This is a genomic window from Burkholderia sp. WTPI3, from assembly GCF_021483755.1.
GTDB lineage: Bacteria > Pseudomonadota > Gammaproteobacteria > Burkholderiales > Burkholderiaceae > Burkholderia.
The window spans coordinates 1-55,224 of the sequence record NZ_JAGIXF010000050.1; the positions used below are offsets into that span (position 1 = coordinate 1).

A 55,224-nucleotide genomic window follows, 5' to 3' on the forward strand; every position below is an offset into this window, starting at 1 on the left:
GGCGCGACGGAAATGCAGGCGGGCGGTGGCAGATTGCTTTGGCTGATCGATCGCATGCCGGTGCGAGCCAGCCGCGACACCGACTCACCTCCGAACCCGATCCTGCACTGCGGCTCACCCGATCTGCGATGCAGGTCCGGTAGCGACACGCCACATGTTTCCTGGCGGGTAACGGCCAGGCGGTCCCCCGCTGTATATCGATCTCCTGCATCACGACCGCGCGGGGCCCCCCGATTCCACCGGAACTGAGCCACTGCACGGCCATGACGATGCGCTTCTCACTGCTCGAAGCGAGAAACTAAAACCGACTGTTCTTCGGTTATCTTTTGCCATTCTTGCCCACATTGGCGCGATCTCCAGTTAAATGGCAAGCTTGAGGGCTGATGCCGATTGCATTTCTCTTCCCCCGTCTCTCTTCGCCGTGGGCGAATTCCTTCAGGCAATGCCAATGAAAAAGCTCATACCGCTTCTGCTCAGTTTCTCTCTGCTTGGATGCGCCGCACAGCATGAAGCTGCCTGCGTCCGTGCGCCGTTTCATGCGAAATTCCAGGATGCAGATGGCGATGTCGGCCCGTTCGCCAATATGAAGTTTTCGCTGATCCGAGTGTCCGACGGTGTCGTGGTTTATCACGGAACAACTGACGAGCAGGGCCGTGCAGAGTGGAGCAATGCATGCCGCGGCGAGCAATACACGCTTCGTCAGGACGGCCTGATTGACGAGTAATTTCGTCGATTGTCCGTGATGTTGGTGACAAAAGCCCCCATCTTCATCCGGGTCGTGCGCATGGCTTCTACTCGAACGGGATAAAATCTATGCGCATAAAGTCGTTCCAGGATTATGTGCCTGCAAAGCGGAGTTCGGGCGCTTCAGGGTAATATCGCCACTCGTCCCGGCCGCCACCTGTGCGGTGGCCGGTGTGTCCCGCCTTCCGTAACTGCATCGTTCATGACTTCCAGTTCTACCCAGAGTGGTCGGACGACCGACTTCTTGCCGTATCTCGTCGCCGCGACCTTCTTCATGGAGTACCTCGACACGACCGTGATCGCGACCGCTCTACCGCAAATGGCGCGCTCTTTCGGCGTCGGGCCGAATGCGCTGAGCCTCGGGATGACGGCCTACATGCTGGCGCTCGCGGTGTTCATTCCGATCAGTGGCTGGATCGCGGACCGATACGGGTCGCGCACCGTATTCGGCAGTGCGATCGTCGTGTTTACCGGCGCATCGATACTGTGCGGGCTGTCCAACGGCGTCGGGACGTTTACTGCCGCCCGGTTGTTGCAGGGTGTCGGCGGGGCGATGATGGTGCCGGTCGGACGGATGATCGTCGTGCGCAGCACCGAGAAGGCGCGGTTGATGCGCGCGATCGCGACGATCACGTGGCCGGGCATCGTTGCGCCGGTCGTCGGGCCGCCGATCGGCGGCTTCATCACGACGTATGCATCGTGGCGCTGGATCTTCCTGCTGAACGTGCCGCTCGGTTTCGCCGCGCTCGTCTGTACCTGGCTGATCGTCCGGAATACGCGCGCCGAGGAACAGCGTCCGCTCGACTGGATCGGCTTCGTGCTGGCGGGCGGGGCGCTGACATGTCTGCTGCTCGGTACCGAAATGGCGGGCCAGCAGGACGCGCAGTTCGCGCGCGCAGCGATGCTCATCGGCGCCAGCGTGCTGTTTGGTATCGCCGCGTGGTTGCATGCGCAGCGTTGTGCGCATCCGCTGCTCGATTTCACGACGCTGAAGGTGCCGACATTCTCGGTGACGGTGCTCACCGGCTCGATCACGCGAGTCGCGGTCAATGCGGTGCCGTACCTGCTGCCGCTGTTGTTCCAGATCGGTTTCGGGCTGTCGCCGTTCCAGTCCGGTCTGCTGCTGCTAGCGAGTGCGCTCGGCAATCTGGGCATGAAGGCGGGCACGTCGTGGATACTCGATCGTTTCGGTTTCCGGCGTGTTGCGCTCATCGACGTGACGATCGTCGGTTTTTGCACGATCGCATGCGGTTGGCTGACCGCGTCGACGCCGCTGGCAATCACGTTGCTGGTCGTATTCGTCTACGGGCTCACGCGTTCGATGCAGTTCACGACGCTTGCGACGCTCGCCTATGCCGACATTCCATCTCACCAGACCAGTGCTGCGAGCACGCTGTGGAGTGCAGCTCAGCAGATGACGATCGGGATGGGGATTGCGTTCGGCGCGCTGGCGCTGCGGCTCGCGGCACTGGTGCGTGGCGATGCGGCCGGCATTCACTATGTGCTCGACGACTTCCGTTGGGCGTTCGTCGCTGCAGGCGTACTCGCGTTGCTGACGTTGCCGGGCTATGCGCGGCTTGCGGCCGATGCGGGTGACAGGCTGCGGGCGAGTGCGGCACGAGGGTAGCTCGAGCAGTCGATCGCGTGCGCAGGGCGACAGGGTGCGTACTGTCGCCCTCCGTCACTCACCCACGCTTCGATTCGTCGCCAGTGCGATTGGCCGGTGCACATCAACTTCCTCGCACGTATTCCTCGCCTGAAGCGTAATCGTGGCACCCGCGATATCCGGCCGCTGTGACGCGTGTGCTGTATCGCCGGGCCCGATGCACCGCGCGATAAAGCAGCATTCGCACTGGATGATGCGAGGCACGTCATGGACCGCGATGCCGACTATATGGCCGGGCTGCCGCGATGTGCCCGTCCCACCAGCGAGAGCATGACGTCACGCGAGACGAGGCAATATCGCATTCGATGCCGCGGGAGCGTCAGGGACAGTAATGCGGATTGCATGACGGCGCTCGAGCGCAGCGGCCTGCGCGCCGTACGAGTATCGACACGATGGGGTGCGCGACAGCATGGTTCTCATGTCGGTATCGTTACTGCGCGTCATGAAAGATGATGCCGACCGTATGGCGGTGCCCGGTCCGGATGCGGCTCACGCCGTGACGCAGATTGACGCGATAGACGCCGCGCGTCCCTTGCACCGGCCTGCCATGCACCGCGAAGATCACCGCGTCGCCCTGCATCAGCGGCACTACTTCCGCACGCGACTGCATGCGGGGCCGCTGTTCCGTCAGTACGAACTCCCCACCAGTGAAATCCCGGCCCGGCGCCGACAGCAGGATCGCGACCTGCAGCGGAAAGACATGCTCGCCATACAGGTCCTGATGGAGGCAGTTGTAGTCGTCCGGGCCGTATTGCAGGATCAGTGGCGTCGGCCGCGTCTGGCCAGCCGCATGGCAGCGCGCGAGAAATGCCGCGTGCTCGGCCGGATAGCGGACGTCGATTCCGAGCGCCCGGTTCCACCGATTCGCGATCGGGGCGAGATGCGGATAGAGCGTTGTCCGCAGCGCATCGACGATCGTGGGCAGCGGATAGGCGAAATATCGGTACTCGCCGCGGCCGAAACCGTGCCGCGCCATGACGACGCGTGAACGGTACAGCGCATCGCGCGGGTAGAGTGCCGCCAGCGCCGCGCATTCCTCCAGCGAGAGCAGACCCGGTACGCGCGCGCATCCGTAGCGATCGAGTTCGGTATCGACGGTGGTCCAGTCGAGGGCGCTCACGTGCTGCGCCATGTCGACGGATTCGACGGCGGGTTGCAGATCGGCAATGTTCACGGGCGTACCTTGTTCGTCAGCGATGTGGTGTCGTGCAGGCATGCCATCGGCATCGAAGTACCCGGTATCGAGTGTGCTGCGATGCACAGCCGGTCGTTGTGGAACGGGCGGCGACGCGATGCCGGCAAGCGCGGCGCATGCCTGCGTCCACGGTGAAAGTCGATGAACCCAGTCTAATGTCGTCTGTGCGATGACGCGCTCCAGATCTTGCGCTTCAATCCGGAAAGAAGGGAGGGGTGCGGCGCGAGCAGCCGGTATGGCGGCTCGGAGTCTAGGCGAGGTTGACGCGGCGATGAGCCGGATGGACTTCGCTCCGTGTGAGCGAAACGAAAAGGCTACGACGCGAAGCACCGAAGCACCGAAGAACCGACTTCGAATCTTCCTCGGCGAGCGACCGGTCCCCCGGCCGCTCGCCGCTTCTCCGCTCAGGCGACCGAGCGGAACAACCAGTAAAGACCGGCCGCCAGCACAATCGATGCCGGCAACGTCAGTACCCATGCGAGCACGAGGCTGCGCACCGTGCTCCACTGCAGCCCGGAGCCGTTCGCCGCCATCGTGCCCGCGACACCCGATGACAGCACGTGCGTCGTCGAGACGGGCAACCCGTACGCGTCGGCCGCGCCGATCGTCAGCATTGCGACGAGCTCGGCCGATGCGCCCTGTCCGTACGTCAGATGCTGCTTGCCGATTTTTTCGCCGACGGTCACGACGATCCGCTTCCACCCGACCATCGTGCCGAGACCCAGTGCGATCGCGACCGCAACCTTCACCCAGGTCGGAATGAACTTGGTCGCGTGGTCGAGCTGCTTGCGGTAGTTGTCGATCGCGAGCTTGTCGTCGGCGGAAAATGCCGGTTGCCCCGACTTCTCGATCAGACGAATCGCTTCGGACACCAGATACATCGTGTTGCGCACGTTGTCGACGTCGCCCTGCGGCACGGCCGCCATCGAGCCCGACGAACCGACCGCGGTCGCCAGCGACGTGGACAGTTGCTGCACGCCCGGCAGCACGGCCGGCGTCATCTCGCGGCGCTGCACGAAGTGTTCGACGTCGGCGCGAGGATTCGCGGACGGTGCGACGCCGTTCGAGTATTTCGCGAACGTCGCGGCGGCCTGGTTCGCGACGGCGACGAACGTCTGCGATTCGGCCGGCGTGACGGCCTTGTTCAGTGCGTACGCGGTCGGCACCGTGCCGATCAGGATCAGCATGATGAGGCCCATGCCTTTCTGCCCGTCGTTCGACCCGTGCGCGAACGACACGCCGGTGCAGGTGAGGATCAGCAGGCAGCGAATCCAGAACGGCGGCGGCTGGTCCTTCGGCGGCTCCTTGTACAGATCCGGAACCCGAATGACGGCCTTCAGCACGAGCAACAGCAGCGACGCGCACAGGAAGCCGACGATCGGCGAGAACAGCAACGACTTGCCGACGCCGAGCGCCTGACCCCAGTCGACACCGCTCGTGCCGGACGGACCGTGCATCAGCTGGTTCATCAGCCCGACGCCGATGATCGAGCCGATCAGCGTATGCGAGCTCGACGACGGCAACCCGAAGTACCAGGTCGCGAGGTTCCACACGATTGCGGCGATCAGCAGTGCAAACACCATCGCGAAGCCCGAGCCGCTGCCGACCTGCAGGATCAGCTCGACCGGCAGCAACTGCAGGATGCCGAACGCGACGGCGCCGCTCGAAACCATCACGCCGAGGAAGTTCCACAGGCCGGACCAGATCACCGCGACGTTCGGCGTCAGCGAGTGGGTGTAGATCACGGTCGCGACGGCATTCGCCGTGTCGTGGAAGCCGTTGACGAACTCGAAGCCGAGCGCGATCAGCAGCGCGGCGCCGAGCATCAGATACGGGAACAACGATCCTTCGCGGACGGGCGACAGATCGGCAATCAGGTGGGTGGCGATATAGACGGCACCGATCGCGAGCACCAGCAGGAAGACGGCATAGCCGACCTGCCGGGTGCGTTCGGTGGAGCCGGGAGTATTGGCGGCGGACGAAGCAGGTTGATTCATGACGGCATCTCGTAAGGGAACCGCGTCCGATCCTAGCTTCGGCCACTCGTCAGTTTGATGACAGTCGGGAGGACGAATCGTTGTCTTACAGGTATGTAAGAAATGCGCGCATCGCCATTCATCACGTTGCCGCGTCGCGCCGGCCCGCATCGTCATCGGTATGGTCGGCAACGAACTTGCGTGTCGGTATCGCGCCCGTCGTCGTCGGTGGTCAACGTCCAACCGTCCGGCGACCTGACGAATACCGTGCACGATAGCGGTGCGACGTCGATGCGCATCGCGGCCTGCGGTTCCATCCGCAACGCACACGCGATGGCTGTACGAACGATCGCCGCATGCGTGATCGCAACGACGTCGAGATCGCGCGGCAGACCGTCGAGCCAGGCGCGGACGCGCCATGCGACGTCTTCGAACGACTCACCGCCGTGCGGCGACGCAAGCGGCTCGCCGAGCCATGTGCCGAGTTCGTCCGGCAGGTCGCGCGCGAGATCGTGCAGTCGCTTGCCGCGCCAGCGGCCGTAGTCGACATCGCGAAGCGCATCGTCGAGTCGCGCGCGTAGCCCGAGCGCATCGGCGGTCTGTCGCGCGCAAAGCGCGGGACTGCTCAGCGCGACCGCGCGAGGGACGCCGGCGAACCGCTCGCGTACCGCGGCGGCGTCGGCCAGCCCGCGCGCGTCGAGCGGATCGTCGTCGGGAAACGTGCCGGTGCGCATCGCACGGGTCGATGCATGCGCGATCAGGCGCAGCAAGACAGGCTGGATCATGTCGGTAGTCGATTGTTCGAGGCGGCAGTGCGCGGCAGTGCCGATCATGCACCGGCCTTCAATACGCGAACGTTCGCGCGTACAATTCGCCCGATACGAAACGTGGAAGCCGGTGCAATTCCGGTGCGGTCGCGCCACTGTAACCGGGGATATTCGATCCCGGAAGCCAGACCTGCGTTCGTATTCCATCCAACATTTGCCGGGGCGCGATTCCCCTGAGGTGCATCCATGAGCGAAGCAATGCTGAAGCCGGCTGTCGTGCCGGCGCCCATCCCCGTCCGCGAACTGTTGCCGTGGGCCATCTTCGTCGGTCTGATCCTGCTGCTCGCGCTGTATTTCGTCGGCGCGGAACAGGGCGCGACGTCGATCGTGCCGGGCATGTACGTGCACGAGTTCGTGCACGACGGTCGCCACCTGCTTGGCTTTCCCTGCCACTGACGCGGAGTAGAAGATGGTCGGAAAGCTGCTCATGCGCGGGATGCTCGCAGGCATCGCCGCGGGTCTCCTCACGTTCGGTTTCGCGAAAATCGTCGGCGAACCGCAAGTCGATCAGGCAATCTCCTTCGAGGAAAAGTCCGATGCCGCCAAGGGCGAAGCGCCGGAGCCTGAACTGGTCAGCCGTCACACGCAGGCAGGCCTCGGCCTGCTGACGGGCGTCGTGACCTACGGCGCGGCGTTCGGCGGGCTGTTCTCGCTGGTCTTCGCGTTCGCATACGGACGAGGCAACCGCCTCCCGGCACGTCCGCTCGCCGCGTGGCTCGCGCTCGCGGCATTCGTCGCGCTCGTGATCGTGCCCAACATCAAGTACCCGGCCAATCCGCCATCGGTCGGCGACCCCGACACGATCGGCTATCGCACGGGCCTGTTCTTCCTGATGATCGCGATCTCGATCGCGACGATGGTGTTCTCGGTCAGCGTGCGTCGTCATCTGCTGGCGAAGCTCGGCCAGTGGAACGCGTCGATCGTGGCGGGCCTCGTGTTCATCGCGATCATCGCGGCCGTGCAGAACGGGCTGCCGTCGGTCAGCGAGTTACCGGCCGATTTTCCGGCAGCCGTGCTTTGGAAGTTCCGCGTGGCGGCGATCGGCATGCAGGTGATCATGTGGACGACGATCGGCCTGCTGTTCGGTGCGTGGGTCGAACGTGGCGAACGCATCGGCATGCGCGCCGCCTGACGCGCATTGCAACAGGGCGCGCCTAGCGCAGCATGCGCGGCGCGCTCCACGTCGATTCGCGCGCGAGCGCGACGAACGCGGCCAGATAGTCGATCGACGCGTCCGCTTCGCGGATGCCGAGGAAGATCTGCTTCGCGATTCCCTTCTTGCCCAGCTTGACCGGCACGACCGGCATCCGGTCCGCATATTCGTCGGCAAGCCATCTCGGCAGCGCGGCCACACCGCGCCCGCTCGCTATCATCTGCAGCATGATGTCGGTCGTCTCGATCGACTTGTGGCGCCGCGGCACGATGCCGGCCGGTGTCAGGAACTGGTTGTAGATGTCGAGCCGGTCCGTTTCGACCGGGTACGTGATCAGGATTTCGTCGCCGAGCTGCTCGGGCGTCACGTAGTCGGCATTGGCGAACCGGTGTGCGTCGGCGACCACCAGCACCTGCTCGTAATCGAACACGGGATCGAAGCGCAGCCCCGGCTTGTTCAACGGATCGGGCGTCACCAGCACGTCGATGTCATAGCCGAACAGCGCGCCGATGCCGCCGAACTGGAAGCGTTGCTTCACGTCGACGTCGACGTCCGGCCAGCGCGTCAGGTACGGCGACACGACCTTCAGCAGCCACTGATAGCACGGGTGGCATTCCATCCCGATGCGCAGCGTGCCGCGCTCGCCCTTCGCGTATTGCTTCATCCGCTCCTCGGCGAGCTCGAACTGCGGCAGCAGCCGGTTCGCCAGCTTCAGCAGATATTGCCCGCCCTGCGTGAGCCGCAGCCCGCGTCCTTCCCGATCCCAGATCGGCGTGCCGAGCTGCTGCTCGACCTTCCTGACGGTATGGCTGAGTGCCGATTGCGTGAGATGCAGCGCATTGGCCGCGGCCGTCAGCGAGCCCTGGCGCTCGACCTCACGGATCACGACGAGATGGAATCGTTCCAGCATGGATATCGCTCACTCAACTGATACATGAATGGATTTAATGGATGAATGAAATAATGCCATTTTATTTCATGGTTTGAAATCCCTATCATGGCTGCCGGATCCTCAATTTTTCTCTGTACGGCAACGTCATGGTTACGACACACAACCTCGGTTTTCCGCGCATCGGCGCAAAGCGCGAACTCAAGTTCGGTCTCGAACGCTACTGGAAGGGCGAATCGTCGCGCGACGAGCTGAAGTCGCTCGGTGCCGAGCTGCGCCACCGTCACTGGAACGACCAGCGCGATCTGGATCTGGCTCCGATCGGCGACTTCGCGTTCTACGACCAGGTGCTCGACATGAGCTTCACGCTCGGCAACCTGCCCAAACGCGTGCAGGGCTTCCAGGGCGACGCGCTCGACAACTATTTCCGCGTGGCGCGCGGCCGCTCGGCGCAATCGGCGGAAGAACATGCGGCGTGCTGCGGCGGCGTTTCGGCCGGCGAAATGACGAAGTGGTTCGACACGAACTATCACTACATCGTCCCGGAATTCCACGCGGACACGAATTTCTCGCTCGATCCGTCGCGCTTGCTCCAGCAACTGGCCGAAGCGCAGGCGCTGGGCGTCGCCGCGAAGCCGGTGATCCTTGGGCCCGTCACGTACCTGTGGCTCGGCAAGTCGAAGGACGATTCGGATCGTCTTGCACTGCTGCCGAAGCTGCTGCCGGTGTACGGCGCGCTGCTCGACACGCTGACCGCGCAGGGCGTCGAATGGGTGCAGATCGACGAACCGATCCTCGTCACCGAACTCGACGCCGAATGGCGCCAGGCATTCCGCACTGCTTACGCGGCGCTGGAAACGCGTCGCATCAAGCTGTTGCTCGCGACGTACTTCGGCCAGCTGCAGGACAACCTGACGCTCGCGGCGTCGTTGCCGGTCGACGGTTTGCACATCGACGCGATCAATGCCCGCGACGAAATCGACGCGCTGGTGCGTGAACTGCCGGCCGAGCGCGTGCTGTCGGTGGGCGCGATCAACGGCCGCAACATCTGGAAGACGGACCTGGGCGTAGCGCTCGACTGGCTCGAGCCGCTCGCCAAGCAACTGGGCGAGCGCCTGTGGCTCGCGCCGTCGTGCTCGCTGCTGCACGTGCCGGTCGATCTCGCGAGCGAAGAAAAGCTCGACGCGGAAATCCGCTCGTGGCTCGCGTTCGCGCTGCAGAAGCTCGACGAACTGAAGGTGCTTGCGACCGCGCTGAACGAAGGCCGCGACAAGGTGGCCGACACGCTTGCCGCGAATGCCGCCGCGATCGACTCGCGCCGCCGCTCGCCGCGCGTGAACAACCCGACGGTGAAGGCCGCGATCGCACGCATCGACGCGCAGCTCGGCAACCGCGTGAGCCCGTACACGGAGCGTGCGGCGAAGCAGTCGGCACGACTGAACCTGCCGGCTTTCCCGACGACGACGATCGGTTCGTTCCCGCAGACCGGCGAAATCCGCCAGGCGCGCAGCCAGTTCAAGGCGGGCGCGCTGGATGAAGCCGGCTATCGCAAGGCGATGCAGGCCGAGATCGTGCGCAGCGTCCGCGAACAGGAATCGCTCGAACTCGATGTGCTCGTGCATGGCGAAGCGGAACGCAACGACATGGTCGAGTACTTCGGCGAACAGCTCGACGGCTACGCATTCAGCCAGTTCGGCTGGGTGCAGTCGTACGGTTCGCGCTGCGTGAAGCCGCCGATCCTGTTCGGCGACATCAGCCGCCCGAAGGCGATGACGGTCGAATGGATCACGTACGCGCAGTCGCTGACGAGCAAGCCGATGAAGGGCATGCTGACCGGCCCGGTGACGATCCTGAACTGGTCGTTCGTCCGCGACGACCAGCCGCGCTCGGTGTCGTGCTACCAGCTCGCGCTCGCGATCCGCGAGGAAGTGCTCGATCTCGAGAAGGCCGGCGTGCGCGTGATCCAGATCGACGAGGCCGCACTGCGCGAAGGGTTGCCGCTGCGCCGCGCGCAATGGGGCGAGTACCTGAAGTGGGCGGTCGAGTCGTTCCGCATCACCGCGAATGGCGTGCAGGACGACACGCAGATCCACACGCACATGTGCTATTCGGAGTTCAACGACATCATCGCGTCGATCGCCGACATGGATGCGGATGTGATCACGATCGAGACGTCGCGCTCGGATATGGAACTGCTCGACGCGTTCGACAATTTCAAGTATCCGAACGAAATCGGGCCGGGCGTGTACGACATCCACTCGCCGAACATCCCGACACAGGATCACATCGTCGGCCTGATGAAGAAGGCGGCCGAGCGTATTCCGGCGGAGCGCCTGTGGGTGAACCCGGATTGCGGGCTGAAGACGCGTCAGTGGGCGGAAGTGATTCCGGCACTGACCAACATGGTCGCGGCCGCGAAGACGCTGCGCAACCAGGTGCAATGACGCAGGTGCAATAACGCGCGGACGCTGCACGCCTGCTGTCTCGATCGTCGATCGGCGGCGGGCGTTGCGCCGGTTCGGACCGTCCCGGGCAGGCCCCGGGACGTGTCGTTTCGAATGTTTGATTTTCGAGGGCCATTCCCGCCATGTGCGAACGCAATCGCTATCCGCTCGACCCGACCGATCCGGAACTGTTCGATGCCATTCTGCTGGAAAACCGCCACCAGGAAGCCCATGTCGAGCTGATCGCGTCGGAAAACTACACGAGCCCGGCCGTGATGGCCGCTCAGGGTTCGCAGCTCACGAACAAGTACGCGGAAGGTTATCCGGGCAAGCGCTACTACGGCGGCTGCGAATACGTCGACGTCGTCGAGCAACTGGCGATCGACCGCGTGCGCGCGCAAGCGGCCGAGCTGACGCGCCGTTTCCCCGTGTATTCGTGACAGCGTGCTGAGGAGGCGACGGTGAGCAACGTGGCGAACGATGCGGTTGAACGGCTGTTGGGCGCGATCGAGGAAGACAGCGACGATTGCTGGGCAATGTACGAGGAGATCGGTCGTGTGGTCGACGGCCGGCTCGACGCGACGGCCGCGCTGTTTCGAATCAACGACAACAACCGCGCGGTGGCCGATCCGTGGCATCCGGACTTCTTCCTCGCGGAAGGCCACGTGCGCGACCAGGGCGTCGAGCTCGATGTGACCGGCCAGCCGACGCCGGACTGGAACCTCTATGCGGGCTTACGTACCTGGATGCCGGTTACGACAGCGGCAGCGACGCCTACCTGACGGACGGTACGGACCCGAAACACCTGTTCAAGCTGTCGACCAAGTACACGTTCTCGCGGGGCGTGTTGCGCGGTGTGTCGATCGGCGGCGGTCTGCTCGCGCAGACGAGCATCACGCGCGGCGTCGAGCAGGGCGAATATGCGATCTTCAATGCGCAGATCGGCTATCGCTTCAACAAGCATCTCGAAGCGTCGCTGCAGTTGAACAACATGTTCAACCGCGATTACTACATCCGTCCGCCGAGCCGGTTCTACAGCGTGTTTGGCGACAAGCGCAACGTGATGCTCACGCTGCGTTCGGACTTCTGACGGCGGCAATGAAAAAAGGGCGGCACGATGTGCCGCCGTTCGCGGGAGACGACCGGGCGGGCGCGTGACGAAGCCGGCCCGGTGCTTCGAGACTACGCCGTGCGCGTGCCGCGCGGCAGTGGCGCGTTCGTCTTGTCCGGAGCACCGGCATCGTCGATGCTGACGCGGCGCGAGATCAGCCAGACGCACACCGACGACAGCACGGCGGCGCTCATGTACTGGACCGCGAGCGGCCACCATTGCGGCGCGGCGTTCTGCGCGATCAGCGTCGCCACGAGCGGCGTGAGGCCGCCGGCGAGGGCGCCGCATACCTGGTACGCGATCGAGATCGCCGTGTAGCGGATGCGCGCGATGAAGATGCCGCTGACGAAGCCGGCAACCACCGAGTAGTAGCCCGATTCCGCGAGCGTCGCGAGACCGACGCCGACCGTGATCGACAGCGGCGTGCCCATATGCACGAGCGGCAGCATCACGAACGGGACGATCGCGGCCCACGCGCCGGTGATCAGCAGCACGCGCGTCGTGCCGAAGCGTTGCGCCAGGAACGCGGCCGCGAGCTGCACGACGAACTGCAGCACGGCGACGATGGTCATGCAATGCAGCACCATCGACCGGTCGAGCGACAGGAACTGCGTCGCGTAGCTGATCATGAAGATGTTGCTGAAATACACGCCGGCGATGCCGTACACGTTCGCGCCGATCGCGAGCAACAGCAGCGGCCAGTACGTGAGCGCTTCGCGCACCGGGTTTTGCGCGGTGTTGCCGCTCTTCTTCACTTCCTCGAACTCGGGCGACTCGGACACGCTCGCGCGGATCACGAACCCGACGGCCAGCAGCACGGCACTCGCGAGGAACGGCACGCGCCAGCCCCAGCTCATCATGTCGTCCTTCGACAGCGTGCTGATTGCGCCGAACGCGAGCATCGACAGGATCAGGCCGCTCGCGCTGCCCAACTGCGCGAACGATGCGAAGAACGTGCGCTTGCCTTCGGGCGCATGCTCGCCGGCGAGCAGCACCGCGCCGCCCCATTCACCGCCGACCGCGATGCCTTGCAGCACGCGCATCAGCACGAGCAGGATCGGTGCGAGCATGCCGGCCTGTGCATAGGTGGGCAATGCGCCGATCGCGACGGTCGAGATCGCCATCAGCATCAGCGTCGCGAGCAGCGAGCGCTTGCGGCCGAAGCGGTCGCCGAGATAGCCGAACATCACGCCGCCGAGCGGCCGCGCGAAGAAGCCGACCGCGAACGAGCCGAACGACGCGAGCAGGCTGACGAAGCGGCTTTCGCCGGGAAAGAACAGCGGCCCGAACACGATGGCTGCGGCGGTCGCATAGCTATAGAAGTCGTACCACTCGATCGTGGTGCCGACGAACGAAGCGAGCGCCGCCCGCTTCGGTTGCTTGATGGCAGTCCCCATCGTTGATGTGCTCCTCTGGAATCCTTTGATTTGGAATGGGTCGTGTGCGTGCCGGGATCAGTCGCGATACGCGACGCCGGGCAGCACGCACAGCAGCTCGTATGCGAGGTTTGCGCCGAGCAGCGCCGTGGTGCCGAACGGGTCGTACGGCGGCGCGACTTCGACGAGATCGCAGCCGACGATGTTCAGCCCCTTCGCGCCGCGGATGATCTCGAGCGCCTGCGGCACCGTGAGGCCCGCGATTTCCGGCGTGCCGGTGCCCGGCGCATAGGCCGGGTCGATGCCGTCGATGTCGAAGCTGATGTAGACCGGCGTGTCGCCGACGCGCGCGCGCACTTCTTCCATCAGCGGCGCGAGCGACTTGTTCCAGCATTCCTCGGCCTGGACCACGCGGAAGCCCTGCTCGCGGCACCAGTCGAAATCCTCGGCGGCGTAGCCGGTGCCGCGCAGGCCGATCTGCGTGACCTTGTCGCCGTGCAGCAGCCCTTCCTCGACCGCGCGGCGGAACGGCGTGCCGTGCGCGATCTTTTCGCCCATCATCGTATCGTTCACGTCGGCGTGTGCATCGACGTGGATCAATGCAACCTTGCCGTGCTTGCGATGGATCGCGCGCAGGATCGGCAGCGCGATCGTATGGTCGCCGCCGAGCGTGACCGGCTTGCAGTCGTGTTCGAGGATCGCGTCGTACGCGGCTTCGATGCGCGCGATGGAGTCGTGCAGGTTATACGGATTGATCGCGACGTCGCCGATGTCGGCGATCTGCAGCGAATCGAACGGCGCGGCGCGGGTGGCCATGTTGTACGGGCGCAGCAGCACGGATTCGGTGCGGATCTGGCGCGGGCCGAAGCGCGCGCCGGTGCGGTTGGACGTGCCGAGGTCGAACGGCACGCCGACGAAACATGCGTCGAGCCCTGCGGCGCTCGCCACGTGCGGCAGACGCATCATCGTCGCGATGCCGCCGCTGCGCGGCATTTCATTGCCGCCGAGCGGCTGGAAATGGGGGTGTTCGTTCATGGGGGTGTCTCGTCCGATGTGGGGTTGCCGTATCATTCGACGCGGCCTGGCGCATAGTTTTACGCGTCCGGCCGGAAAGAAGAATGCGAAGATATCGACGTAAACATCGATTTCCATCGATGTATGAAAGGGGAATAGCGTGCTGGGGAATCTGTCGACCCTCGATCTGCGATTGATCCGCGTGTTTCTCGCGGTCACGGACGCGGGTGGCGTATCGGCCGCGCAGGCGATGCTGAACGTCGGCCAGTCGACGATCAGCGCGCAGCTGTCTTCGCTCGAGACGCGGCTCGGCTACCGGCTATGCGAGCGAGGCCGCAGCGGTTTCCGGCTCACGCCGAAGGGCGAGCGGTTCCACGCGATGAGTCGCAAGCTGCTCGCGGCGCTCGACGAATTCGGGATGGCGGCGCGGCACATGGACCGCCAACTGGTCGGCACGCTGAACATCGGCCTGATCGGGCACACGCCGGTCAGCCAGAACGCGCGGATCGCCGAGGCGATCGCCGCATTCCGCACGCGCGACGAGGCGGTGCGCTTCTCTATCTCAGTGCGTGCGCCGGGCGATCTCGAGGAAAAGCTGCTGAGCGACGAGATCCAGATCGCGGTGGGCTACTTCTGGCATCGCGTGCCGTCGCTGCACTACACGCCGCTGTTCATCGAGCGTCAGGTCGCATACTGCGGCCGCGGGCATCCGCTGTTCGACGGTGCGGGTGCGCTGACGCCGGCCGACGTCGCCGGCTTCGAGTGGGCCTGGCGCTCGTATCCGCTGCCGGAGGCGCAGATGTCGACGACGCCCGATCGCGTGACCGCGACCGCCGACAACATGGAAGCCGTCGCGCTGCTGATCCTGTCGGGCCATCATCTCGGCTACCTGCCGCAGCATTTCGCGGCGCCGTACGTCGCGCAGGGGCTGCTCGCACCGCTCAACCCGGAGCAACTGCGCTACGACGTCACGTTCCACATGGTCGTCGCGCGCAACGGGCGCGGCGACCCGCTCGTCGAGGCGTTTCTCGAGGATCTCGAGCGCGCGCATCAGTCTCCCGACGTGGCGTGACGCGCTGCATGATGCCGGCGCGGCCGGCAACGTGAATCCGTGCCGCGCCGGCGTGGCCTGCTGCCTGCGTCACGGCACCGGCAACCCCGCGTCGTGCTTCACTTCCCGCAACGACAGCGCCGATTCGATCGACGTCACGCCCGGCAGCATCCGCAGCGAATCGCGCAGGAACGTGCCGTAGTCATCGAGATCGCGCGCGACTACCTGCAGCAGATAGTCGGCGGTGCCCGCGACGTTGTGGCACGCGAGGATCCGCTCGATGCCGAGCACTTCCCGTTCGAACCGGTCGGCGACCTTGCGGTCGTGCGTCGCGAAACGCACGAGCACGAACGCGACGACGCCGAAGCCGAGCGCCTGGCGCGACAGCTGCGCGCGGTAGCGCTCGATGTAGCCGTCGCTTTCGAGACGCTTCAGGCGACGCGCACACGGCGTCTCGGACAGGCCGACGGAGTCGGCCAGACGCGCGATCGGCAGGCGGCCGTCGCGCTGCACCGCGGCGAGGATCGCGCGATCGGTTTTGTCGAGCTCATTCATCTTGGCGGAATCCTTGTTCAGATATCGTGATTGTGGCGGATTCCGCTATCAATCGCCAATCCGGCGTCAAAAATGGCCAATAATCCCTCGTCCTTCAGCGGCAACATATCGTCATTGGAGGACGGGGGCAGACCATGATTTCCACGCATTTGCTGTTGATTTATCTCGCCGCGCTGGCGGCCATTTACGCGGTGCCCGGGCCCGACATGGCGCTCGTGCTGCAGACCAGCATCGGTCGCGGCGTGCGTCCGGGCATGGCGGCGGCGGCCGGCCTGTCGCTGTCGCGCACAGCGCATGTGACGCTGTCCGCCTGCGGCGTCGCGGCGCTGATCCGCAGTGCGCCGTGGCTGTACGAAGTGATCCGTTACGGCGGCGCGCTCTATCTCGCGTACGTCGCGATCCAGGTGTTCCGCTCCCCGGTGTTCGCGCTCGGCGACGGCGAGGCTGCTGCCGCGGGCGAGCTGCGGCAATCGTTCTTCAAGGGGCTGCTGACGAACCTGCTGAATCCGAAGGCGCTGCTGTTCTGCTCGGTATTGCTGCCGCAGTTCGTGCGGCCCGAAGCCGGGCCCGTGGTGTGGCAGATGTTCGAACTCGGCGCGCTGCTCGTCGCGGCCGGCGTATGTTTCGACCTCGCGTGCGTGTTCGGCGCGTCGCGCATCGCGGCGTGGATGCGTGCGCACCCGCTCGCCCAAACCGTACAGCGCTGGACGTTCTCGGCCGCGCTGATCGGCTTCGCGCTGCGCCTTTCGATGGACTGACCGGCCGCTCGAATTGCATCCCGGCATCGCTGCCGTGCCGCCCGACAGACGCGCACGGCGCGGTGCATCGCCGAACGAAGGCCGCGCGCAATGCCGGCCTGCTCGCGCTTCTTCGGCACGGCGGCGCACGCGCGCAAATCGTCTGACTGATCTAAACTTCCTTTGACTTCGCGCTGCGGCGAACCGACTGACCGAACGGAACCGTCTTCCGCCGGCCCTGTCCGATTTCCTGGTTGTTCCGTGCAACGCGGTACCAAGGAGGGTCTGAACATGGCAAGGCATCTTCAAGCCGACCGTGAACCCCGGATCGTCGCCGAGTCCAAGTGTCTCGGCCAGTGCGATCCGGCGGAACGCATCCACGTCACGATCATGTTGCGGCGGCAGGAAGAAGGGCAACTCGATGCATTGGTTCACCAGCTGGCTACCGGTGACGCCCGTGCAAAACCGGTGTCGCGCGACGCATTCGCGCAGCGTTTCTCCGCGAGTCCCGACGACATTCGCAAGACCGAGGACTTCGCACGCCGTCATCAACTCACGGTCGATCGTGTCGATCCGGTCGAAAGCGTCGTCGTGCTGTCCGGCACGATCCAGCAATTCGAAGCCGCATTCAGCGTGAAGCTCGAGCGTTTCGAGCATCGCTCGATCGGTCAGTATCGCGGCCGCTCGGGCCCGATCGTGTTGCCCGACGATATCGGCGATGCGGTCACGGCCGTGCTCGGTCTCGACAGCCGTCCGCAGGCGCGGCCCCACTTCCGGCTGCGTCCGCCGTTCAAGCCCGCACGCGGTGCCGCGGGCGTCACGTTCACGCCGGTTCAGCTCGCTTCGCTGTACGGTTTCCCGGCCGGTGACGGCGCGGGGCAGTGCATCGCGATCGTCGAACTCGGCGGCGGCTATCGCGCGGCCGATATCCAGCAATACTTCCGCGGGCTCGGGATCAACACGCCGCCGACGCTCGTCGACGTGAACGTCGGTACCGGCCGCAATGCGCCGAGCGGCGATCCGAACGGCCCGGACGGCGAAGTCGCGCTCGACATCGAGATCGCCGGGGCGATCGCGCCGGCCGCGAAGATTGCGATCTACTTCGCGTCGAACAGCGACGCGGGCTTCATCCAGGCCGTGAACGCGGCCGTCAACGACAAGGCCAACCAGCCTTCGGTGATCTCGATCAGCTGGGGCGGGCCGGAAGCGATCTGGCAGGCGCAGTCGGCGCAGGCGTTCGACCGCGTGCTGCAGGCGGCCGCCGCGCACACCGTGATCCCCTGCGCGGCGTCGGGCGACAGCGGCTCGGGCGACGGGCTGCAGGACGGCGCCGATCACGTCGACTTTCCCGCTTCGAGCCCGTACGTGCTCGGCTGCGGCGGCACGCAGCTCGATGCGTTGCCGGGGCAGGGCATCCGCAGCGAGGTCACGTGGAACGACGACGCGGCCGGCGGCGGTGCGGGCGGCGGCGGCGTCAGCACGATGTTCGACCTGCCGACGTGGCAGCAGGGGCTGACCGTGACGCGCGCCGACGGCAGCAGCACGCCGCTGGCCAAGCGCGGCGTGCCGGACGTCGCCGGCGATGCATCGCCGCAAACGGGCTACGAGGTGTCGGTTGCCGGCACGCCCGCGGTGATGGGCGGCACGAGCGCGGTCGCGCCGCTGTGGGCCGCGCTGATCGCGCGGATCAACGCGGCGGCCGGCGCCTCGGTCGGCTGGGTCAATCCGGTGCTGTACAAGAATCCGGGCGCGCTGCGCGACATCACGAAAGGCTCGAACGGCACATATGCGGCCGCGGCCGGCTGGGATGCGTGCACGGGCCTCGGCAGCCCGGACGGCGCGAAGCTCGCCGCGGTCCTCGCGCGCAAGCCGTCGAGCTGACGCGCCGGCACATGCGTTTCCTTGTGACGCGGGTGTCCTGCCCGCGTCTTTTTTCACCTCCAGGAGCAGCACGATGGGCATCGATTCCGCATCTTCCGGCGGCGTGTATCCGCTGCATCACGGCGACCTCAATTCGCATGGCGTGCCGGCGGCCGTCAGTCCGGTCGCGCTGAGCCAAGGCCGCGACCAGCCGTTCTTCGATCCCGTTGCATACGGCAACGGCCCCGACGACTCGGTGACCGACACGACCGAAGCGGCCGCGATCACGCACCACACGATCCTGATCGGCGGGAAGCGTATTGCCTATACGGCGACGGCCGGCCATCTCGTGACCGTCGACCCGAGCAGTTCGCAACCGGCCGCGAAGCTCTTCTACGTCGCGTTCACGGCCGACGGCGCGAAGGAAGAAACCCGGCCTGTGACGTTCTTCTACAACGGCGGCCCCGGTTCGTCGTCCGTGTTCGTGCTGCTCGGCTCGTTCGCGCCGAAACGTATCAAGACGTCGATGCCGGGGTTCACGCCGCCCGCGCCGTATCAGATGGAAGACAACCCCGACAGCATGATCGACCACAGCGACTTGGTCTTCATCAACCCGGTTGGCACCGGCTATTCGGCGGCCGTCGCGCCGAACAAGAACCGCAATTTCTGGGGCGTCGACCAGGATGCGGATTCGCTGAAGCAGTTCATCAAGCGCTACCTGACCAAGAACAACCGCTGGAATTCGCCGAAATACCTGTTTGGCGAGTCGTACGGCACGGCGCGCAGCTGCGTGCTCGCCTACAAGCTGCACGAGGACGGCGTCGACCTGAACGGCGTTACGCTGCAGTCGTCGATCCTCGACTACCGGCAGGCCGGCAATCCGGTCGGCGCGCTGCCGACCGCGGCGGCCGACGCGTGGTATCACCAGAAACTCGGCGTCAAGCCGGCGCCGACGGATCTCGGCGCGTTCGTGGAGGAAGTCGCGCAGTTCGCGCGCACCGACTACCTGAACGCGTTGCGCAACGTGCCGCATGCCGACCCGGCCGTCGTGCAAAAACTGTCGGAGTACACCGGCATCGACACGGCGACGCTGCAGACGTGGGGGCTCGACATCGCCGGCTACGATGCGCGCGGCAATTCGCTGTTCCTGACGACGCTGCTGCATGCCCAGGGGCTGGCGCTCGGCTCGTACGACGGCCGCGTGACCGGAATTTCGTCGGGCATCGCCGGCAAGATCGATCCGAACTCGGGCGGCAACGACCCGACGATGACGGCGGTGACGGGCGTCTACACGGCGATGTGGAACAGCTACCTGAACGAGCAACTGAAGTTCACGTCGAACTCCGCGTTCACGGACCTGAACGACCAGGCATTCCAGAACTGGGATTTCAGCCACATCGACCCGACCGGCGCGCAGCAGGGCATCGATGCGAAGGGGAACGTGATTCTCTACACGGCGGGCGATCTTGCCGCGGTGATGGCGCTGAACATCGACCTGAAGGTGCTGTCGGCGAACGGCTTCTACGATTTCGTCACGCCGTTCTACCAGACCGTGATCGACCTGCAGCAGATGCCGCTCGAGGATCAGAAGGTGCGGCAGAACCTGTCCGCGCGCTTCTATCCGTCGGGGCACATGGTGTATCTCGACGGCGGTTCGCGGACCGCGCTCAAGCGCGATCTCGCGACGATGTACGACGCGACGGTCAGCGACACGGGCGCGCGGATGCGGATCCGCGCACTGCAGGCGAAGAAGACGGGCGGGCCCGCGTAGCGCTGCCCGTCGGGCACGTGCCGCGCGCAACCGCTACGGTGCTGTTCGCGCGGCGCGTGTGATCGGTGCCGTCGATCAGCCGCAGTGGCCGGGTTGCGCGGCCGGCCAGTCGAACAGCGTGTACGGCAGCGCGCGCTTGTGGCGCGAGCCTTCGTGGAAACGCAGCACCGTTTCGTAGACGTGGTCGCTGACGGGCTTGCCTTCGAGGAAATCGTCGATCTCGTCGTAAGTCACGCCGTATGCGTGCTCGTCGGGGTGCAGCGGGCGCAGTTCCTCGAGGTCGGCTGTCGGCACCTTCATCACGATCGATTCCTCGCCGCCGAGCGCACGGGCGAGCGCACGTACGCGGCGCTTGTTCAGGCCGGCGAGCGGCAGAATGTCTGCGCCGCCATCGCCGAATTTCGTGAAGAAACCCATCAGCGATTCGGCCGCGTGGTCGGTGCCGATCACGATGCCGCGCCGCGCACCGGCGACCGCGTATTGCGCGATCATGCGCTCGCGCGCCTTGATGTTGCCGTGCACGAAGTCCTGCTGTGCGGGTGTTTCGAATGCGTGGCCGGACGCGGCCAGCGACGCGAGCATTGCGTCCGCGGCGGGCTTCACGTCGACCGTCAGTGTCTCGTCCGCGCGCACGAAATCGAGCGCGCGCTGCGCATCGGCTTCGTCGTTCTGCACGCCGTTCGGCAGACGCATCGCGATGAAGCGCGCGTCGTAGCCGTCGGCGCGCAGCCGTTCGACCGACAACTGCGCGAGCCGCCCGGCCGTCGACGAATCGACGCCGCCGCTGATGCCGAGCACGTAGGTCCGCAGGCCCGTCGAACGGAGGTACTGCGTGAGGAAATCGACGCGCCGGGCGATTTCGGCATCGACGTCGAAGTGCGGGGCGACGTTCAGTTCGGCAATGATCGCGCGTTGGCGGCTGGCGTAATCGGCGGATGTCATGGGGGTGGTTCCGGAACGAAATGCGAGGCGCCCATCATAAGCGCAATCGTGGCCCGGCGCCGCGCCGGGCGTGCGATCGGGCCGCCGCGCGTTGCATCGGCGAGACGCGCTGCATCGTGATGGTGCAGCCCGCGCCGAGGCGCACCGGAGCGGGCGTCCGGATGCGTCGTTCCGATGCATGCGCGGCCGATGCGGCTGGCGCTCCTGCCCGCGTCAGCGCCGTGCGAGCACGACGCCCACCAGTGCGAGCGCGAAGCCGGCGAGCTGAATGGTCGCGAGCGTTTCGCCGAACAGCAGGTAACCCTGCAGCGCGGCGAGCGGCGGCGCGAGAAACAGCAACGACGTCGCGCGTGCCGCGTTGCCGCGGCGCAGCATCCACATCAGCATCGTGACCGCGCCGCCGGACAGAAACACGATGCCCCATACGAGCGACATCCACAGCGCGGGCGCGCCGATCCAGCGCGTTTCGTGCAGCAGCGCGACGAAAATCGCCGCGACGATCGCCGCGCCGAGGTTCTGCACGGCGACGGCCGTGCGCAGGTCGTTCTGTGCGAGCTTGCCTTTCTGGTACAGCGACCCCGCGGTGATCGAGCCGACCGACAGCACCGACACGGTCACGACGAACCACGCCGGCGCTGCGCCCGGCGGCGGCGCGACGCCGCCCGCGACTTTCGGCGCGAGCACGAGCGCGACGCCGGCGAGCCCGAGCGCCATCCCGAGCCAGCCGCGCGCGGGCAGGCGCTCGTTGAACAGCGGCACCGCGAGCACGGCGGTGGCGAGTGGCTGCAGCGCGCCGAGCAGCGCCATCACGCCGGCGTTCAACCCTTGCGCGACGGCCCAGTAGCTGGCGCCGAGATAAATGCCCTGCAGCAGCGCGCCCGCGATCAGGTGACGCGGCCATTCGCGGCGAGCCGGCCACGGCGCGCGCGCGACGAACGCCACCGCGCCGAACAGCACGGCCGTGCCCGCGAAGCGCGCGAGCAGGAACAGGTTCGGGTCGGCATAGGGCTTGATGGCCCGGGCGACGATGAAGCCGTTGGACCACAGCGCGACGAAGGCCGCGGCGACGAGCGAGGTAAGCATGCGGGGCGGGCCGCGACGCGGCCGGACGAATCGTGAAGCCGGTCAGTATCGGGCGAAGCCGGCTTGCCGTCTTGTCGAATTCTGCACTCGCTCACTTGCTTGCACGCCGTGCCGTGCGGAACGGTGGCGAAGGCGATCGTGGAGGGGGTATGTGCCGCGCGCGGCGGACGCAGATGTGTCGCGTCGGCGCGCGGCGTGGCGGTACGCGGGCCGTTCGTTATCGAACGGCCGGGACCAGAGCCGGGCCGGGTGAACCGGCCGCAACGGAAGCGCGCGCACGCACGCGCGAAACGGAGGGGAGATCAGTCGAGCGAGAACGTGTCGAGCGGCTGGTTCGCGCGGGCATCGGTCGCGAAGCGCGCCGCGAGCTGTTCGTACAGCCGACGTGCCTCGTCGAGCGTCAGGTCGATCCAGTACGGATCGCCGGCGCCGTCGTTGAGTCGTTCGGGCGAAAACTGGATTTCGAGCACACTGCCTTTGCGATACATGGCGCGAGTTCCTTAATGGTCTGTCGTTCGGCGAAACGCAGAGTGTAGCAATCGCTTGCCGCACCGATTCGCGCACCTCAGGCAATACAGAATTTCACTTTCGCGGAACCCGGTCGTTGTCGCGCCGCCGTCAAATGACAGTCAAACGGGCGTAATACAATGGTCGGCTTACTCATTACCAGTCGCCCCAGGCGCATTGCGATGCTGGCGGAACAACGTCATCAATACATCCTGTCGGAGCTTGGACGGTCGGGCGCGCTGTCGGTCGCCGAACTCGTGCGTTCGCTCGACGTGTCGCGCGAGACGGTACGGCGCGACCTGAACGCGCTCGCGGCGCGCGGCCTGCTCGTGATGACGCACGGCGGCGCGCTGGCGGCGGACCGCCGCGAGCCGAGCCTGTCCGAGCGCGAAGCGGCGAACGCCGAAGCGAAGCGCACGATCGGGCGGCGCGCGGCCGAATTCGTGCCCGACGACGCATCGGTGCTGATCGACTCGGGCAGCACGCCGCATGCGGTCGCGCTCGCGCTCGCCGACCGCCACCGGCTGTCGATCTACACGAACGACTGGCGCACCGCGTTCGTGCTCGCGCGGCGCAACGGCAATCGCGTGACGCTGCTCGGCGGCGAACTGTCCGACGACGAAGACGCCACGTTCGGACTCGATACGATCCAGCAGCTCGCGCAATACCATGTCGACTTCGCATTCGTCGGCGCGGGCGGCATCACGGCCGACGGCGATTGCACCGACTATTCGCGGCTCGCCGCCGAAGTGCGCAGCCGGATGATCGCGGCGGCCGGCACGGCGATCATCGTCGCCGACCATTCGAAGTTCGGCCGCGTGACGCCGGTGCGGATCAACGGCGCGTCGGCCGCGCGCTATCTGGTCACCGAGCGCATGCCGGACAAGGCCGTGCGCCGCGCGCTGACCGCCCGCGGCATCGAGCTGCTCGTGTGCGACTGACTGGCGAAAAGCCTCTACGACGCATCCTGGTCGTCCTTCCGAAACAAGCTCCGCTACAAGGCGATCGCGCACGGGGCCACGCTCGAGGAAGTCGACGAAAGCGGTTCTACCCAGTCCTGTTCGGCGTGCGGGTCGAAAGACAGCACGACGCGACCGAAAGGTATCGCGGGACTGCGAACAAGAGAGTGGGCCTGTAGTGAATGTGGTGTCGAGCATGATCGAGATACCAACGCTGCCGTGAACATTCTCCGATGCTGACGTGCATCGCCAGGTGTGGGAATCCTCCGCCTTTAGCGCAGACGAGGACGTCAAGTGGCGGGATGCGCGCATCGATCCGCAGGATCGCGATGCGTCGTTTCGCCATGACGTCCTTCCGGTCGTCGCCACGCCGGAGCACTTGCAGGTACTCGACGCGGAAGGCGCGAACCCGATCGTCTGTACGGGCTCGGCGAACATGAGCCGCAACTCCGAGCAGTACAACGACGAGAACCTGCTCGAGTTTCGCGACGCACGCATCGCGGCGATCTATCTCGCGGAATTCCTGCCGCGCTACGAGCACTATCGTGCGCGGGCGCGGGCGCTGTCGATCGAGACGAAGCGGCGCGGCGCAGGCACGCAGCGGCAGCTCGCGCTGGCGCCGGATTCGAGCTGGGCGAAGAAGTACTACTTGGCGGGAAGCGTGGAAGAGAAGGCGCGGATCGCGCTGGCGGCGACGGCACCGACGGACTGACCCGTGCGCTCGACCCGGAGTGGCCTGCAGCGGCCGGAAGCGGCCGGAAGTGCGACATGCTCCCGGCTCATGCCGGTTGCACGCGTGGTGGTGTCGTTCGAGAGAGGGGCCGTCCGGCGAGTGCATCGCTCGCCGGGCGGCCTTCGGGCGGAATCGCGCGGCGTGCCTACGCGGCGACGTAGCGCAGCACGGAGTCGGCGATCGTCTCGCGATGCCGTGCACGCAACCGCGGCGCCGACGGATCGCGGCCGAACGCGGCGCCGAACGTGTAGCGGTTCGACACGCGGTGGAAGCAGAACGAGCTGATCAGCAGGTGCAGGTCGAACGCGTCGATGTCCTTGCGGAACGCGCCGCTCGCCGCGCCGCGCTCGAGCAGTTCCTCGAGCGTCTTGATGATGCTGACGTTGCGGTTCTTGAACGACTTCAGCTGTTCGAGATACTTCGCGCCGTGGATGTTCTCGATCGACACGAGGCGGACGAAGTCGCGATGCTTGTCGTGATAGTCGAACGTGAATTCGACGAGCCGGCGCATGCCTTCGCGCGGCTCCATGTCGCCGACGTGCAGTTCCTGCTCGAGCGCGCGGATGTCGCCGTACACCTTCTCCAGCACGGCCTCGTACAGGCCTTCCTTGCTTTCGAAGTAGTAATAGAGCATCCGCTTCGTCGTGTTCGTGCGCTCGGCGATCGCGTCGACGCGCGCACCGGAGAGGCCCATCGCGGAAAATTCCTGCGTGGCGACGTCGAGGATGTTGCGCCTGGTTTGCTCGGGATCGTATTTGCGCCGCGCGTCGGACGCAAGCGCGCGGCTTTCGGACGTGGCGGCTTTGCTTCCAGCTTTCATGTGACTTTGTTGTGGGTTCGCGGCGGCATGAAGAAATCATTCTAGCATGCGGAAAATCCCCGTCCGGCCGACCTGCCGCTCTAACCGCCGGCCCGCTCGGCCATGCCGTTTCGACCGCCGCCGCCGTTCAGCGACGGCACGATGCGAGCGCGTCGCGGGCCTGGTACGCGGTGTATGTGAGTTGCGCGGCGGCGAGGCCCGCGAGCCCGAACGTGCGCGTGAGCCCGAACGCGGCGAAGCCTTCCGGCACGGGCTGCTCGCCGGCCAGCGCGGCGGCGAGCGCTTCGCCGGCGACGGTGGTCGGCGCCATCCCGTGGCCGCCGAACGCGATCGCGTGCCACACGCCGTCCGCGTCGCGGCCGATCTGCGGCATCTTGTGCCGAGCGTAGCTCATCAGCCCGCCCCACGCGTAGTCGACCTTCACGCCGTCGAGCTGCGGATATACGCGCAGCAGGTCGCGACGCAGCAGGCGTGCGATCGCGTCGGGGCCGCGGTCGAGCACCGAGATCCGGCCGCCCCACAGGATCCGCGTGTCCTTCAGCGGGCGGTAGTAGTCGAATGCGAAGCGCGTGTCGTAGATCGCGTATGGCGCGTCGATCGCGTGCGGCAACCGCGTGCCGAGCGGTTCGGTCGCGATCACGTAGGTCGCGATCGGCAGCACCGCGCGTTCGATGCGCGGCGACACGCCGCGCGCATAGCCGCCGCCGGCGAACACGACGTCCTTTGCGCGCACCGTGCCCTGCGCCGTGCGTACGACGTAGCCGGCGCCTTCGCGCGCGATGCCGAGCGCGGCCGAGCGTTCGTACACGCGTGCACCGCCGCGCGATGCGGCCGCCGCGACGCCTAGCACGTACTTGAGCGGATGGAAGTGGAACGCGTTCGGCTCGAACAGCCCGCCGTGGTAGCGCTGCGTCTTGAGCCGCGCGCGCAGCGCGTCGGTTGCGACCGGTTCCCAGTCGACGTTGAATTCCTGCTTCATCAGCGTGCGTACGCCGTCGAGCCGCGACGGATCGTCGAACCAGTTCGCGAGCATCACGCCCTCGTCGACGATGTCGCAATCGATCCCGTAGCGCGCGATGCGCGTGCGGATCAGGTCGACCGCGTCGACGGTGAGCCGGTACAGGCGACGCCCTTCGTCGCGGCCGAGCGTGCGCAGCAGATCCGCGTTGTCGAGGCTGTAGCCGCCGAACACGAAGCCGCCGTTGCGGCCCGATGCGCCGAAGCCGACCCGCTCGCTGTCGAGCACGACGACGTCCGTCACGCCGCGCTCGACGAGACCGAGCGCCGTGCACAGGCCGGCGAGGCCGCCGCCGACGATGCAGACCCGCGTGTCGATCGTGCCGGTCAATTGCGGGTAGGGCTGGCGGGTAACGGTGGCTTCGTAGAAATTCTGCATGCGTCTCGGTGACTCGTAACGGCGGGAAAACGGACGGCGCGCGTCGATCTTGCCTGAACGCGCGCGCCGCGTCGAATGGGGTTTTCAGTGCGCCGGCCGGCGCGTTACCGGGCGTTATGCGCCCGGCGTCGGGTTGGCCGGACGGGCGACATAGGCCGGATAACCGGCGTCGGCCTTCTCCGTGGCGTCTGGCGTCGCGTTGCGCTCGATCCACGGCGCGATCTCCATGTCCTCGTAGCGGACGAGGCGGCATTTGCGCACCAGCGCGTAGCCGAGCCAGATCACGAGGAAGAACGGCAGGCCGATGTAGGTCGCGGCGATACCGGTCCAGTCGATCCTGTCGGCGAGGAACGCATGGTAGTCCTGGCCGAGCGCGACGATCGCGCACAGCGCGAACGCGAACAGCGGGCCGAACGGGAACCACTTCGACCGGTACGGCAACTGGTCGAGCCGGTAGCCCTGCTTCAGGAAACCCTTGCGGAACCGGTAATGACTGACCGCGATGCCGAGCCACGTGATGAAGCCGGCCATGCCCGACGTGTTCAGCAGCCACAGGTACACCGTCTTGTCGCCATACAGCGACGTGAGGAAGCACAGCCCGCCGATCGCCGTCGTCGCGTACAGCGCATTGCGCGGCACGCCGCCCGGCGACAGTTTTGCGAACAGCTTCGGCGCGCGGCCTTCGACGGCGAGGTTGTAGAGCATCCGCGTCGACGCGTACATGCCCGAGTTGCCGGCCGACAGCACGGCGGTCAGGATCACCGCGTTCATCACGCCGGCCGCGAATGCGAGGCCCGCGTGGCGGAACACCAGCGTGAACGGACTCACGCCGATGTCGGTCACGTCGCTCTTCAGCAGGCTCGGGTCGGTGTACGGAATCAGCACGCCGATCACGAAGATCGCGAGCACGTAGAACAGCAGGATGCGCCAGAAGATCTGGCTGACCGCACGCGGGATCGTCGTGCGCGGATTCTCCGATTCGCCGGCCGCGACGCCGATCATTTCGGTGCCCTGGAACGAGAAGCCCGCGATCATCGCGACGCCGAGCATCGTCGCCCAGCCGCCGGCGAACGGTGCGTCGCCGATCGTGAAGTTGCCCCAGCCGGCGCTCGGGCCGCCCTGCATGATCCCGAAGATCATCAGCAGGCCGACGCCGACGAACGTGAGCACCGTCAGCACCTTGATCAGCGCGAACCAGTATTCGGCCTCGCCGAAGCCGCGCACCGACAGTGCGTTGAGCGCGAAGATCAGCGCGAGGAAGATCGCGCTCCACCAGACGCCCAGCACGTTCGGGAACCAGTAGTGCATCACGAGCTGCGCGGCGACGAGTTCCACCGCGAGCGTCACGGCCCAGCTGTACCAGTAGTTCCAGCCGAGCGCGAAGCCGAAGCCTTCGTCGACGAACTTCGAGCCGTAGGTCGCGAACGAGCCCGACACCGGCATGAACGCGGCCATTTCGCCGAGGCTCGTCATCAGGAAATAGACCATCAGGCCGATCATCATGTACGCGAGCATCGCGCCGCCGGGGCCGGCCTGCGAGATCGACGCGCCGGACGCGACGAACAGGCCGGTGCCGATCGAGCCGCCGATCGCGATCATGCGCAGATGGCGCGCCTGCAGGCTGCGGTGGAGGGACGGCTTCGCGGGCGGCGAGCCGGACGGACGGGGCGAATCGGGGCGGGCATCTGAATGCATGGCGGGTGCTGGGCGCTGTCTCCGGGATTGTTTTTTGGCTGCGAAGCACGACGCGTCGCCGGCCGCCGCCGGGCGGCGGCGGTGCGTCGCGGGAATGATCCGGTGCAACCGGCCGCGACGCGCGTCGTTTTCGTCTGTCGGCCGGCCGCCGTCGGCGGCCGTCGATGCGCCGAGTGCGGCGCACCTCGACGTCGTCCCGATTGTGTGTGTCCGCCGGATGGGCTGCAAACGATATTTCCGCACAGGGTGATGCAGCTTTGTCATCAAGTTGCGGCGCGCCGAGATGCGTCCGGATGGCCCGGTCTCGGGCTTTGGACACGTCCCATATGCGGGCTGAAACGGCCCCGTGTTTCCTGCCCGGGTGTTGCGTTTTGGGAATGAAGTCGTGAGTTAATATCAATAGCGGCCCGACTTGTGGCCACCGACAATGTGTCTCATGGATCGTGCCTTGCGAGGCGGGGGCGTGCCGTCCGGCCGGGGTTTCCGGCGGCGGCGCAGCGCGATGCGCCACGCGGCGCACCGGGCCTGCCGAGCAGCGCATCCGCTTGCACAGGGCGCGTGAACGCGCTCCAATCGAATCACGCGGGCGGCGTCGCCGCCGCACCGATCAATCTGTCCCTGAAGAGGAAGTGATGCAATTCAACGACATTCTTGCCGCGCTCGATATCGATCTCGCCCAGTGGAAAGGCAATGCGCTGACCGCGCGTTCGCCGCTCGATGGCGCGACGCTCGCGACGCTGGCGGTCGACTCGCCCGCTGACGCCGAGCGCAAGATCGACGCCGCACACGACGCATTCCTCAAGTGGCGCACGGTGCCGGCGCCGGTGCGCGGCGAGCTGGTGCGCGTGTTCGGCAACGTGCTGCGCGAGCACAAGGCCGAGCTGGGCCGCCTCGTCACGCTCGAAGCCGGCAAGATCACGTCGGAAGGGCTCGGCGAAGTGCAGGAAATGATCGACATCTGCGATTTCGCGGTCGGCCTGTCGCGTCAGCTTTACGGCCTGACGATCGCGTCCGAGCGCCCGGGCCACCGGATGATGGAAACGTGGCACCCGATCGGCGTGTGCGGCGTGATCTCGGCGTTCAACTTCCCGGTCGCGGTGTGGGCGTGGAATGCGGCGCTCGCGTTCGTCTGCGGCGATTCGGTCGTGTGGAAGCCGTCGGAGAAGACGCCGCTCACCGCGATCGCGTGCCACGTGCTGCTCCAGAAGGCGATCCGCGAATTCGAGAAGACGCATCCGGGCGTCGCGCCGGCGGAATTGAGCCAGCTGGTGCTCGGCATGCGCGATGTCGGTGAAGTGCTGACGTCGTCGAAGAAGGTGCCGGTCGTCAGCGCGACCGGCAGCGTGCGGATGGGCACGGAAGTCGCGAAGGTGCTGAGCCAGCGTCTCGCGCGCGGCATCCTCGAGCTCGGCGGCAACAACGGGATGATCGTCGCGCCGAGCGCCGATCTCGACCTCGTGGTGCGCGCCGTCACGTTCGCGGCGGTCGGCACGGCCGGCCAGCGCTGCACGACGCTGCGCCGCCTGATCGTCCATCGCAGCATTGCCGATCAACTGCTGCCGCGCATCGAGAAGGCGTATGCGTCGGTGAAGGTCGGCAGCCCGCTCGAGGAAGGCACGCTCGTCGGCCCGCTGGTCGACCGCGCGTCGTTCGACGCGATGCAGAAGGCACTGGCCGATGCGCGCGAGCAGGGCGGCGAGGTGAAGGGCGGCGAGCGCGTCGACGTCGGTCATGCGGATGCGTACTACGTGCGTCCGGCAATCGTGCGGATGCCGAAGCAATCGTCGGTGGTCGAGCGCGAGACGTTCGCGCCGATCCTGTACGTGATGATCTACGACAATTTCGAAGACGCGATCGACGTGCACAATGCCGTGCCGCAAGGTCTGTCGTCGGCGATCTTCACGAACGACATGCGCGAGGCCGAGCAGTTCATGTCGGCAGCGGGCAGCGATTGCGGGATCGTCAACGTGAACATCGGCACGAGCGGCGCGGAGATCGGTGGCGCGTTCGGCGGCGAGAAGGAAACGGGCGGCGGCCGCGAGTCGGGTTCGGATGCGTGGAAGGCGTATATGCGCCGTGCGACGAATACGATCAACTACAGCCGTCAGCTGCCGCTGGCGCAGGGTGTGAAGTTCGACGTGTGATGGCGCGCGCCCGGCAGGGCGCGTCGACGATCGAATGAAAAGGGCCGGTTGCCGCGAAAGCGGTGACCGGCCCTTGTCGTTGTGGGCGACACGCATGCCGCGGCGCCCGATCACGGCTCGTGTCGCGTGGCGCCCTCGTTCGCCGGCATGTTCTGCACAACGAGCATCTGCGGCGTCGACAGCGTGATCCGCGCCGCGCGCAACTGTTTCAGGATCTCGAACAGCAGATCGCTCTTCGTCGAACTCGCGATCCGCGGGCTCGCCACATAACCGGTCACGCTCAGCGTAATGCCGTCGGGCGTGAGCTGGCTGAACGTCACCGACGGCGCCGGCTTGTCGAGAATCGCCGGGTGTTCGCGATACGCGTCGAGCAGCAGGTCGCGCACCTGCTCGGGATCGGTGTTCAGCGGGAACGTCAGCATCAGCGTCGCGACGCCCTGCGTGCTGTTGCCCATCGTCACGTTGCGCACGTTCTGCGAGATCAGCTGCGAGTTCGGCACGATCACGGTCGAGCGGTCGCTCAGCTGGATCTCGGTCGCGCGCACGTTGATGCGGCGGATGTCGCCTTCGACGCCCGAGATGCTGACCATGTCGCCGACTTTCACCGGCCGCTCGGTCAGCAGGATCAGCCCCGACACGAAGTTCTTCACGATCTCCTGCAGGCCGAAACCGATACCGACCGACAGCGCGCTGACGATCCACGCGAGGTTGCTCCATTTGACGCCGAGCAGCCCGAGCGTCATCAGCACGAGCAGCACGTAGCCGACGTTGGTGAACAGCGTGATCAGGGATACGCGCATCCCCGCGTCCATGCCGAGCGCGGGCATGAACTCGCTGTCGAGCCAGCGACGCACCGAGCGCAGCAGGTAGAAGCCGATCGCGAATCCGATTCCCGCATTCATGATCCGGTCGGGCATGATGTTCAGGCTCTGCAGCCGCTGACCGCCGATCATCGAGACCACGCTGTCGAGCAGGTCGCTCGGCGTCGTGCCGAAACCGCCCGTGAGCAGCGCGATGGCCGCGACCAGCATCAACAGGCTCGTGCCGAGGCCGGACGCGACGGTGTGCGCCTGGTCGAGATGCCGGTCGTCGAGCGCGAACAGGTGCTTGATCTGCTTGCCGGTCGGCAGGCTTGCCGAGAACAGGCTCTCGCTCGCGTCGCGCGTCAGTTGCGTGAGGATGTAGACGCTGCACAGCACGATCTCGAACCACACGAGCTCGTACGTGATGAAGCGCGCGACCGTGATGTAGCCGATCACGAGCGCGCCCAGCGACACGACGATCGCCAGCGTGACGCCGGCATGGATCAGCCCCGCCAGCGTCGAGCGCTGCTCGGGCGCTTCGCCGGCTTCCGCGAGCGCGCTGCGCACGCGGTTCGCGCGCAGCAGCGATGCGCCGACGGTCAGCGCGACGACGAGCGACACGATCCCGCGACCGAACAGCGTGACGGACAGGCTGGTGTCTACGATCCGGTTGATCGATTCGAGCGTGCCGGACATCAGCAACAGTGCGGCCAGCACACCGGGGAACGGCTTCATCGCGAGCGCGACCGGATCGGCGAGCGCCGGCAGCCGCCACGACGGGTGCTTCGTACAGAGCAGCGCGCGGCCGAGCCCGGCGATCAGCGCGCAGGTCACCGCCAGCTTCGCGAACTGATCCCACAGATCGCTCATCGACGGCGTGAGCTCGTAGTGCCGAGCGAGCGCGAGATAAAGAATCTGGACGGCGACGGCGGTCGCGAACAGCGTCGAGAACGCCGTCGACAGTGCAAGTGCGCTGCGGCGCAGCCGCGTGGGCGGCAGGTGGTTCAGGCAGACCCACGCGAGCCCGCGTTCGACGAGGCGGCGGCCGCCGAGCCATACGGCGAGCGCGGCGATCATCAGCAGCGTGGTGATCGCACGCTGTCCGGGCATCCAGGACGAGTGCAGCATGTCGCGCAGTTCGTCGTTGAAATCCTCGAGCCGATGGACGTCGTCAGCCGACAGATGAAACAGCGGCAGCCAGAACTGCGCGCCGAAGATGCTGCCCGAACGGAACGCGAGCTGGTTGCGCAGCAGGCTGCGGTGCAGCTTCGCGAACTGGTCGTTCAGGTTCGCGAGGTTGGCCTTCTGGTCAGCGGCCTGTTTCAGCGCGGCGTCGATCTGCGCCTTGCGCGCGTTCAGCGTCGCCCGCTGTTGCGCGACGGCGGGCGTTTCGGGCGATGCACCCGGGGCCGGCGGCGGACCGAGCACGTCGAGCTGCGCCTGGATTTGCGTACGCTGCGGCGCGAGCTCGCTCTGCAGCTTGTCGACGTCGGCGCTCAGTTCCTGCGTCGCATCGCCGAGCCCGTCGAGCTCCTTGCTGTTGGTCGCGTTCGACGTCTGCTGCTTGATGCGGTCCTGCTGGACCTGCATCTGCTTGAGCTGCGCAATTGCATCGTTCAGCGAAATGGTCGGCACGGGGGCGCCGACGCCGCTCGCGCCCGGCGCGGACGCGGCTGCCGGAAACGCCGACGCGGTCGCGATCGCCGCGAACTGCAGCAGCGCGAACAGCGCGATCCGGCGTGCGTAGATGGATAGTCGTTGCATGGACATGGAATGCTTACGTTTTGCCGACGATTCCGGGCGCCGAAAGGCGTCGGGAAGCCGGGAGTTGGCCCGGTAGCATGTTACCGGGGTGTGGCGGCGGCAATGGCGACGATTGTGCGTATGGCGTATCGCGCGTCATGCGGCCCGCGGCGCCGCGCGAGGGCGCTGAGCGTCCGTATCGACGGGCCCGCGCCGGCATCGGTTGCCAAGCTGCGACGGCGTATCGCGATGCCGGCGAGTCTTACAGAATCGACAGAAGGTTACGCAATTTACACATTATCCGGCGCGAAACGGGGTGTCCGAACCGGTTTGCCACGTGACGCGGCTCGCGCGGCGTGCCGGTACAATGCAGCGATTCGCCCGACGGCGGCCCGCAGGCCGCCGGACAACAACATACGACACGATCAGGAGACTCGACCAAGATGGTTTCAACGGACAGCTTTCCACAGGCCGCCGCCTTGTCTTCTCCGATCGACGCCGGCTCGATTTCAGCCCGCCTCGATCGCCTGCCGCCGACCCGCAGCGTCTGGAAGCTCGTCGTGCTGCTGAGCCTCGGCTTCTTCTTCGAACTCTACGATCTGCTGTACAGCGGCTACGTCGCGCCGGGACTCGTGAAAAGCGGGATCCTGTCCGCGACGACGCACGGCCTGTTCGGCACGACAGGCGTCGCGAGCTTCATCGCCGCGCTGTTCGCCGGCCTCTTCATCGGCACGATCGGATGCGGCTTTCTCGCGGATCGCTTCGGCCGTCGCGCGATCTTCACGTGGTCGCTGCTGTGGTACACGGCCGCCAACATCGTGATGGCGTTCCAGGACACGGCGGGCGGGCTGAACTTCTGGCGCTTCGTCGTCGGTCTCGGCCTCGGCGTCGAGATGGTGACGATCGGCACGTACATCTCCGAACTCGTGCCGAAGCAGATTCGCGGCCGTGCGTTCGCGTGCGAGCAGGCGGTCGGCTTCGTCGCGGTGCCGGTGGTCGCGTTCCTCGCTTACCTGCTCGTGCCGCACGCGCCGCTGGGCCTCGACGGCTGGCGCTGGGTCGTGCTGATCGGCGCGCACGGCGCGCTGTTCGTGTGGTGGATTCGCCGCGAGTTGCCGGAGAGCCCGCGCTGGCTCGCGCAGCAAGGCCGTGTCGAGGAAGCCGACCGCGTGATGCGCGCGCTGGAGGCGAAGGTCGAAGCCGAATACGGTCGCCCGTTGCCGCCTCCAGCGCCGGCCGAGCCGGTGCCGCCGCGCGGCAGCTTCCGCGACATGTGGGTGCAGCCGTATCGCAGCCGCACGATCATGATGACGATCTTCAACGTGTTCCAGACGGTCGGCTTCTACGGCTTTGCGAACTGGGTGCCGACGCTGCTGATCAAGCAGGGCATCACGATCACGTCGAGCCTGATGTATTCGAGCGTGATCGCGCTCGCGGCGCCGCTCGGCCCGCTGATCGGCCTCGTGATCGCCGACCGCTTCGAGCGCAAGTCGGTGATCGTCGCGATGGCGGCGGCGATCGTCGTCTGCGGGCTGCTGTTCAGCCAGACGACGGCGGGCGTGTTCCTGATCGTGCTCGGCATCGGTCTCACGCTCGCGAGCAACATCATGTCGTACAGCTTCCATGCGTACCAGGCCGAACTGTTCCCCACGTCGATCCGCGCACGCGCGGTAGGTTTCGTCTACTCGTGGAGCCGCTTCTCCGCGATCTTCTCGTCGTTCGTGATCGCCGCCGTGCTGAGAGGCTTCGGCACGTTCGGCGTGTTCGCGTTCATCGCCGGCGCGATGGCGGTCGTGATGGCCGCGATCGGCTTGATGGGGCCGCGCACCAAAGGCATCGCACTCGAAGCCATTTCGAAGTAGGCGACGATCGCATCACGCGTGCCGCATGCGGGGCGGCACGCAGGCACGCGTTTTCACGGCCGCGGCAAAGGCCAGCGAACGAGCCTGCCACGCGACGATGCAGCAAGCGGCAACGAGTTGAAACAAAGCGTGACCAAGCGCAAAACCGCCGCGAAACGAAGGGTTCGGCCCTGCCGAATCCGGCATGCGCGAGTAGAATGAAAGTCCTGACGACTCATTAGCCGCCATCGGACCGATCGCGTTGCATCCGCGAAACGGCTCCACCGCGAAGAGGCGTCGGCGCCGGGAATCTGCAAGGTCTGCGGCGTGTCGATGGCTCGCGCGGAAGATGCGCCGTTCGCCTTTGTGCGGCGGCCGGATCGGCCGATGGCTTCGATCTTCATGATACTTTCCGACCTGACGCGGTGGCTGGCCAAGCCGCGTTGCCGTACCCTCGCAGTCGCCACGTGGCTCGCTGCAGCCCTCCCGATTTCCGTTCTCGTCGATCGGCCTGCGTTCGCCGCGTCCGACGCACCGTCGTCCGCTGCTACGTCATCCTCACCAACTGCATCGCCAGCGCCGACCGCGCATGCGTCGTCCGGCGCATCGTCCGCTTCCGCAGCGTCCGCGGCGCACCATGCAGCGCCGGCGAGCGGGGCATCGGGTGCATCGGGTGCATCGGCGGCCTCGGCAGCGTCCGAGGCAGCACCTGCATCGGCGGCGTCCGGCACGGCCGCGAGCGAAGCCGAGGCGCCCGCACCGATGCCGCCGCGTCGGCATCCGCCGCTGTCGGTCGAGGCAGCGAAAGACGCGACCGCGCGTGCAATGGACATGCACAAGCGCTTCACGCAGGAAGTCACGCGACGCCTGAACGTGCCCGCGAACGAACAGCGCGCGTACGGCGAGCGGCTTCAGAAAGCACTCGCCGATGCGAATCTCGGCGATCTGGCGGGCGAGTATGTCGCGTTGGTCGATCGCGCCCAGAACGTGCAGGCGCTGTTCATCTACTTTCGCGCGACGCCGGCCAATGCGTGGCTGATGGTCGGCGCGTCGCCGGTCAGTACCGGCTGGCCGGGCCAGTACGATCACTTCCTGACGCCGCTCGGCGTGTTCGATCATTCGCCCGACAACATGGACTTCCGCGCCGAAGGCACGATGAACGACAACGGCATTCGCGGCTACGGCAAGCGCGACATGCGCGTCTACGACTTCGGCTGGGTCGAGGGCGAGCGCGGCTGGGGCAAGGGCGGCAAGTCGCCGATGCGCTTCCAGATGCATGCGACCGACCCCGATCGTCTCGAGCCGCTGCTCGGCATCCGGCACTCGAAAGGCTGCGTGCGGATCCCGGCTTCGTTGAACACGTTCCTCGACCGGCACGGCATTCTCGACGACGACTACCAGGCGCGCGTCGAGGCCGGCAAGTCGCTGTGGGTGCTGCGTCGCGATCGCGACATCACGCCGATCGCCGGCCGCTATCTGGTCGTGATCGACAGCGCGCGCAAGACGCGCCCGGCATGGTCGCCGGCGCCGGGACGCCACGCATGGTCGAAGTTGCCGAAGAGCGGCGACACGGCGGACTGACGGCAACCGGTTCTCCTGCACGGGAGATCTCGGGATGAGAATAAATCCGTTTTATTGAGATATAAGAAAACCAAACTTTTATTATCCGATCCGGGTTCGTATAGTCGTGTCCAGTTTCGCGGAACCCTGCCGCGCCTGGACTCTCACCGACCACACGACCCGCATGAAAACTCTTCACAAGCTCGCGCCGCTCGCGATGCTCGGCGCCTTCGCGACCCATGCCTGCGCGCAAAGCAGCATCACGCTGTACGGCCTCATCTCGGCAGGCGTCGGGTACGCGACCAACCAGGGCGGTAAGAACGCCTGGCAGGCGCTGTCCGGCACGAACCAGAACCCGCGCTGGGGGCTGAAGGGCAAGGAGGATCTCGGACAGGGGCTGTCCGCGATCTTCCAGCTCGAGAACGGCTTCAACGTGATGACGGGCACGGCCGCGCAGAACGGCCGCGAGTTCGGGCGCCTGGCCTACGTCGGCCTCGCCGACCGCACCTACGGGTCGCTGACGTTCGGCCGCCAGTACGATGCGATCCACGACTACATCGGGCCGGTGATCATCGCGAGCAACGGCGTGAACATCGGCGACAACGACAACGGCTACAACGACATCCGCGTGCAGAACTCGGTGAAGTACGTGAGCCCCGTGTACTACGGGCTGAAATTCACCGCGCTGTACGGCTTCAGCAACGCGACGGGCTTCGCGAACAACAGCGCATACAGCTTCGGCCTCGGCTACGAACGCGGCCCGTTACGCTGGAGCGCGGTCTATGCGCAGTACAACCATCCGTACAGCGGCACGAACCCGGACGGCGCGATCGCGAACGACTATGGGTCGCCGCTCCTGATCTTCGCGAAGAGCGCGACGTCGCCGGCGGTGTTCGCGAGCCGGCAGCGCATCGCGGGCACGGGCGGTTTCTACACGATCGGCCGCGCGCAGTTCGCGGCGATGTTTACCGACGTGCGCTACGATTACCTCGACAATTCGCACCTGCATCTGCAGAACGTCGGCGTGAACATCGTCTACACGATGACGCCACAGCTTTTCCTCGGTGCCGCGTATGCCTTCACGAACGGCAAGTACGACGTGATCGACAAGCGGCCGAGATGGCACCAGGTGAACCTGCAGGCCGATTACTACCTGTCCAAACGCACCGACGTCGCGCTGACCGTGATTGCACAACAGGCGGCAGGCGACGCGGATCACGCGCAGATCTTCGCGTACGCGCGCTCGACCGGCACGCGCCAGATGATGGCGACGCTCGGTGTGCGGCACGTCTTCTGAGAGCCCGATCATGACCTATCCGATCGCATCCCGCCGCACGTTCCTGAAACTGTCCGCCGCGCTGGCCGGCACGGCGCTGCTGCCAGAAGCCGGCGCGTTCGCGGCCGGCGGCGACGCCGCGCGGCGCACGGTGATCATCGATACCGACCCGGGGCAGGACGACGCCATCGCGATCCTGTTCGCGCTGGGCGCGCAGGACCGCCTCGACGTGCGCGCGCTGACCGCCGTGGCCGGCAACGTGCCGCTCGACCTCACCGAACGCAATGCGCGGATCGTCCGCGACTGGGCCGGCCGCACGAAGACGCTGCCGGTCTATGCGGGATGCCCCCGCCCGCTGGTGCGCGACCTCGTGACGGCCGCGAACGTGCACGGCAAGACGGGCCTCGAAGGCGTCGAACTGCACGAACCGCGCGCGCCCCTTGCGGCCGGTCATGCGGTGTCGTACCTCGTCGATACGCTGAGCCATGCCGCGCCGAACAGCGTGACGCTGTGCGCCCTCGGCCCGTTGACCAACATCGCGACCGCGCTGGTCGAAGCGCCGCAGATCCGCGGTGCGCTGCGCGAAATCGTGCTGATGGGCGGCGCGTTCTTCGAGCGCGGCAACATCACGCCTGCCGCCGAGTTCAACATCTACGTCGATCCGCAAGCGGCCGAAGTCGTGTTCGCCAGCGGCGCGCCGATCGTCGTGCTGCCGCGCGACGTCGCGGTGAAGGCGCCGATCACGCCGGCGCGCATCGTGCCGTTTCGCGCGCTCGGCAACCGCTGCGGCGCGATCGTCGCGGACATCATGGACGCGGAGCTGGCGTACAACAGGAAGCGGCGCGGCGTCGAGGACGGGCCGATGTACGACCCGACGGCGGTCGGCTATCTCGTCGATCCGACGCTGTTCAACGGACGCAAGGTGAACGTCGTCGTCGAGACGAGCGGGCAGTGGACGCTCGGCGAAACGGTGGTCGACTGGAACGGCCGCAGCGGCCGCGCGGCGAACGCGACGTGGATCAACGAAGTCGACGCGGACCGTTTCTACGCGACGCTGGCGGAGCGCATCGCGAAGCTGCCCTGAACGTCGCGACGCGCTGCACGGCGAACCGGCTCAGATGTGCTTCTCGATCCATTCACGGCAGGTGCGCACGTGCGGGCCGCGATCGTCGGCGGCGAGCGAGATCAGTGAAATCGCGCGCGTGACGCGCGGCTTCTCGATACGCAGCGCGACGAGTTCGGGATCGTGCAGATGCATCGTGTAGAGGCTCGGCAACACGACAGTGGCAAGGCCGTTGCGTGCGAGCGCGTACAGCGGTTCGGTGTACTCCATCCGGTACGCGACGTTCAGGCGCAGCTTCTCGGCGCCGCCGGTGCGATGCAGCGATTCGCTGACGCTGCCGCGCACGAACACGGCCAGTTCGCGATCGACGAGCTTTGCCCACGTGACGCTCTTCGCGTTCGCGAGCGGATCGTCGTGTCGCACGACGATCACGATCTCGTCTTCGAACAGCTGCTGGTAGTGCAGCGTGCCGTCGTCGCTGTCGGGTTCGCGCACGCCGATGCCGAGATCCGCGACGCCGTCGCGCACGGCTTCGACGAGCGCGCTGTTTGGCAAGTCGGTGAGCGTGAAGCGCAGTGTGGAATGCGTGCCGCGCAGCGCGTTGAGTGCAGGCAGCAGGCGGCCGGCGACCGACGGGATGAACGCGATGCGCACGGTCTGGATGCGTTCGCCGATGAGCCGCGTCATGTCGTCGAAGGTGCCGCGGGCCTGGTTCAGCAGGCGCTCGGCAAGCGGCAGCACGGCAACGCCCGCGGTCGTCAGCGTGAGCCGGTGCGCGGAGCGGGCGAACAGGCGGCCGCCGAGCAGGAACTCGATCTGGCGGATCGACGCGGTCAGCGCGGGCTGCGTGAGCGACAGCGCCTGCGCGGCTTGCGTGAAGCTGCGCGCATGCGCGAGTACGACGAAGTGCTGGACCTGCCGCAGCGTGAGTGCGGGCAGCAGCGACGAGCGATCGGACGACATCGGAACGGTACGGTCGGGAGGCGGTACGCGGCAGTATAAGACCGCGCCGCGCGAACCGACACAGGACAATAATCGGAATCACAGGAGAACCACCATGTCAGCGACTGACACGATGCCGGCGCGTACGCCGGCCAACTGGCTCGAACGGCGCTTCGCGCTCGCCGCGCGCGGCACGAGCGTGCGCACCGAGACGATCGCGGGTATCACGTCGTTCCTCACGGCGGCGTACCTGCTCGTCGTGATTCCGTCGCTGCTCGCGACCGGCGGAATGGAACGCGGCGCGGCAACCACCGCGACGATCGTCGTGTTCGTGCTGTTCACGACGCTGATGGGGCTCTACGCGAACCTGCCGTTCCTCGTCGGCCCCGGCATCGGCGGCTCGGTGATCATCGGCGTGACGCTCGCGACGACCGAACATGTCGGCTGGCAGACGGGCCTCGGCATCGCATGCGTGTCCGGCATGCTGTTTTTCCTGCTGACGATCTTCGGCGCGCGCGGCGTCGTGATGCGGCTGATTCCGGTGCAGATCAAGCTCGGCCTCGGCGCGTCGATCGGCCTGTTCGTCACGATGCTCGGGTTGCGCAATGCGGGGATGGTCGTCGCGAACGCGAAGACCAACGCGTTCGCGCTCGGCGATTTCTCGCGGCCGGGCGCGCTCGTCGCGCTGATCGGCCTCGCGGTCGCGATCGTGCTGCAGGCGCGCAAGGTGCCCGGCGCAATCCTGATCGCGATTCTGGTTGCCGCCGTGGCCGGCGTGCCGCTAGGCGTCACGCATCTGCCGGCGTCGTTCGTGTCGCTGCCGCACAGTATCGCGCCGATCGCGTTCAGGCCGACATCCGCAGCGCGCTGACGCTTGCGGCCGCGCCGTACCTGTTCGCGTTCTTCGCGGCGGAATTCTTCTCGACGCTCGGCACCGCGCTTGCGGTCGGCGCGAAGGCGAACCTGCTCGACGAAACAGGGCAACCTGCCGAACATCAACCGGCCGTTCCTCGTCGACTCGCTCGCCGCGACGCTCGGCCCCGTGTTCGGCATTCCCGCGCTGACGGCGCTGATCGAATCGGCGGCGGGCGTCGAAGCCGGCGGCCGCAGCGGGCTGTCGTCGCTGGCGGCGGCCGTGCTGTTCGCCGCGATGCTGCTGTTCGTGCCGGTCGCGCTCGCGATTCCGAAAGAGGCGACCGCGCCGGCGCTGATCCTGATCGGGCTGTCGATGTTCGCGACGATCCGCCATACGCATTTCGACGACTTCACCGATGCGCTGCCCGTGATGTCGATGGTGCTGCTCACGCTGATGTCGAACAGCTTCGGCACCGGCATCGCCGGCGGGCTGCTGTGCTACGTGCTCGTCAAGCTGCTGGCGGGCCGCTGGCGCGACGTGTCATGGGGGCTCGTTGTGCTCGCGCTGCCGCTCGGCTATTACTTCTGGACCGTTGTGAAGCCGCACTGAGAAACGGCTTTCACGACGCATCGGCACTACCGCAAAAGAGACTGACATGAAGGCAACACCAGGTAACGTCCCGGCCGCGCGCACGGGCATCGAGATCACGCCGGCCCATCGGGCCTTCTTCCATGCGCTGCCGAAGGTGGAGCTGCATTGCCACCTGCTCGGCGCGGTGCGGCACGACACGTTCGTCGCGCTCGCGGAGCGCAGCGGCGCACCGATCGAGCGCGCGGAGATCGACGCGTTCTATGCGCGCGGCGAAAAGCCGGTCGGCGTGCTGCACGTGCTGCGCGCGCTCGACAAGTATTTGCTCACGCGGCCCGACGACCTGCGGCGTATCGCGTACGAGTATCTGGAGGATGCGGCCGCACACAACGTCCGGCATGCGGAATTCTTCTGGAATCCGACCGGCACGGTGCGCGTGTCGGGCATTCCGTATGCGGACGCGCAGGCAGCGATCGTGACTGCGATTCGCGACGCCGCGCGCGACTTCGGGATCGGTGCATGCCTGATCCCGAGCATCGATCGCGAGCAGGATCCCGACGAAGCGGTTGCGATCGTCGAATGGATGAAGGCGCATCGCGCGGATGAAGTCGCGGGGATCGGGATCGACTATCGCGAGAACGACCGGCCGCCGGAGCTGTTCTGGAAGGCGTATCGCGACGCGCGCGCGGCCGGCTTCCGCACGACAGCGCATGCGGGCGAGTTCGGGATGCCGTGGCGCAATGTCGAGACGGCCGTCGACCTGCTGCACGTCGATCGTATCGATCACGGCTATACGATCGTCGACAACCCGGCGCTGTGCGCGCGCTACGCGGAGCGCGGGATCGTCTTCACGGTCGTGCCGACGAATTCGTACTATCTGCGCACGCTGCCGCCGGAGCAATGGGCGGAACTGCATCCGATGCGCAAGATGCCGGGGCTCGGGCTGAAGATCCATCCGAACACCGACGATCCGACGCTGCACAAGGTGAATCCATCGGAAGCGTGGGAGCTGATGTTCAGCCACTTCGGCTTCACGGTCGCCGACCTGAAGCAATTCATGCTGAACGGGATCGACGGCGCGTGGGTCGACGACGCGACGAAGGCCACGTGGCGCGCGGCGTGGTCGCCGGAATTCGACGCGCTGGCCGCGACGCTTGCGGCGGCCTGAGCGCGCTGCGCGCAGTAGCCGCCGGTCGGCGTGTCAGCCGGCCGGCGAATCGTTCAGGTGGTAACGCAAGTCGCCCGCGAAATCGAACAGCGTGTAGTCGCGGAACGCGAAACGCCACGTGCCGTCGACGCGCTCGAACGCGTCGCGATAGCGGCCTGCCGCGATCGGTTGCAACGCCAGGCCGTCGGTGGCCTGCAGCACCGTGTAGTACGAGCGAGCCGTCGCGCGATGCGCGGCTTCGTCGATCTCGATGACCGGATTCGTAATCACGTGCTTCGTGCGTGGCGTGCCGCACGCGTGGCGCTTGACGCGCGCATCGAACAGTTCGAGCAGTTTGTCCGAGTCGATCGTCGGCGCATCTTCCGCGACCTTGAGCCGGGCATGCCGGAACAGCGCCGCCATGCCCGGCAGGTCGCCGGCATCGAGCAACTCCGCATAGCGGTACAGCAGGTTCGCGATTTCGACAGCACTTGCGCTCATGCAGCCTCCGGCATCGGTGGATGACGACGGCGATGGTGCGCGGCGTGCAGCCCTTCCGCTTCGTCCAGGTGGACTATGGCGGCACATCGACCGATCGCGAAGCCGGCTTCGCACGGGTTCGGCCGTCTCCGCGCGCCGCTTTACACCGCGGGCTGGCGTACACCGGTCGCGTTCGCTATATTGGCGTCCGGCGGCATCCGGTCGTGCCGCCGCCGCCGTGCGCCCCCGTGCCGGCATTCCGACAACAATTCGAACCTCGAGAGGCCCTGCCGTGCGCATTCCCGTTTTCTGTCTGATGATGCTCGTGTCGCTCTCCGCGCGGGCCGCCAGCGGCTGCGACGGCCTGCTCGGCGATTACGCGCCGGCCGCCGGCAAGCCCGCGACCATGCGGGTCGAGAAGGTGGGCGGCGACATCGTGCTGCGCATGCGCGACGCCGGCCGGTGGAGCGTCGAAACCGCCCCGACGCACGTTGCGGAACTCGATATGGATGGCCCGGAGAAGCCGCCTGCCGACGCGTGCATACTCGACGTGCCGGGCGGCGAACTGATCAAGATGCCGATTGGATCACCGTATCAGGTTACGTCGATCACGGGCAGCAATTTCACGACGAAGCATTCGACCACGGGCGTCCTGTTGCGGATGGAGCAGGGCTTCCAGGTCGACGGCATCGAGCTGTATCCGGTCGCGCGCAGCGGCGATTCGCCGCCGCCCCCCGCGAAGGCAGTGCCGGGCCGCGAGATCGCCAGCACGGGGCCGTGTCCCGGCTACCATGCGCCCGACATGAGCCAGGCGGACTTCGACGGACTGTCGGATCGCGTGCGCAAATACTTCGCCGGTCTCGACCCGGTGCAGCAGCGCGAATTCGTGTGCGGGCAGACGCTCGACCAGATCGTCGGCGACGGCTTGTCGTCGAACGACGCGAAGACCGTCGATTCGATGTGGCGCTGGCTCGACGTGATGCTGCACGCGCACCAGGTGCCGCGCGACGAGCATGGCAGCGACGATCGCTGGCGCGTGGCCGGCCAGTTGCTGCACTACAACCGTTCGGACGCCGATGCCAAGGCGTCGCCGGACCTCGAGCGCCGGCAAGCGCTCGTGCTGGACCTGCTGGTGCCGAACCTGCCGCCGCCCGACACGCTGCGCGACGGGCGCGAGGACCAGGCGAGCGATCTCGCCTCCGAACTCGTGAAACTGCCGGAAGCCGATGCGCTCGCCGCGCTCGGCAAGCTGCACGCGAGCGGCGCGCTGAGCTGGCAGATCCACGACAACAATCCGTACCATCTCGCCGACGCCGCGTTGTCCGACGCATTGAATCCGCCCGTGTCGGCGTCGGTGTTCGCGCTGCTCGTGAAGGATGCGAATCCCGTGGTGTTGCAGAGCGATACGCTGCTTCGCGGCGAAGTGATCGAGCATCACGTCGAGGGTGTGCGACGGCTGTTGGGTGTCGGCGTGAAGCCGACCGCGAAGGTGCTGGCCGATGCGGGCGACGATCCGGAGATGCTGCGGCTGCTGAAGGCGGCGGCCGCGCGCTGACGCGATACGCCGGAATACGATACGACGACGAGGGCGACCCTTCCAATGGGCAATCGAGCATGGCTTTATCTCCAGGCGGGTGACGGCGACGACGCGCGGACAATCGAGTTCGCGGAAAGCAAGAATCACTTTCCGCTGCTGTGGCGCGTGTTGCTGGCCGAAGGCGGTGCGGGCGACGCGGTAACGCATCAGCGCGTGTTCGGCGATGCGGGCACGCCGAACCTCGCCAGCGACGCGCGCGCCGCGCAGGCGCGCATCGGGCGGCTCGCGGCGTTCGTCGTCGCGCATCCGCTGCCCGGCGACGATCCGGCGCTCGCACGCCAGTTCGACGCGCTCGTGCGCCATCTCGGCGAATCGATCGACGCGCTGGGCGATGCGCACGGCGCGCCGCGGTTTTCCGCGAACCTCGATGAGCTGTCGTGGCTCGACGGCGGCGGTCCGGACGATTACATCGATCAGGAGCGTGCCAACTGCACCAGCCTGTGGTGGCAGGTTGCGAACTGCATGGATTTCCGCGACGTGCGCGGCCTGCGCGATGCGCTCGAAATCGACACGCCGGCCGACTGGCGCGACTGGGCTTGGGGCTTCGGGTTCGGCGGCGTGTCGCATCACTACTTCCGGCGCCAGGAGCCGCCGCGCGGCGTGACCTTCGCCGAGATGTTCGACGCCGGCGAGCTGCATGGAAACTGGCTCGACCACGACACGTTCAGCTTTCGCGGACGCAACGGCCTGTGGGGCGTCCGGCGTGAAGCCGACGATGCATGGAACGTGATCGTGCCGCCCGAGTGGGCAAGCCTGTGGCGCAGCGGCGCACACGACGACCGGTTGCTGTGGGTCGCGCGCGACGGAAAGGTCGGCCTGCTGCTCGCGGACGAAACCGGCGCGCGCGTCGTGCACGAACCGGCGTTCGACGCGGTGTGGGACTTCAGCGAGGACATCGCCTGCGTGCGGGTGGGCGAGCGGTTCGGGCTCGTGCGCACGGACGGCACGTGGGTGCTCGAACCGTCGCTCGACGATTTCGGCGAGTTCTCCGACGGGCTGGCATCGGCGAGCGTGGACGAGCGCTGGGGCTTCATCGACACGAACGGCGCATGGGTGATTCCGCCGCGTTTCGGCGACGTGCAGGAATTCGTGAACGGCAGCGCCGTCGCGGTATGCGAAGGCGAGCGCTGGGGGCTCGTCGGTCGCGACGGGCAATGGCTGGCGCGGCCGGAATGGGCGTCGCTCGAATGGTCGGTCGAGCACGGCGCGTTTCTCGCGCAGCGCGCCGATCACGTCGGCCTCGTCGATCTGAAAGGCCGCGTGGTCGTCGAGCCGCGTTACGCGGAAGTCGCGCGGCTGATCGACGTTGAACGGACCGAGACGCTGGCCGAACTCGGTGAGATCCGCCATATCGTGCGGCGCGACGACGGGCGCTGCGCGATCGTCGACGGGCTTGGCCGCGCGCTGACGCCGTTCGAGTTCGTGAACATGGGCGCGCTGTCGTGGTTGCCGGACGATGGTGCGGTGCCGCGCGAGCTGTTCAGGCGCCATGCGATCGGCATCCTGCCTGGCGAGCCGATGCAGGCCGCGATCTGCGATCTGGATGCGGGTACAACGATTACGCTGGGCCGGTGCGATGATGTGTCGGGGCTGTACTGGGGCAGCGGTCATGGCTGGCTGTCGGCCGTGCAGGACGAGGACGGCGACGACGTGCGCGTGGCCGTGTTCCGCGCGGACGGCACCGTGCTGCATCCCGCACGCTACACGAGGATCGGCGACGACACGCTGTTCGACCGTCATGCCGCGCGCACGTCGCTGATGCCGTGGTTCGTGCGCCGCGTCGCGATCGCGCGTAACTGGAGCGGCGGCGAACCGGTCGCGGCATTGCGCGACGGCGGCGCGCCGGTCTGGTTGTACGCGGACGGTCGCGCGACGACGACGCGTCGATGAATCGCAAGGCCGGCGGGATCCGCCGGCCGGCTTCGCGATCAACGGAAACTCTTCAACCAGTCGAACAGCCCCGGGTGCGGCCGCCGCTTCGGCGCGCTCGCCGGTGCGCTGCGCGGCCGGAAGTCCGGCGAGAACTAGCATCCCGACGAGCGTCGCGTGCTCGACGATGTCGAACTGGTTGGCCGATTGGCCGAAATAGGTGCGCGGCCTTTTCGACGTCATACGCGTTGTACAGGAACGGCACGGTGTTCAGGTCGATCTCGAGGATCTCGTCCTTGCTGTACACCGTCTCGATCTTGAACGCGGTTATCAACTGGCCGTCGGCCGACAGCACGCGCGGGGCGGTCGATGCGCGCCTTGCGGATGTCGCCGATGCTCGGCGTGAACGGCACGAACGCGAGCAGGACCAGCAGGCCGAGCACGGGTATCGCGGCGAGCGTTAGCGCGACGCCACGGCGCGTCGGATGGCGCAGGCGGTGCCATGCGCCGGCACCCCCAGCGCGCGGGTGCCGTCACGGCAGCGAAGCCACAGGTTGCGAAGAAACGGCACGAAGCGATTCACGGCGGCAGGAGCGCGGTCGGAGAAGGCGCGATCCTAGCAAACCGGGCAGCGTCGCCTGTGGCCAAAAAGCCCGTTTGCTTGCAGGATTGACAGACGATTACGTTTGTTGCCCGCGGACAACCTTTTGCTGCGCGCACGGCCGCAAATCCGCCGACGAATCGCGGCCGGCCAGCCCCGTACGAGCCGCAGCTTAACGGTGTTGGCCGGAATGCCGGGAATGAGGTCACCAGATCGTACGACGATGTTGTCGTTCGTGTCGGCACTCGAACGATTCGAACTGCTTTCGATGAAGGTTGATTCATGAGTCGCATGTTGCTGGCGCCGCTGCTGACGAACGGTATGTCGTCGGAGCGTGTCGTGCACCAGGCCGCGACGTTCCAGGTCGTCGCCGAGCCGATGCGCCTGCGGGCGCCGATTTCAACGGTTTCGGCTATCAGGGACCGGAGGTAGGATCGGAGGCGACATATTACGTTTCCCCCTATTTTCACTGAAAATGAAATATATATGAAAGGAATATGGAATAGATGCATTTCCATAATATGCATTTCCGACCGGGAAAAAACGGGGCAAGATTGCAGCGTTCAGTGATGTGTCGACGAAACGATCGCACGTCGGACATTTCGATACATGAGGCCCGCCACGTGCCCCCGCGCATCTCCATTTTGCTCGTTGACGACCATGCGGTTGTGCGTGAAGGCTATAAGAGACTGATCGCGTTCGAATCGGACCTTTGCGTATGCGGTGAAGCCAGGACTGCGGCAGAGGCCTATCACGCGTTCTGCTCGCTGCGGCCCGATGTGGTCGTGATCGATGTGTCGCTGCAGGGCCCGAGTGGCATCGAAGCCATCCGCCGCATGCTCGCGCGCGAGCGTGCGGCGCATATCCTGATATTCAGTGTCCGTGAGGAATCGATTTTTGTGCGCCGTGCGCTCGCCGCGGGGGCACTCGGTTACGTGACCAAGGCCAGTGCATCCGACGTGCTTGTCAATGCGGTTCGGGCAGTGGCGCACGGCCATCGATTCCTGAGTTCCGACGTCGCACAGGCGCTGCACGCGAGTGATGCGTTTCGGGAAGGACAAGTTGACAGCGCGCTCTCGGCGCGCGAGTTCGAGGTGATGGGATTGCTCATCCAGGGGTATACATTGCTCGCCATCGCCGAGAAACTCGGTATCAGCCGGAAGACTGTGGCCAACCATCAGTCGACGCTCCGCCAGAAGTTCGGCGCGGACAATAGCGTACAACTTGCCCGCATGGCAAACCGGTTCGGTCTGCCGTTTCAACCGGTGCCAGGCAGTTGATTTCAGATCGGATTTTTCAGTGGAAGCATGCCGATAATTATTAGTAGTAGAAAATAAATTGAAAGATGATCCGTCGTCGAAGGTAGCGATATAAATATTGGATGAATGCCGGGGCGGCTTTCATCGGAGAGAACGATGAGAAAGAGAATCTCAGTTGCCGTGTTGTTTGGGAGGCTCATGCCGGCCGCGTGGGCGCAAACGAGCGTGACGTTGTATGGCCGCGTCGACGCGGGGCTCGAGTACCTGAACCACGTCACGACGGCACCGGGTCGAACCGGCACACGCTTCAGCGCAGAGGGGGGCGACTGGGGCACGAGCATGCTGGGACTGCGGGGCAACGATGATCTGGGCGGTGGATTGTCCGCGGTATTCAATCTCGAAACTGCGCTGCAAACGATGAACGGTACGACGGGAGGCGGACGGCTCTTTTCGAGGCGCGCCTCCGTCGGACTGAAAGACGATACGTGGGGGCAACTCCAGGCCGGGCACAACCTGTTCATCGATAGCGATGGCGTGCGGGCGTTCGACCCGTTCGTGCAGCAGGCAGTGTCGTCGGCATCCCTCGTGCGCGGGCGCAACTGGCAGCAGACCAGCAATAACGTGGAATACCACAGCCCAGTTTTTCACGGCTTCGATGTGCAGGCGCAATACGCGTTCGGTAATCAGGCGAGCGGCTTCAACAACGGTGCATCGTCCGAGTTCGGACGCTCGGACGGCGTGGTTCTGACGTACCGCTCGCCGTATTTCGACATACGCGGCATGTACGACGAACTGCGCGATTCGACCGGCAAGTTCACCAATGTCTTCACGAGTGCCCGTGAATATTTCGTCGGCGGAAACGTGCGGATCCAGAAGTTCACGATTCAGACGGCCTGGACGCACTATTCGGCGCCGGACACACCGGCCGGCCTCGCGGACAACGCGGATCATTTCTGGCTCGGTGCGACGTGGCAGGCGAATTCCCGCTGGTCGGTAACGGGCGCGGGCTATTACGTCCGCGTGCGCAGCGGCAACGGCGATGCGACGCACGATCCTGCCGGCCATGCGACGCTGTACGCGCTTGGCACGACCTACAACCTGAGCAAGCGCACCTTCCTTTACGGCACGGTGGGTTATGTGCGTAACGGGATTCACTCGGATTTCTCGGTATTCGCGACTCCGATGGGTACGACGCCGACCACCAATCCGCTCGACGGCGAATCGCAGGTCACGACGTATGTCGGCGTGATGCACACGTTCTGAAACGATAGATGAAGACGGCATCGATGATCGGCGTCAAGCGGTTCCGGCAGCGGCGCAGCGGCGCTCGTCCGTTTTTTCGACAACGGGCGCGGGCGTGCGGTGCGCTGGGCGCCTTGCTCGTTGCTCCGTCTCTCGCGTGGGCGCAGGCATCTGTGACCTTGTACGGTGTCATCGATACGAGTATCGAGATCACGAACCCTGGGGCGGGATGGGTGGCGCGGATGGACTCGGGTGCGTATCGCGGTTCGCGGATCGGCTTGCGCGGCAGCGAGCCGATTGGCGGCGGGGCGAACATTCTGTTCGTGCTCGAGAACGGATTTGGCGCGACCAACGGCACGCTCGATACGGCGGCCACGCTGTTCAACCGCCAGGCCTGGATCGGTGCGGGCGGCCCTTGGGGGGAAATGCGCGTCGGACGGCAATATTCGCCGATCTATATCCCCTTCAAAGGCGGGATCGATGCATTCGGCGCGGGAACCATTGCGTCCGGGCTGAACAACTTCTCCAAGATCACCCCCTACGCGAGTAATGCGATCACCTACCTGTCACCGAAAATCGCGGGCTTCGACGCAACGGTGATGATGTCGCTGCGTGCGGCGAGCGACAACGACGGCAACGGGCTCGCGGGCAACTTCGAAACAGTGTCGTACCAGTACGGGCCGGTACGGCTCGCTTACGGGCATCAGCAAACGCACGGCAGCGGTGCGTTGCGGGCGAATCTCGCCGGCGCGTCGTATCGCATCGACAAAGCCACTTTGTTTGCGGACTGGTTCAATGCGTCGGGCGGCAATGCGCCGGTTTATCACAACGACGGTTTTGCGGTATCGCTGCGCTACGCGTTCGCACCAAATCTCGATGCTTCGCTCGGCTATGCGTACGTGCGCGACCGTTCCGGAACGGACAACAACGCGGACCAGCTCAGTGCGATGTGCGATTACAGGCTATCAAAGACGTTGCAGTTCTACGCGGGTGCGGGCTGGTTGCGTAATCGTAACAACGCGACCTTCACACTGCGTGGCGTCAACGTAACCGGGCTTCCGCCATCGTGGCCCGGCTCTCTGGTGCGCGGTGTACAGATCGGCATGATCGATCGTTTTTGAATGCGCGGACTAGCCAAAGTGAGCGCAGTGGCAAGGCCGGGATTTTCTATCGCTGTTTTATGGAGAACTGAAAATGAAACGAGTGTTCAACAGGCAAGACGCAGATCGGCGCGCTTCGCCGCTATCCTGGCGCACTCCGGCTATCGCGACGGCCGTCGCTCTCGTGAGCAGCCTCGTCGCTGCGGCTCCCGCTGCCGCCCAAAGCGCGGGAGACTGGCCGATGGGCGGACAGAATCTGCACAATACCCGCAGCGCCGCGGGCGAACGCGCGATTGGCCTGAACAACGTGGCCAAACTGGCGCCTCGCTGGTCGATCGATACGGACGGTAACGTGTCCGCAACGCCGACGGTCGTCGCCGGTGTCGTCTATGTGCCTGACTTCGGTGGCTCGCTATGGGCCGTCGATGCCGCGACCGGACAGGTCAAGTGGCACAAAAAGGTCAGTGACTACAGCGAGATTCCCAACGATGCGTCGCGTACCAGCCCTGCGTACTGGAGAGGCACGCTGGTGATCGGACAGGGCACGCAGATCGCCAACAATCCGACTGGCGCCTACATGCTGGGCATCAAGGCCGAAGACGGCGCGCCGCTGTGGCGCACGCAGGTCGACACGGACAAGACCGCAATCATTACGAGTTCGCCGGTTATCGACAACGGGATCGTTTACGTCGGCGTATCGTCTCGCGCCGAGGCGTTGAAGGAGACACCCCAGTATCGCGGCAGCGTCGTGGCGCTCGACGCGACGAGCGGCAAGCTGTTGTGGAAGACGTACATGGTTCCGGAGGGCTACACCGGCGGTTCGGTCTGGGGCAACACGCCGGTCGTCGATCGTGAAACCGGCTTGCTGTACGTGACCACGGGCAACAACTTTACCGTTCCGGAAGGGGTTTGCCGGTATCCGGGGCAAGAGAAGTGCAAGGCAGCCGTACCGGGCAATCATATCGACAGTTTCGTTGCATTGAACCTGAAGACAGGCAAGATCGCATGGGCCACCCGTACGCTGGCCGCCGACATGTCGACGAACTACGATCACGACGACGGCCCGGACTACGATTTCGGCTCGGGGCCGAACCTCTACACGACGACCATCGGCGGGCACAAGCGCACATTGCTCGGTGCCGGTCAGAAGAGTGGAGTCTACTGGGCGCTCGATCCGAAGACAGGCAAGGTCGTCTGGCACACCCAGGTCGGCCCCGGCAGCCTGCTCGGCGGCATGCTATGGGGAACGGCTGCTGACGGCAAACGCATCTACGTGTCGATCGGCAACCTGAATCACGAGCCCGTCGAAGTCAATTCACCTGCGGGGATGAAGACGACCAAGGGCGGCATCTGGGCCGCGGTTGACGCGGCAACTGGCAAGGTGCTCTGGCGCACCGCCGATCCGCAGCAGATGATGGACACAGTTGCGATGTCCGAGGCTAACGGCGTGGTGTATGCGGGTTCGCTGGCAGGCAGTGGCGCCAATATGTATGCACTCGACGCGTTGACCGGCGAAATCAAGTGGAGCTTCGAGAGCGGTGGCGCCGTCGTGTCCGGTGCCGCGATCGTTGACGGTACGGTCTACTGGGGATCTGGTTACCACACCAAGATTCTCGGGCTGCCGTATGCCGGCGATAACCACAAGCTTTACGCGTTTTCGGTAGCGAAACAGTAAGCCGCCTTTGCCAGGTGTCGCGAGTCCACCCGCGCGAGTCGATATCTGCGCCCAGATACGAACGTGACATCGTCAGTGCGGGTGGCGAGCCGAGGACGGCGCGTCGCTCGCATAAAACCAGCGAGAAGCGACGGGAGACGCGGGTGCATGATTCACGGTTCGTGGATAGCCGACCGGTGACAAGAACAGCCCCGTCGGTCCCCTGGAAACGCGGCGAGCGTTTGCACGAACAAGAGAGAATCCGTCGGACATGAACTGCAAGCGCTAATTCGAATCGGTTCGATTCCGTTTCTTTGGTGTTATTTCGACACGAATACGTGTCAAATGTGTCGGCGCGGCTACCGTGATGCCAGCGCAATGCGCACCGGACTTCCATCGTTCGCACGATCGAGGCCGGTCTCCCGTTTTTTTATCCAAAGGGCTGCATTCTTCGTGAGCAATCTGAAACATGAAGTATGTACTCCGAATAATGTCAAGACGATATTCATCGATCTGCATCCGCAGGCGACGCTCGCGGACGTGCCAGTGAAGTAAGCGTCGGCTATTGGTCGCGGTCGCGTTGAGCGCGCTAATTGCCGACGATTTCCCCACACGCCGTTGATCGAGATCGAACGGTCTGGCGTAGTGACGTGCCCGTTTGAAAGAACGAGATCGATCGTGAAACAGGTTGCGCTCGCAAGCATTTAATCACGTGACGAGTATTCGAAAAACGACTCGATGAGCGCGATCGCCTGCGCGTCAATCAGCATGACCAGCCGGCGCCGCAAGTGCGGTCAACGACCGCGTTTGAATCGTGCCGGCCGGCGCGCAGGCACACAACCATCGATTCCATTCCCATGATGCAACACCTTCCTGATCTCGACGCCTGGGCCATCTTCGCGCGCGTCGCGGAAACCGGCTCGTTTGCAAAAGCCGCCGAGCTGATCGGCACGTCGCAGTCGACCGTGTCGAAGGCCATCGCACGCCTCGAGAACCGGCTCGGCACCATGCTGCTGTACCGGACGTCGCGCAGACTGTCGCTGACCCCGACGGGCGATTTGCTGCGCGACCGTGCGATCCGGCTGCTCGCGGATGCCGAACTCATCGAGAACGAGGCATCCGCTCAGGCGCTGGAGCCGCACGGCCTCGTGCGCGTGAATGCGCCGATGTCGTTTAGTCTCCGGTATCTCGCGCCGGTGCTTCCGGCGTTTCTTGAGCGCTACCCGAACGTCGACGTCGATCTCATGCTGAGTGACCATCTGATCGACGTCGTTCCGGGCGGCTTCGACGTCGCGATCCGGATTGCCGAACTGAACGATTCGACGCTGCGCTTCCGCAGGCTCTGCGCAGTCCGCCGGCCGCTCGTCGCTTCGCCTGCCTACCTGGACCGGTACGGACGTCCGGCTCACCCGCGCGATCTCGATCGACATGTATGCCTCACCTACACGAATCTGCCGACGCCTGGTTGCTGGCGGTTTCGGCACGCCACGTCGGGTGACAAATTTTCGGTGTCGGTGAACGGACGCATCCGCGCCAACAACGCCGACGTGATCCTGCCCGCACTGGTCGCCGGGTACGGCCTCGCGCTGCAGCCCGAATTCCTGGTTGTCGATGCGCTGCGGCATGGCGAACTCGAGGAAGTGATGCACGACTGGAAGATCGCCGACATCAGCGTGAACCTTGTGACGCCACCCGGCATGCTGCGTACCGCGCGCGTCGCGGTGCTGCTCGACTATCTCGCCGAGCAGTTCACGACTGCACCATGGGCGCCGCCCGTGGGCTGAACATCTTGCTGCGCGCGCGCTGACGTTACGGGCGCTTTGATCCATGGAATCACGCGTCCCGGAGAGGCCGCACTAAGCGGTTCAAGGCGGCAGGAGCGCGGATGGAAGAGGCGCGATCCTGGCAAGCGACACACATGCGCCTACAACCTTTTACGGCTTGCGCGGCCGCGATTGCGCCGACGAAACCACGTCCGCGAGCCGCTGCGCGGCCGCCTCCATGCGCTCGCGATCGAACCCGCCGAAGCCGAGCACGAGACCCGGCCGCGCGGTGCCCGGCGCGAACATCGGCGACACGGCGCGCACCGCGACGCCTGCTTGCGCGGCGCGCGCGACCACGTCGAGATCGTCGATCCCTTCGGCGAGCCACAGCACGACGTGCATCCCCTGGTCGCCCGGCTGCACCCACGCGCGTTCGCGCGGCAGCCGCGCGCCGAGCGTGTCGATCAGCAGCGCGCGCTGTTCCGCATAGACGCCGCGCACGCGACGAATATGGCGGTCGAGATGCCCTTCGGCGATGAACGCGGCGAGCACGTGCTGATCGGCGGTCGGCGCATGGCGATCCATCAGCACGCGTGCGCCGCAGAGTGCGGGCACGAGATCGTCGGGCGCGATCACGTAACCGAGGCGCAGCGACGGAAACAGGATCTTGCTGAACGTGCCGAGATACACCACGCGCTCGGGATCGAGCCCCTGCAGCGACGGGAACGGATAGCCTTCGTAGCGCAACTCGCTGTCGTAGTCGTCCTCGACCACCCACGCGCCATGCGTGCGCGCCCAGCCGAGCAGCGCGTTGCGCCGCGCCATGCTCATCGGCATCCCGAGCGGATACTGGTGCGACGGCGTGACGAAGGCGGCGCGCGCGTTCGGCGCGAGCCGGATGCCGGCTTCGACGTCGATGCCGTCGGTGTCGACCGGCACCCGAACCATCGTGTCGCGCCGCCCGGTACTCTCGAGCAGCGCGGTGATGCCGCGATAGGCGGGATTCTCGACCCACGCGCGATCGCCCGCGCCGAGCAGGATCTGGCTCGCGAGGTGCAGGCCCTGCTGCGTGCCGCTCGTGATCACGACCTGATCGGCGCTGCAGCGTACCGAGCGCGAGCGGCGCACGTAGTCGGCGATCGCTTCGCGCAGCGGCAGCGCGCCTTGCGGGTCGGCATAGCCGGACGGCGCA

At 65.9% G+C, this 55,224-nt stretch carries 41 protein-coding genes, 7 pseudogenes and 1 riboswitch; of the genes and pseudogenes, 29 read left to right on the forward strand and 19 right to left on the reverse strand.

Annotated elements, in window-relative coordinates; translation table 11 throughout:
* Window positions 1-448 precede the first annotated feature (448 nt).
* Both J7024_RS24075 and J7024_RS24080 read left to right on the forward strand, forming a co-directional pair.
* Window positions 449-724, forward strand: coding sequence for a hypothetical protein (locus tag J7024_RS24075; RefSeq protein ID WP_175751731.1), 276 nt, complete (start codon window positions 449-451; stop codon window positions 722-724).
* A gap of 222 nt (window positions 725-946) precedes the next feature.
* Window positions 947-2,371 (forward strand): DHA2 family efflux MFS transporter permease subunit, encoded by a 1,425-nt coding sequence (locus tag J7024_RS24080; RefSeq protein WP_124829551.1) that lies wholly within the window; start codon window positions 947-949, stop codon window positions 2,369-2,371.
* Window positions 2,372-2,840: 469 nt separating this feature from the next.
* Here the strand turns inward: J7024_RS24080 and J7024_RS24085 are convergent, their stop codons facing one another.
* From J7024_RS24085 to J7024_RS24095, 3 genes are all read right to left on the reverse strand, one after another.
* On the reverse strand, window positions 2,841-3,584 hold the full coding sequence (locus tag J7024_RS24085) for a 2OG-Fe(II) oxygenase (RefSeq protein WP_124829560.1): 744 nt from the start codon (window positions 3,582-3,584) through the stop codon (window positions 2,841-2,843).
* Between the two features lie 425 nt (window positions 3,585-4,009).
* A complete protein-coding gene (locus J7024_RS24090; RefSeq protein WP_124829550.1) occupies window positions 4,010-5,602 on the reverse strand; it encodes an inorganic phosphate transporter in 1,593 nt (530 codons plus the stop codon).
* A gap of 152 nt (window positions 5,603-5,754) precedes the next feature.
* Entirely contained in the window at window positions 5,755-6,366 is a 612-nt protein-coding gene (locus tag J7024_RS24095; protein WP_175751733.1) for a histidine phosphatase family protein, read from the reverse strand.
* Between the two features lie 52 nt (window positions 6,367-6,418).
* A riboswitch (cobalamin riboswitch) is annotated at window positions 6,419-6,560 on the forward strand.
* Between the two features lie 34 nt (window positions 6,561-6,594).
* Between J7024_RS24095 and J7024_RS24100 the strand changes: the two genes are divergently transcribed.
* On the forward strand, window positions 6,595-6,804 hold the full coding sequence (locus J7024_RS24100) for a CbtB domain-containing protein (protein WP_124829548.1): 210 nt from the start codon (window positions 6,595-6,597) through the stop codon (window positions 6,802-6,804).
* A gap of 13 nt (window positions 6,805-6,817) precedes the next feature.
* A complete protein-coding gene (locus tag J7024_RS24105; protein ID WP_124829547.1) occupies window positions 6,818-7,540 on the forward strand; it encodes a CbtA family protein in 723 nt (240 codons plus the stop codon).
* 22 nt (window positions 7,541-7,562) lie between these two features.
* Here the strand turns inward: J7024_RS24105 and J7024_RS24110 are convergent, their stop codons facing one another.
* Complete coding sequence (locus J7024_RS24110) at window positions 7,563-8,471, reverse strand: LysR family transcriptional regulator (RefSeq protein WP_124829546.1); 909 nt, start codon at window positions 8,469-8,471, stop codon at window positions 7,563-7,565.
* Window positions 8,472-8,599: 128 nt separating this feature from the next.
* Here J7024_RS24110 and metE point away from each other — a divergent pair, with 128 nt between their 5' ends.
* From metE to J7024_RS37375, 4 genes and pseudogenes are all read left to right on the forward strand, one after another.
* On the forward strand, window positions 8,600-10,894 hold the full coding sequence (gene metE, locus J7024_RS24115; protein ID WP_234745544.1) for a 5-methyltetrahydropteroyltriglutamate--homocysteine S-methyltransferase: 2,295 nt from the start codon (window positions 8,600-8,602) through the stop codon (window positions 10,892-10,894).
* A gap of 143 nt (window positions 10,895-11,037) precedes the next feature.
* Window positions 11,038-11,292 (forward strand): annotated as a pseudogene (gene glyA / locus J7024_RS24120) (serine hydroxymethyltransferase); the annotation flags it as partial.
* A 63-nt stretch (window positions 11,293-11,355) separates the two neighbouring features.
* Window positions 11,356-11,676: a TonB-dependent receptor gene (locus J7024_RS37370; protein ID WP_233410043.1), complete on the forward strand. Its 321-nt coding sequence runs from the start codon at window positions 11,356-11,358 to the stop codon at window positions 11,674-11,676.
* Entirely contained in the window at window positions 11,673-11,984 is a 312-nt protein-coding gene (locus tag J7024_RS37375; RefSeq protein ID WP_234745549.1) for a TonB-dependent receptor, read from the forward strand. Before J7024_RS37370 ends, J7024_RS37375 begins: the two co-directional genes overlap by 4 nt.
* 92 nt (window positions 11,985-12,076) lie before the next feature.
* Here J7024_RS37375 and J7024_RS24135 read toward each other — a convergent pair whose 3' ends face one another.
* Both J7024_RS24135 and speB read right to left on the reverse strand, forming a co-directional pair.
* Window positions 12,077-13,402, reverse strand: a complete 1,326-nt coding sequence (locus tag J7024_RS24135; RefSeq protein WP_124829544.1) for an MFS transporter — start codon at window positions 13,400-13,402, stop codon at window positions 12,077-12,079.
* Window positions 13,403-13,459: 57 nt separating this feature from the next.
* Complete coding sequence (gene speB / locus J7024_RS24140; protein ID WP_124829543.1) at window positions 13,460-14,416, reverse strand: agmatinase; 957 nt, start codon at window positions 14,414-14,416, stop codon at window positions 13,460-13,462.
* Window positions 14,417-14,555: 139 nt separating this feature from the next.
* Here speB and J7024_RS24145 point away from each other — a divergent pair, with 139 nt between their 5' ends.
* Window positions 14,556-15,467, forward strand: coding sequence for a LysR family transcriptional regulator (locus J7024_RS24145; protein ID WP_124829542.1), 912 nt, complete (start codon window positions 14,556-14,558; stop codon window positions 15,465-15,467).
* A 69-nt stretch (window positions 15,468-15,536) separates the two neighbouring features.
* Here the strand turns inward: J7024_RS24145 and J7024_RS24150 are convergent, their stop codons facing one another.
* Entirely contained in the window at window positions 15,537-16,001 is a 465-nt protein-coding gene (locus J7024_RS24150) for an Lrp/AsnC family transcriptional regulator (RefSeq protein WP_124829541.1), read from the reverse strand.
* A 134-nt stretch (window positions 16,002-16,135) separates the two neighbouring features.
* Between J7024_RS24150 and J7024_RS24155 the strand changes: the two genes are divergently transcribed.
* The 3 genes from J7024_RS24155 (at window position 16,136) to J7024_RS24165 (ending at window position 20,369) form a co-directional block, all read left to right on the forward strand.
* Window positions 16,136-16,759 (forward strand): LysE family translocator, encoded by a 624-nt coding sequence (locus J7024_RS24155; protein ID WP_096507764.1) that lies wholly within the window; start codon window positions 16,136-16,138, stop codon window positions 16,757-16,759.
* A gap of 270 nt (window positions 16,760-17,029) precedes the next feature.
* A complete protein-coding gene (locus tag J7024_RS24160; RefSeq protein WP_234745545.1) occupies window positions 17,030-18,619 on the forward strand; it encodes a S53 family peptidase in 1,590 nt (529 codons plus the stop codon).
* A 73-nt stretch (window positions 18,620-18,692) separates the two neighbouring features.
* Window positions 18,693-20,369 (forward strand): S10 family peptidase, encoded by a 1,677-nt coding sequence (locus tag J7024_RS24165; protein WP_124829539.1) that lies wholly within the window; start codon window positions 18,693-18,695, stop codon window positions 20,367-20,369.
* A 75-nt stretch (window positions 20,370-20,444) separates the two neighbouring features.
* Here the strand turns inward: J7024_RS24165 and nadE are convergent, their stop codons facing one another.
* The 3 genes from nadE to J7024_RS24180 all read right to left on the reverse strand — a co-directional run bounded on the left by nadE (window position 20,445) and on the right by J7024_RS24180 (window position 22,882).
* Window positions 20,445-21,311: an ammonia-dependent NAD(+) synthetase gene (gene nadE, locus J7024_RS24170; protein WP_124829538.1), complete on the reverse strand. Its 867-nt coding sequence runs from the start codon at window positions 21,309-21,311 to the stop codon at window positions 20,445-20,447.
* A 213-nt stretch (window positions 21,312-21,524) separates the two neighbouring features.
* Window positions 21,525-22,394: a DMT family transporter gene (locus tag J7024_RS24175; RefSeq protein WP_234745546.1), complete on the reverse strand. Its 870-nt coding sequence runs from the start codon at window positions 22,392-22,394 to the stop codon at window positions 21,525-21,527.
* Window positions 22,395-22,696: 302 nt separating this feature from the next.
* Window positions 22,697-22,882: a hypothetical protein gene (locus J7024_RS24180; RefSeq protein ID WP_006752380.1), complete on the reverse strand. Its 186-nt coding sequence runs from the start codon at window positions 22,880-22,882 to the stop codon at window positions 22,697-22,699.
* A 201-nt stretch (window positions 22,883-23,083) separates the two neighbouring features.
* Between J7024_RS24180 and J7024_RS24185 the strand changes: the two genes are divergently transcribed.
* From J7024_RS24185 to J7024_RS24195, 3 genes and pseudogenes are all read left to right on the forward strand, one after another.
* Entirely contained in the window at window positions 23,084-23,842 is a 759-nt protein-coding gene (locus J7024_RS24185; RefSeq protein ID WP_124829536.1) for a DeoR/GlpR family DNA-binding transcription regulator, read from the forward strand.
* Window positions 23,843-24,100, forward strand: a pseudogene (locus tag J7024_RS24190) (zinc ribbon domain-containing protein); the annotation flags it as partial.
* 115 nt (window positions 24,101-24,215) lie between these two features.
* Window positions 24,216-24,572, forward strand: a pseudogene (locus J7024_RS24195) (phospholipase D-like domain-containing protein); the annotation flags it as partial.
* Between the two features lie 166 nt (window positions 24,573-24,738).
* Here the strand turns inward: J7024_RS24195 and J7024_RS24200 are convergent.
* The 3 genes from J7024_RS24200 to J7024_RS24210 form a co-directional block, all read right to left on the reverse strand.
* Complete coding sequence (locus tag J7024_RS24200) at window positions 24,739-25,413, reverse strand: TetR family transcriptional regulator (RefSeq protein WP_124829535.1); 675 nt, start codon at window positions 25,411-25,413, stop codon at window positions 24,739-24,741.
* Between the two features lie 127 nt (window positions 25,414-25,540).
* On the reverse strand, window positions 25,541-26,809 hold the full coding sequence (locus J7024_RS24205) for an NAD(P)/FAD-dependent oxidoreductase (RefSeq protein WP_175770532.1): 1,269 nt from the start codon (window positions 26,807-26,809) through the stop codon (window positions 25,541-25,543).
* Window positions 26,810-26,923: 114 nt separating this feature from the next.
* Window positions 26,924-28,504 (reverse strand): amino acid permease, encoded by a 1,581-nt coding sequence (locus J7024_RS24210; RefSeq protein WP_175770533.1) that lies wholly within the window; start codon window positions 28,502-28,504, stop codon window positions 26,924-26,926.
* A 632-nt stretch (window positions 28,505-29,136) separates the two neighbouring features.
* Between J7024_RS24210 and amaB the strand changes: the two genes are divergently transcribed.
* Window positions 29,137-30,648 carry an L-piperidine-6-carboxylate dehydrogenase gene (amaB, locus tag J7024_RS24215; RefSeq protein WP_124829532.1) on the forward strand — a complete coding sequence of 504 codons (1,512 nt, stop codon included), beginning with the start codon at window positions 29,137-29,139 and terminating at the stop codon, window positions 30,646-30,648.
* A gap of 110 nt (window positions 30,649-30,758) precedes the next feature.
* On the opposite strand, the gene J7024_RS24220 is transcribed toward amaB, so the two are convergent.
* A complete protein-coding gene (locus J7024_RS24220; protein ID WP_124829531.1) occupies window positions 30,759-33,221 on the reverse strand; it encodes a DUF3772 domain-containing protein in 2,463 nt (820 codons plus the stop codon).
* Window positions 33,222-33,637: 416 nt separating this feature from the next.
* Here J7024_RS24220 and J7024_RS24225 point away from each other — a divergent pair, with 416 nt between their 5' ends.
* The 4 genes and pseudogenes from J7024_RS24225 (at window position 33,638) to J7024_RS24245 (ending at window position 38,955) form a co-directional block, all read left to right on the forward strand.
* Window positions 33,638-35,056 (forward strand): MFS transporter, encoded by a 1,419-nt coding sequence (locus J7024_RS24225; protein ID WP_124829530.1) that lies wholly within the window; start codon window positions 33,638-33,640, stop codon window positions 35,054-35,056.
* Between the two features lie 328 nt (window positions 35,057-35,384).
* Window positions 35,385-36,616 (forward strand): annotated as a pseudogene (locus J7024_RS24235) (hypothetical protein).
* 163 nt (window positions 36,617-36,779) lie between these two features.
* Window positions 36,780-37,892 (forward strand): porin, encoded by a 1,113-nt coding sequence (locus tag J7024_RS24240; protein WP_124829528.1) that lies wholly within the window; start codon window positions 36,780-36,782, stop codon window positions 37,890-37,892.
* Between the two features lie 10 nt (window positions 37,893-37,902).
* Entirely contained in the window at window positions 37,903-38,955 is a 1,053-nt protein-coding gene (locus J7024_RS24245) for a nucleoside hydrolase (RefSeq protein WP_124829527.1), read from the forward strand.
* Between the two features lie 30 nt (window positions 38,956-38,985).
* On the opposite strand, the gene J7024_RS24250 is transcribed toward J7024_RS24245, so the two are convergent.
* On the reverse strand, window positions 38,986-39,897 hold the full coding sequence (locus J7024_RS24250; protein WP_175761686.1) for a LysR family transcriptional regulator: 912 nt from the start codon (window positions 39,895-39,897) through the stop codon (window positions 38,986-38,988).
* A 94-nt stretch (window positions 39,898-39,991) separates the two neighbouring features.
* Between J7024_RS24250 and J7024_RS24255 the strand changes: the two are divergent.
* Window positions 39,992-41,341, forward strand: a pseudogene (locus tag J7024_RS24255) (NCS2 family permease).
* 46 nt (window positions 41,342-41,387) lie between these two features.
* Complete coding sequence (gene add, locus J7024_RS24260; protein WP_124829524.1) at window positions 41,388-42,488, forward strand: adenosine deaminase; 1,101 nt, start codon at window positions 41,388-41,390, stop codon at window positions 42,486-42,488.
* Window positions 42,489-42,521: 33 nt separating this feature from the next.
* On the opposite strand, the gene J7024_RS24265 is transcribed toward add, so the two are convergent.
* Complete coding sequence (locus J7024_RS24265; protein WP_124829523.1) at window positions 42,522-42,968, reverse strand: nuclear transport factor 2 family protein; 447 nt, start codon at window positions 42,966-42,968, stop codon at window positions 42,522-42,524.
* A gap of 271 nt (window positions 42,969-43,239) precedes the next feature.
* On the opposite strand from J7024_RS24265, the gene J7024_RS24270 reads away from it, so the two are divergent.
* Both J7024_RS24270 and J7024_RS24275 read left to right on the forward strand, forming a co-directional pair.
* A complete protein-coding gene (locus J7024_RS24270) occupies window positions 43,240-44,502 on the forward strand; it encodes a hypothetical protein (RefSeq protein WP_233410041.1) in 1,263 nt (420 codons plus the stop codon).
* A 45-nt stretch (window positions 44,503-44,547) separates the two neighbouring features.
* Entirely contained in the window at window positions 44,548-46,434 is a 1,887-nt protein-coding gene (locus J7024_RS24275) for a WG repeat-containing protein (protein WP_175761692.1), read from the forward strand.
* Window positions 46,435-46,569: 135 nt separating this feature from the next.
* On the opposite strand, the pseudogene J7024_RS24280 reads toward J7024_RS24275, so the two are convergent.
* A pseudogene (locus J7024_RS24280) lies at window positions 46,570-46,996 on the reverse strand (transglycosylase domain-containing protein); the annotation flags it as partial.
* 180 nt (window positions 46,997-47,176) lie between these two features.
* Window positions 47,177-47,442: pseudogene (locus tag J7024_RS37560) on the reverse strand (TonB-dependent receptor); the annotation flags it as partial.
* Between the two features lie 195 nt (window positions 47,443-47,637).
* Here J7024_RS37560 and J7024_RS24285 point away from each other — a divergent pair.
* The 5 genes from J7024_RS24285 (at window position 47,638) to J7024_RS24305 (ending at window position 54,053) form a co-directional block, all read left to right on the forward strand.
* Window positions 47,638-48,294, forward strand: a complete 657-nt coding sequence (locus tag J7024_RS24285) for a response regulator (protein WP_234745547.1) — start codon at window positions 47,638-47,640, stop codon at window positions 48,292-48,294.
* A 135-nt stretch (window positions 48,295-48,429) separates the two neighbouring features.
* Complete coding sequence (locus tag J7024_RS24290) at window positions 48,430-49,536, forward strand: porin (RefSeq protein ID WP_124829521.1); 1,107 nt, start codon at window positions 48,430-48,432, stop codon at window positions 49,534-49,536.
* Window positions 49,537-49,544: 8 nt separating this feature from the next.
* Window positions 49,545-50,636 (forward strand): porin, encoded by a 1,092-nt coding sequence (locus tag J7024_RS24295; RefSeq protein ID WP_233410040.1) that lies wholly within the window; start codon window positions 49,545-49,547, stop codon window positions 50,634-50,636.
* Between the two features lie 73 nt (window positions 50,637-50,709).
* On the forward strand, window positions 50,710-52,290 hold the full coding sequence (locus tag J7024_RS24300; RefSeq protein WP_175796408.1) for an outer membrane protein assembly factor BamB family protein: 1,581 nt from the start codon (window positions 50,710-50,712) through the stop codon (window positions 52,288-52,290).
* An 839-nt stretch (window positions 52,291-53,129) separates the two neighbouring features.
* Window positions 53,130-54,053: a LysR family transcriptional regulator gene (locus J7024_RS24305; protein WP_124829557.1), complete on the forward strand. Its 924-nt coding sequence runs from the start codon at window positions 53,130-53,132 to the stop codon at window positions 54,051-54,053.
* Window positions 54,054-54,203: 150 nt separating this feature from the next.
* Here the strand turns inward: J7024_RS24305 and pdxR are convergent.
* Window positions 54,204-55,224 (reverse strand): MocR-like pyridoxine biosynthesis transcription factor PdxR (gene pdxR, locus J7024_RS24310; RefSeq protein WP_234745548.1); only part of this gene is annotated, 1,021 nt, incomplete at its 5' end.

Coding starts and splice junctions, on each gene's coding strand:
- J7024_RS24075 (WP_175751731.1), top strand. CDS start 449: ATGAAAAAGCTCATACCGCTTCTGCTCAGTTTCTCTCTGCTTGGATGC.
- J7024_RS24080 (WP_124829551.1), top strand. CDS start 947: ATGACTTCCAGTTCTACCCAGAGTGGTCGGACGACCGACTTCTTGCCG.
- J7024_RS24090 (WP_124829550.1), bottom strand. CDS start 5,602: ATGAATCAACCTGCTTCGTCCGCCGCCAATACTCCCGGCTCCACCGAA.
- J7024_RS24095 (WP_175751733.1), bottom strand. CDS start 6,366: ATGATCCAGCCTGTCTTGCTGCGCCTGATCGCGCATGCATCGACCCGT.
- J7024_RS24100 (WP_124829548.1), top strand. CDS start 6,595: ATGAGCGAAGCAATGCTGAAGCCGGCTGTCGTGCCGGCGCCCATCCCC.
- J7024_RS24105 (WP_124829547.1), top strand. CDS start 6,818: ATGGTCGGAAAGCTGCTCATGCGCGGGATGCTCGCAGGCATCGCCGCG.
- J7024_RS24110 (WP_124829546.1), bottom strand. CDS start 8,471: ATGCTGGAACGATTCCATCTCGTCGTGATCCGTGAGGTCGAGCGCCAG.
- metE (WP_234745544.1), top strand. CDS start 8,600: ATGGTTACGACACACAACCTCGGTTTTCCGCGCATCGGCGCAAAGCGC.
- J7024_RS24135 (WP_124829544.1), bottom strand. CDS start 13,402: ATGGGGACTGCCATCAAGCAACCGAAGCGGGCGGCGCTCGCTTCGTTC.
- speB (WP_124829543.1), bottom strand. CDS start 14,416: ATGAACGAACACCCCCATTTCCAGCCGCTCGGCGGCAATGAAATGCCG.
- J7024_RS24150 (WP_124829541.1), bottom strand. CDS start 16,001: ATGAATGAGCTCGACAAAACCGATCGCGCGATCCTCGCCGCGGTGCAG.
- J7024_RS24155 (WP_096507764.1), top strand. CDS start 16,136: ATGATTTCCACGCATTTGCTGTTGATTTATCTCGCCGCGCTGGCGGCC.
- J7024_RS24160 (WP_234745545.1), top strand. CDS start 17,030: ATGGCAAGGCATCTTCAAGCCGACCGTGAACCCCGGATCGTCGCCGAG.
- J7024_RS24165 (WP_124829539.1), top strand. CDS start 18,693: ATGGGCATCGATTCCGCATCTTCCGGCGGCGTGTATCCGCTGCATCAC.
- nadE (WP_124829538.1), bottom strand. CDS start 21,311: ATGACATCCGCCGATTACGCCAGCCGCCAACGCGCGATCATTGCCGAA.
- J7024_RS24175 (WP_234745546.1), bottom strand. CDS start 22,394: ATGCTTACCTCGCTCGTCGCCGCGGCCTTCGTCGCGCTGTGGTCCAAC.
- J7024_RS24180 (WP_006752380.1), bottom strand. CDS start 22,882: ATGTATCGCAAAGGCAGTGTGCTCGAAATCCAGTTTTCGCCCGAACGA.
- J7024_RS24185 (WP_124829536.1), top strand. CDS start 23,084: ATGCTGGCGGAACAACGTCATCAATACATCCTGTCGGAGCTTGGACGG.
- J7024_RS24200 (WP_124829535.1), bottom strand. CDS start 25,413: ATGAAAGCTGGAAGCAAAGCCGCCACGTCCGAAAGCCGCGCGCTTGCG.
- J7024_RS24205 (WP_175770532.1), bottom strand. CDS start 26,809: ATGCAGAATTTCTACGAAGCCACCGTTACCCGCCAGCCCTACCCGCAA.
- J7024_RS24210 (WP_175770533.1), bottom strand. CDS start 28,504: ATGCATTCAGATGCCCGCCCCGATTCGCCCCGTCCGTCCGGCTCGCCG.
- amaB (WP_124829532.1), top strand. CDS start 29,137: ATGCAATTCAACGACATTCTTGCCGCGCTCGATATCGATCTCGCCCAG.
- J7024_RS24220 (WP_124829531.1), bottom strand. CDS start 33,221: ATGTCCATGCAACGACTATCCATCTACGCACGCCGGATCGCGCTGTTC.
- J7024_RS24225 (WP_124829530.1), top strand. CDS start 33,638: ATGGTTTCAACGGACAGCTTTCCACAGGCCGCCGCCTTGTCTTCTCCG.
- J7024_RS24240 (WP_124829528.1), top strand. CDS start 36,780: ATGAAAACTCTTCACAAGCTCGCGCCGCTCGCGATGCTCGGCGCCTTC.
- J7024_RS24245 (WP_124829527.1), top strand. CDS start 37,903: ATGACCTATCCGATCGCATCCCGCCGCACGTTCCTGAAACTGTCCGCC.
- J7024_RS24250 (WP_175761686.1), bottom strand. CDS start 39,897: ATGTCGTCCGATCGCTCGTCGCTGCTGCCCGCACTCACGCTGCGGCAG.
- add (WP_124829524.1), top strand. CDS start 41,388: ATGAAGGCAACACCAGGTAACGTCCCGGCCGCGCGCACGGGCATCGAG.
- J7024_RS24265 (WP_124829523.1), bottom strand. CDS start 42,968: ATGAGCGCAAGTGCTGTCGAAATCGCGAACCTGCTGTACCGCTATGCG.
- J7024_RS24275 (WP_175761692.1), top strand. CDS start 44,548: ATGGGCAATCGAGCATGGCTTTATCTCCAGGCGGGTGACGGCGACGAC.
- J7024_RS24290 (WP_124829521.1), top strand. CDS start 48,430: ATGAGAAAGAGAATCTCAGTTGCCGTGTTGTTTGGGAGGCTCATGCCG.
- J7024_RS24295 (WP_233410040.1), top strand. CDS start 49,545: ATGAAGACGGCATCGATGATCGGCGTCAAGCGGTTCCGGCAGCGGCGC.
- J7024_RS24300 (WP_175796408.1), top strand. CDS start 50,710: ATGAAACGAGTGTTCAACAGGCAAGACGCAGATCGGCGCGCTTCGCCG.
- J7024_RS24305 (WP_124829557.1), top strand. CDS start 53,130: ATGCAACACCTTCCTGATCTCGACGCCTGGGCCATCTTCGCGCGCGTC.